The 57,671-nt window shown below is 45.6% G+C and carries 47 protein-coding genes and 1 pseudogene (2 of these 48 cut by a window edge); 36 read left to right on the top strand and 12 right to left on the bottom strand.

Going from position 1 to position 57,671, the window contains the following annotated elements:
* From ACWGXJ_RS14420 to ACWGXJ_RS14390, 7 genes are all read right to left on the bottom strand, one after another.
* A protein-coding gene (locus ACWGXJ_RS14420) for an aspartate ammonia-lyase (protein WP_452567032.1) crosses the window boundary here: on the bottom strand, window positions 1-146 show its 5' end (the start). Its footprint begins 1,303 nt before the window's first position; 146 of the gene's 1,449 nt are visible here — the first part of the coding sequence; the start codon lies at window positions 144-146; its stop codon lies off the left edge, out of view.
* Window positions 143-733, bottom strand: coding sequence for a 4Fe-4S dicluster domain-containing protein (locus ACWGXJ_RS14415; RefSeq protein ID WP_061831773.1), 591 nt, complete (start codon window positions 731-733; stop codon window positions 143-145). Before ACWGXJ_RS14415 ends, ACWGXJ_RS14420 begins: the two co-directional genes overlap by 4 nt.
* A gap of 70 nt (window positions 734-803) precedes the next feature.
* Complete coding sequence (locus ACWGXJ_RS14410; RefSeq protein WP_452567031.1) at window positions 804-2,309, bottom strand: [FeFe] hydrogenase, group A; 1,506 nt, start codon at window positions 2,307-2,309, stop codon at window positions 804-806.
* A gap of 32 nt (window positions 2,310-2,341) precedes the next feature.
* Window positions 2,342-2,992 (bottom strand): 4Fe-4S dicluster domain-containing protein, encoded by a 651-nt coding sequence (locus tag ACWGXJ_RS14405; RefSeq protein WP_452567030.1) that lies wholly within the window; start codon window positions 2,990-2,992, stop codon window positions 2,342-2,344.
* On the bottom strand, window positions 2,989-5,151 hold the full coding sequence (gene fdhF / locus ACWGXJ_RS14400) for a formate dehydrogenase subunit alpha (RefSeq protein ID WP_061831771.1): 2,163 nt from the start codon (window positions 5,149-5,151) through the stop codon (window positions 2,989-2,991). Before fdhF ends, ACWGXJ_RS14405 begins: the two co-directional genes overlap by 4 nt.
* Window positions 5,152-5,278: 127 nt before the next feature.
* On the bottom strand, window positions 5,279-5,761 hold the full coding sequence (locus ACWGXJ_RS14395; RefSeq protein ID WP_231109510.1) for a DUF2294 domain-containing protein: 483 nt from the start codon (window positions 5,759-5,761) through the stop codon (window positions 5,279-5,281).
* A gap of 578 nt (window positions 5,762-6,339) precedes the next feature.
* Window positions 6,340-6,765, bottom strand: a complete 426-nt coding sequence (locus ACWGXJ_RS14390) for a MaoC family dehydratase (RefSeq protein WP_452567029.1) — start codon at window positions 6,763-6,765, stop codon at window positions 6,340-6,342.
* A gap of 492 nt (window positions 6,766-7,257) precedes the next feature.
* On the opposite strand from ACWGXJ_RS14390, the gene ACWGXJ_RS14385 reads away from it, so the two are divergent.
* The 4 genes and pseudogenes from ACWGXJ_RS14385 to ACWGXJ_RS14370 all read left to right on the top strand — a co-directional run bounded on the left by ACWGXJ_RS14385 (window position 7,258) and on the right by ACWGXJ_RS14370 (window position 11,134).
* Entirely contained in the window at window positions 7,258-8,676 is a 1,419-nt protein-coding gene (locus ACWGXJ_RS14385; protein ID WP_452567028.1) for a transcriptional regulator, read from the top strand.
* Window positions 8,677-8,802: 126 nt separating this feature from the next.
* Window positions 8,803-9,042, top strand: a complete 240-nt coding sequence (locus tag ACWGXJ_RS14380; protein ID WP_452567027.1) for a hypothetical protein — start codon at window positions 8,803-8,805, stop codon at window positions 9,040-9,042.
* A gap of 786 nt (window positions 9,043-9,828) precedes the next feature.
* Window positions 9,829-10,092, top strand: a pseudogene (locus ACWGXJ_RS14375) (NucA/NucB deoxyribonuclease domain-containing protein); the annotation flags it as partial.
* A 217-nt stretch (window positions 10,093-10,309) separates the two neighbouring features.
* A complete protein-coding gene (locus ACWGXJ_RS14370) occupies window positions 10,310-11,134 on the top strand; it encodes a discoidin domain-containing protein (protein ID WP_452567026.1) in 825 nt (274 codons plus the stop codon).
* Window positions 11,135-11,673: 539 nt separating this feature from the next.
* On the opposite strand, the gene ACWGXJ_RS14365 is transcribed toward ACWGXJ_RS14370, so the two are convergent.
* Window positions 11,674-13,152 carry an FAD-binding protein gene (locus ACWGXJ_RS14365; RefSeq protein WP_250261146.1) on the bottom strand — a complete coding sequence of 493 codons (1,479 nt, stop codon included), beginning with the start codon at window positions 13,150-13,152 and terminating at the stop codon, window positions 11,674-11,676.
* 720 nt (window positions 13,153-13,872) lie between these two features.
* Between ACWGXJ_RS14365 and leuC the strand changes: the two genes are divergently transcribed.
* The 22 genes from leuC to ACWGXJ_RS14255 all read left to right on the top strand — a co-directional run bounded on the left by leuC (window position 13,873) and on the right by ACWGXJ_RS14255 (window position 43,803).
* A complete protein-coding gene (gene leuC, locus ACWGXJ_RS14360; protein ID WP_069289784.1) occupies window positions 13,873-15,297 on the top strand; it encodes a 3-isopropylmalate dehydratase large subunit in 1,425 nt (474 codons plus the stop codon).
* A 20-nt stretch (window positions 15,298-15,317) separates the two neighbouring features.
* Window positions 15,318-15,920, top strand: a complete 603-nt coding sequence (leuD, locus tag ACWGXJ_RS14355) for a 3-isopropylmalate dehydratase small subunit (protein ID WP_341161228.1) — start codon at window positions 15,318-15,320, stop codon at window positions 15,918-15,920.
* 232 nt (window positions 15,921-16,152) lie between these two features.
* On the top strand, window positions 16,153-17,727 hold the full coding sequence (locus tag ACWGXJ_RS14350; RefSeq protein WP_452567025.1) for an N-acetylmuramoyl-L-alanine amidase: 1,575 nt from the start codon (window positions 16,153-16,155) through the stop codon (window positions 17,725-17,727).
* Between the two features lie 294 nt (window positions 17,728-18,021).
* On the top strand, window positions 18,022-19,521 hold the full coding sequence (locus ACWGXJ_RS14345) for an N-acetylmuramoyl-L-alanine amidase (protein WP_446674724.1): 1,500 nt from the start codon (window positions 18,022-18,024) through the stop codon (window positions 19,519-19,521).
* Window positions 19,522-19,566: 45 nt separating this feature from the next.
* Window positions 19,567-20,217, top strand: coding sequence for a GerMN domain-containing protein (locus ACWGXJ_RS14340; RefSeq protein ID WP_069289781.1), 651 nt, complete (start codon window positions 19,567-19,569; stop codon window positions 20,215-20,217).
* 213 nt (window positions 20,218-20,430) lie between these two features.
* Entirely contained in the window at window positions 20,431-21,105 is a 675-nt protein-coding gene (nth, locus tag ACWGXJ_RS14335; RefSeq protein WP_023989081.1) for an endonuclease III, read from the top strand.
* A 57-nt stretch (window positions 21,106-21,162) separates the two neighbouring features.
* Window positions 21,163-21,435: a hypothetical protein gene (locus ACWGXJ_RS14330; RefSeq protein WP_013310628.1), complete on the top strand. Its 273-nt coding sequence runs from the start codon at window positions 21,163-21,165 to the stop codon at window positions 21,433-21,435.
* A 480-nt stretch (window positions 21,436-21,915) separates the two neighbouring features.
* Window positions 21,916-25,578 (top strand): dynamin family protein, encoded by a 3,663-nt coding sequence (locus tag ACWGXJ_RS14325; RefSeq protein WP_452567024.1) that lies wholly within the window; start codon window positions 21,916-21,918, stop codon window positions 25,576-25,578.
* Window positions 25,579-25,841: 263 nt separating this feature from the next.
* Window positions 25,842-27,617: an ABC transporter ATP-binding protein gene (locus ACWGXJ_RS14320; RefSeq protein WP_452567023.1), complete on the top strand. Its 1,776-nt coding sequence runs from the start codon at window positions 25,842-25,844 to the stop codon at window positions 27,615-27,617.
* Window positions 27,614-29,452, top strand: coding sequence for an ABC transporter ATP-binding protein (locus tag ACWGXJ_RS14315; protein ID WP_061831567.1), 1,839 nt, complete (start codon window positions 27,614-27,616; stop codon window positions 29,450-29,452). Before ACWGXJ_RS14320 ends, ACWGXJ_RS14315 begins: the two co-directional genes overlap by 4 nt.
* Before the next feature lie 129 nt (window positions 29,453-29,581).
* Entirely contained in the window at window positions 29,582-30,766 is a 1,185-nt protein-coding gene (gene purT / locus ACWGXJ_RS14310; protein WP_322159854.1) for a formate-dependent phosphoribosylglycinamide formyltransferase, read from the top strand.
* Window positions 30,759-31,220 carry a GNAT family N-acetyltransferase gene (locus ACWGXJ_RS14305; RefSeq protein ID WP_061831569.1) on the top strand — a complete coding sequence of 154 codons (462 nt, stop codon included), beginning with the start codon at window positions 30,759-30,761 and terminating at the stop codon, window positions 31,218-31,220. The genes purT and ACWGXJ_RS14305 overlap by 8 nt, the downstream gene beginning before the upstream one ends.
* Window positions 31,221-31,428: 208 nt before the next feature.
* Complete coding sequence (locus ACWGXJ_RS14300) at window positions 31,429-32,169, top strand: CAP domain-containing protein (RefSeq protein ID WP_069289777.1); 741 nt, start codon at window positions 31,429-31,431, stop codon at window positions 32,167-32,169.
* A gap of 227 nt (window positions 32,170-32,396) precedes the next feature.
* Complete coding sequence (locus ACWGXJ_RS14295) at window positions 32,397-33,077, top strand: TIGR00266 family protein (protein WP_069289776.1); 681 nt, start codon at window positions 32,397-32,399, stop codon at window positions 33,075-33,077.
* A gap of 175 nt (window positions 33,078-33,252) precedes the next feature.
* Complete coding sequence (locus tag ACWGXJ_RS14290) at window positions 33,253-34,203, top strand: GDSL-type esterase/lipase family protein (protein WP_452567022.1); 951 nt, start codon at window positions 33,253-33,255, stop codon at window positions 34,201-34,203.
* Entirely contained in the window at window positions 34,200-35,276 is a 1,077-nt protein-coding gene (locus ACWGXJ_RS14285; RefSeq protein WP_452567021.1) for an ABC transporter ATP-binding protein, read from the top strand. Before ACWGXJ_RS14290 ends, ACWGXJ_RS14285 begins: the two co-directional genes overlap by 4 nt.
* Window positions 35,269-36,258 (top strand): ABC transporter permease, encoded by a 990-nt coding sequence (locus ACWGXJ_RS14280; RefSeq protein ID WP_235309635.1) that lies wholly within the window; start codon window positions 35,269-35,271, stop codon window positions 36,256-36,258. Before ACWGXJ_RS14285 ends, ACWGXJ_RS14280 begins: the two co-directional genes overlap by 8 nt.
* Before the next feature lie 98 nt (window positions 36,259-36,356).
* A complete protein-coding gene (gene parE, locus ACWGXJ_RS14275) occupies window positions 36,357-38,336 on the top strand; it encodes a DNA topoisomerase IV subunit B (RefSeq protein WP_028540692.1) in 1,980 nt (659 codons plus the stop codon).
* A 22-nt stretch (window positions 38,337-38,358) separates the two neighbouring features.
* Window positions 38,359-40,821 (top strand): DNA gyrase subunit A, encoded by a 2,463-nt coding sequence (gene gyrA / locus ACWGXJ_RS14270; protein WP_452567020.1) that lies wholly within the window; start codon window positions 38,359-38,361, stop codon window positions 40,819-40,821.
* 275 nt (window positions 40,822-41,096) lie between these two features.
* Window positions 41,097-41,567, top strand: coding sequence for a MarR family winged helix-turn-helix transcriptional regulator (locus tag ACWGXJ_RS14265; RefSeq protein WP_061831576.1), 471 nt, complete (start codon window positions 41,097-41,099; stop codon window positions 41,565-41,567).
* A gap of 264 nt (window positions 41,568-41,831) precedes the next feature.
* On the top strand, window positions 41,832-42,317 hold the full coding sequence (locus tag ACWGXJ_RS14260) for a MarR family winged helix-turn-helix transcriptional regulator (RefSeq protein WP_452567019.1): 486 nt from the start codon (window positions 41,832-41,834) through the stop codon (window positions 42,315-42,317).
* On the top strand, window positions 42,301-43,803 hold the full coding sequence (locus tag ACWGXJ_RS14255) for a DHA2 family efflux MFS transporter permease subunit (protein WP_442435923.1): 1,503 nt from the start codon (window positions 42,301-42,303) through the stop codon (window positions 43,801-43,803). Before ACWGXJ_RS14260 ends, ACWGXJ_RS14255 begins: the two co-directional genes overlap by 17 nt.
* 134 nt (window positions 43,804-43,937) lie before the next feature.
* Here the strand turns inward: ACWGXJ_RS14255 and ACWGXJ_RS14250 are convergent, their stop codons facing one another.
* Both ACWGXJ_RS14250 and ACWGXJ_RS14245 read right to left on the bottom strand, forming a co-directional pair.
* Window positions 43,938-44,684: an RluA family pseudouridine synthase gene (locus tag ACWGXJ_RS14250; RefSeq protein WP_452567018.1), complete on the bottom strand. Its 747-nt coding sequence runs from the start codon at window positions 44,682-44,684 to the stop codon at window positions 43,938-43,940.
* A gap of 9 nt (window positions 44,685-44,693) precedes the next feature.
* A complete protein-coding gene (locus tag ACWGXJ_RS14245; protein ID WP_028540694.1) occupies window positions 44,694-45,557 on the bottom strand; it encodes a class I SAM-dependent methyltransferase in 864 nt (287 codons plus the stop codon).
* Between the two features lie 499 nt (window positions 45,558-46,056).
* Between ACWGXJ_RS14245 and ACWGXJ_RS14240 the strand changes: the two genes are divergently transcribed.
* The 10 genes from ACWGXJ_RS14240 to ACWGXJ_RS14195 all read left to right on the top strand — a co-directional run bounded on the left by ACWGXJ_RS14240 (window position 46,057) and on the right by ACWGXJ_RS14195 (window position 57,085).
* A complete protein-coding gene (locus ACWGXJ_RS14240; protein WP_069289771.1) occupies window positions 46,057-46,515 on the top strand; it encodes a flavodoxin in 459 nt (152 codons plus the stop codon).
* A 20-nt stretch (window positions 46,516-46,535) separates the two neighbouring features.
* Window positions 46,536-47,348, top strand: coding sequence for a hypothetical protein (locus ACWGXJ_RS14235; RefSeq protein WP_452567017.1), 813 nt, complete (start codon window positions 46,536-46,538; stop codon window positions 47,346-47,348).
* Between the two features lie 356 nt (window positions 47,349-47,704).
* Window positions 47,705-48,358 carry an HlyD family secretion protein gene (locus ACWGXJ_RS14230; RefSeq protein ID WP_061831582.1) on the top strand — a complete coding sequence of 218 codons (654 nt, stop codon included), beginning with the start codon at window positions 47,705-47,707 and terminating at the stop codon, window positions 48,356-48,358.
* A gap of 15 nt (window positions 48,359-48,373) precedes the next feature.
* Window positions 48,374-49,891, top strand: coding sequence for a DHA2 family efflux MFS transporter permease subunit (locus ACWGXJ_RS14225; protein WP_235309639.1), 1,518 nt, complete (start codon window positions 48,374-48,376; stop codon window positions 49,889-49,891).
* A gap of 69 nt (window positions 49,892-49,960) precedes the next feature.
* Window positions 49,961-51,427: an efflux RND transporter periplasmic adaptor subunit gene (locus ACWGXJ_RS14220; protein ID WP_165177104.1), complete on the top strand. Its 1,467-nt coding sequence runs from the start codon at window positions 49,961-49,963 to the stop codon at window positions 51,425-51,427.
* Window positions 51,428-51,662: 235 nt separating this feature from the next.
* Window positions 51,663-52,505, top strand: a complete 843-nt coding sequence (locus tag ACWGXJ_RS14215) for an STM4015 family protein (protein WP_165177102.1) — start codon at window positions 51,663-51,665, stop codon at window positions 52,503-52,505.
* 65 nt (window positions 52,506-52,570) lie between these two features.
* Window positions 52,571-53,911: an STM4014 family protein gene (locus tag ACWGXJ_RS14210; protein ID WP_452567016.1), complete on the top strand. Its 1,341-nt coding sequence runs from the start codon at window positions 52,571-52,573 to the stop codon at window positions 53,909-53,911.
* Window positions 53,904-54,686, top strand: a complete 783-nt coding sequence (locus tag ACWGXJ_RS14205) for an STM4013/SEN3800 family hydrolase (protein WP_061831587.1) — start codon at window positions 53,904-53,906, stop codon at window positions 54,684-54,686. The genes ACWGXJ_RS14210 and ACWGXJ_RS14205 overlap by 8 nt, the downstream gene beginning before the upstream one ends.
* Before the next feature lie 69 nt (window positions 54,687-54,755).
* On the top strand, window positions 54,756-56,174 hold the full coding sequence (locus ACWGXJ_RS14200; RefSeq protein ID WP_452567015.1) for an STM4012 family radical SAM protein: 1,419 nt from the start codon (window positions 54,756-54,758) through the stop codon (window positions 56,172-56,174).
* Entirely contained in the window at window positions 56,171-57,085 is a 915-nt protein-coding gene (locus tag ACWGXJ_RS14195; RefSeq protein WP_322171520.1) for an STM4011 family radical SAM protein, read from the top strand. The genes ACWGXJ_RS14200 and ACWGXJ_RS14195 overlap by 4 nt, the downstream gene beginning before the upstream one ends.
* 123 nt (window positions 57,086-57,208) lie before the next feature.
* Here the strand turns inward: ACWGXJ_RS14195 and ACWGXJ_RS14190 are convergent, their stop codons facing one another.
* Both ACWGXJ_RS14190 and ACWGXJ_RS14185 read right to left on the bottom strand, forming a co-directional pair.
* The gene (locus ACWGXJ_RS14190; RefSeq protein WP_322171521.1) at window positions 57,209-57,487 is read right to left on the bottom strand and encodes a YxcD family protein; all 279 of its coding nucleotides are present in this window, start codon (window positions 57,485-57,487) and stop codon (window positions 57,209-57,211) included.
* 3 nt (window positions 57,488-57,490) lie between these two features.
* A protein-coding gene (locus ACWGXJ_RS14185) for a hypothetical protein (RefSeq protein WP_061831590.1) crosses the window boundary here: on the bottom strand, window positions 57,491-57,671 show its 3' portion. Its footprint extends 275 nt past the window's final position; only the last 181 of its 456 coding nucleotides appear in the window; the start codon falls outside the window, past its right edge; its stop codon occupies window positions 57,491-57,493.

The following is a 57,671-nucleotide window of genomic DNA, read 5'->3' as shown; positions in this document are numbered from 1 at the left end:
TGGTTCACGGGCCTGCCACTGACCGCAAAATTGTTCATCGCGCGTGCAGTGTGAATACCGTAAAAGGCATCTGCGGGAATTTCCATCTCTCCTAGCGCATCCCGCTCGGTTCGCGTATTTGTAGGCAGAGAAAGACCTTCAGTCATAGACCCGTTGCTGGAATGCGTGTCATATGCAGTAGCTGACGTGCACTTGCAGCGCGTTTTTCCTCAACACGGGCGTGAACCAGATCTGGTTCGACCAGCTTGAGGGCTTGTGTTGGACATTTACCAATACAGGCCGGACCGCCGTCCACGCCTTCGCACAAATCACATTTGCTGGCAATCATGCGTTCTTTGGGTTGCAAACGACCTGACATATTGGTATACAATCCGTCCTGCACTACAGGCTGCCCGTTTCGATACTCGGGTACCATGGTAATCGCGCCGTAAGGGCAGGCGATCATGCAGGTTTTACAGCCAATGCAGCTTTCACTATTAATGAGAATGCAGCCATCTGCATTCGTAATGGAGCCGTTCGGACAAGCGTTGGCGCATGGGGCATCCTCACAGTGACGACACTGAACGGGTGCGGTGACTCCAAATGATTTGATAACCTTCAAACGAGGGTGAAAATGAAACTCATCATCCGGCGAGATAAAAGGGTTCTCCGTTGAATGTGCGATGACACATGCGATTTCACAGGTACGACAGCCGATACACTGATCGGGATCAGCTAAAACAAAACGGTTCATACAATTCGACTCCTCTCTAACTAACGACAAATATAATGTATACAGCATAAAAATAACTTAACTTAACGTATTAATGAATGGAGTAACCCGTATCCCCTTTGGTGGAAATAGTGCTACTGCGGCTTTGCTTGCCGGGCCCCCGTTGTTGGAAGGTCGTGTGCAGCAGATGATGCGACACATGACCCAGCGGCTCACCTAAAAATTCATCATAAAGTTTGATGATGTGAGGGTTCTCATGCGATTTTCGTACCTGGTGTGCAGCATCATGTCCATAGATGGAGGATTTACGTGCCCGATAAGCTTCAATTCGTTGCTTTTCTAACATGAGCTTGGGTTGTCCCCCTCCGCTGATACATCCAGCAGGGCAGCCCATCACCTCAATAAAATGATAATCACATTCGCCCGCCTGGACACGATCCAATAGCTGATAGGCATGTTGTAGCCCGGCGACGACCGCTACCTTGAGCTGCAGCTTGCCTACCTGAACCTCAGCTACTCGAATGCCTTCCTCACCACGAACAAAATCGAGTTGGAGCTTCGGCAGTTTTTCATTTGTCAGCAGCTCGTAACCTGTACGGATGGCAGCTTCCATGACTCCTCCGGTGACTCCAAAAATGGAGCCTGCACCTGAATATTGTCCTAACGGTGAATCGAATTCTTCATCAGGCAGGTTCGCAAAATCAATTCCGCGCTGCTTGATCCAGTATGCAAGTTCACGCGTGGTCAGTACCTCATCCACATCACGGTAACCGTCAGATTCCATTTCGGGACGATCGCACTCAAATTGTTTACAGGTACATGGCATGATGGCAACGCTGTATATATTCGCAGGTTCCACCTCGTCCAGTTGTGCGCCATAAGATTTGATTAGCGCTCCTAACATTTGCATCGGAGATTTGCAGCTGGATAGATGGTCTAGCAGATCGGGATATTCTATTTCTGCAAATCGGACCCATGCTGGACAGCAGGATGTGAACATGGGTAAGGGACCGCCTTCGGTCACGCGACGAATCAATTCAGTGCCTTCCTCCATAATGGTCACGTCAGCTCCAAAGTTGGTGTCGTATACCCGATCGAAGCCAAGGCGGCGCAAAGCAGCAGCCATTTTCCCAGGCGTCAAGGTGCCGAACGGCATTCCGAATTCCTCCGCGAGTGAAACACGAATGGCAGGAGCACATTGGACGATCCGAAACTGTCCAGGTTTGGTCATCATATCGGCTACCTTATTCAAGTTGTAGCTATAATAGGCAGCGAATAGCGGCTCTCTGATGTCGGCAGGCATATCGCGTTCTTGGATACGTTCCAGCCGTCTAGCGGCGCCTTCCTGTGGAGATGAACCTGCCCAGTCAGATGCGTATACGCTGCATATTTGTACACATTGACCGCAAATAACACATCGGTCTGCATTAACGGTTTGCGGTTCTCCGGGCAGTCCCTCTATGGCATCTACTGGACAAACCTCAGCACAACGTCTGCATCCCGTGCAGAGCGTAGGGTCAATATGAATGACAGGGTCTGTGCAATCAGTCGTCTTCATACAAGGAGGTGAAGAGATCTTGTCTATTGTGGTTGACATGTTTTTCTACCTTTCTGCGGCTGATTTTGACCTTATAGGCGTGGGAAAAAGACTTCCCGCCGAGGCTCTGGAGGTGAGTCGGATATACCTTTGGCCAGCCGTAGGACATGATTCGGGCAGGCCTCTACACATGCAGGCTGTCCGTTCTCTGTTTCCGCGCACAGATCGCATTTGCTTGCCGCGGTGCGGGGAAGGGCGACTCGATTTGCACGGTGAGTCAGGCCGGACTGCGTTACAACGTGTCCTGCCCGGTAGACCGGAGACACCTCAATCGCCCCGAAAGGGCAGGCCAAAACACAGGAGGTACAGCCGATACATCGTTCCTCATCTATCATGACGACGCCGTCCTCCTGACGAATGGCCTGTACCGGACAGGCATGTGCGCAGGGGGCATTTTCGCAATGCCGGCATTGCACCGGCACATACATCTCCCCTGTACGTACAACATACACCTTGGGTAAAACAGGTACGCTGACGGTTCCGACCGAAGCTCCTATACCGTTAGCCTGACTGTGAACGGCGAAGCACGCCAGTTCACAGGCTTTGCAGCCGATGCACTGCCCGGCGTCTGCGACTACAAAAGAAGAAGCAACAGCGCTTGTTCTACTGGCTGCTCCCATTCTATTCGTCGAAGCTGACCGGTTATCTGTCGGACGGTGCATCATATTCCCTGTGCCGCTCATCTCGTCACCTTATCAGCCAAAACAGCTTCCTGGACGTTCATCTGTCTGCGAATCCGTTGGTACGATTCATGTACATCACGTTCGGCCTGCACTTGGTCGGCGATCCGTTCCAGACGGATGGCACAGTATTTTAATTCCGGGGTTTTGGATACCGGATCGAGAAAATCAGCGGTCAGCTCGTTACATGCTCCAACCCACCAGTGATAGGTCATGTAGGTCGCACCTTGTTGCACACGGTCACTGATTTGTGCCCGTGCCATGATGCGTCCCCGACGGGAGGATATGGCAACAATTTCACCATCCAGAATATTCAGATCTGCTCCGTCTTCTGGGCTAATCTGAATAAAGCCAGGCTCATCAGACAACTGGCGCAGCGCGCGGCAATTGCCAGTCATGGTACGCACGGAATAGTGACCTACCTCACGGACTGTGGACAAGACAAGCGGGTATTTTGCATCCGGTTGTTCTTGTGGCGGACGCCATTCGCAGGCGAATAATCTGCCTTTGCCACTAGGTGTCGAAAATTGATTTCCTTTATACAAATACGGTGTACCTGGATGATCCTCGGTAGGGCAAGGCCATTGAACGCCGCCTTGCTGCTCCATCTTTTGGTAGCTGGCACCCGAGAATAATGGGCTGAGGCTGCGCATTTCATCCCAAATTTCCTCTGTGTTTGCATAGGACATAGGGTAGCCCATGGCGGTAGCAACCTCGCTAATAATAGCCCAGTCTGGCTTAACATCACCCTGTGGCTCAACGGCTTTGCGGATGCGCTGAAAGCCCCGATCTGCCGAAGAATATACACCGTCATGCTCGCCCCAAGCAGTAGAAGGGAGGATGACATCGGCGTGCAGCGCTGTTTTGTTCATGAAAATATCCTGAACCACGACAAATTCCAATTGGTCTAGGGCTTCACGCAACTCGGCGGCGTTCGGATCACTTTGTACAGGGTCCTCTCCGAAAATGTAATAAGCTTTCAGCTTGTTCTCCTTCAGGATGAGGTGCGGTACCTCCGTAAGTGGATAGCCCTTTTTACGTGGCAGCTCAACACCCCATGCTTTTTCAAACTTTTTGCGAGCTGTGTTGTCTGTTACATCCTGATAGCCAGGGTACACATTCGGCAAAGCGCCCATATCACAGGACCCCTGTACATTGTTTTGTCCCCGTACTGGTCCGATACCGACATTCGGCTTGCCCAGATTTCCCGTCAACAGTGCAAGGGAAGCGAGCCCCTTTACCACATCAACGGCCTGTGAAAATTGACATACGCCCATTCCGTACAAAATTGTAGCGGTAGGGGCCTTTGCATATTCCCTCATAGCCGCCCGGATATCGGCCGCCTTGACCCCCGTAATGCCTTCCGCATATTCGGGAGTATATTTTTTAATGCTGTCTACGTATTCGGCAAATCCTTCTGTGTTTGCTTCCACATATCGTTTGTCGTACAGTCCTTCATGCACAAGTACATGACCAAAAGCGTTCACCAAAGCCATGTTTGAACCGCCCTTTAGGGGTAGCCACATATTCGAAATACGAGCTGTTTCGGTCATGCGCGGATCGCATACAATAATCTTCGCGCCTCTTTGCTTGGCAGCTACAATGCGTCTTGCGACGATCGGATGTGTTTCGGGTGCATTATATCCAAACACGAAAATGAGATCAGAGTGTTCAATTTCAGGAATAGAGTTGGACATAGCTCCATCTCCGAGCGAGTAAGTCAAACCTGCCACAGAAGGGCCGTGGCATACACGAGCGCAATGGTCAATATTGTTCGTGCCAATGACCGCCCGCATGAACTTTTGCATGACATAATTGGCTTCATTTCCCGGACCGCGTGCGGAGCCCGTTCCCATAATGGAGTCGGGTCCGTATTTTTCCTTAATTGCTGACAGCCGTTCGGCAGTATATTGAATGGCTTCCTTCCACTCCACTTCCTCCATAACTCCATTTTTGCGAATCATGGGCTTGCGCAAGCGTGCAGTCAGAATTTGTGGGTCATTCAAAAAATCCCATCCATAGTGTCCTTTCAGACACAACGTTCCTTCATTCGTACGACCACCAGCCGGCTCTGCGCCAATTACCTGTCCTTTTTCCACCAGCAAATGAAGCTGACAACCGCTCCCGCAGTAGGGACATACGGTTAATACCTTGTCTGCCATAAGTGCAGCACCTCTTTTATATGAAATAGATGAAACTCGTAACATAAAAAAAGCCAATACAAAAATGCCGCTTTACGCTGCATCCTGTACTGGCTTATCCGCGAGCGAGGAGACAAGCTCCTTCCCGCTAATCCAACCGGTGTATGTGTTGTAGTTCTAGAGAAATGATAATGTGTCCGTCTCCATGGACGGAGGGGCAGACCTCCCAAGTATAAGTGAAGGGACTGCCGAGTGTTTTTTCGGCTTCGTTCATAAACTCCTTTTCCAGATAGGGACGAAGGACGTTCCAATATTCCCTGACCTTGTCCTCGGCCCCTTCATGAACGAGAATTTCGGACAAATTAGACAATGTACCTCGAATTTCTACCGTAATCCGGAGCGGCGAATCCAGTGAAACCTTGACGTTGTCCGGTCCTTTTCCACGGTAGTGCTTGACAATACATACGGCCAACTTCCTGATGCGCTCACGGTATTCCAATTCGGTATTCAACATCTGGACACTCCGCTTCGAATCAAAATAAAGGCGTACTTGCCGCGCATGCCAGACAGCCTGTGCAGCTGGTTTTAGAACAAAACGTAACCGTCCCGACCCAAGTGGTCTGCCCAGCACGGCGTATCACCCTTCTATGGTAGAACAGGTTGACCCGGAAAGATGTGAAATTCATTACACTGAACCAAAAATTTACATAGATTAGACCACTCTTGAAGTAGCTATACCTCTATGGTTTGTATGATGCTTCTCATTCCGTCGTGTTGTTTGTACAGTTCCAATACAAAAGCAGTGGAATGACATACTATGGGCTGAGATTAGTAAATGGCATTCTCAAAGCCCTCTATACTGAAATGGCTCAGTGCAAATCTCAGAGATTTATAGTGAATTATTCATTTATATGATTTGCAATATCAATTTATTATTACATTGGACGGAAATGCTAGTCGAACTCCAGAAGGCATAGATATGTTATCCAAGATGGTGGTAAAGTACGGGTTCAAGATGTAGAATCTATGCGATATTCAGTTTGTAGAAGGGCAACGTCAAGGTCGCCAAATGAAGACTTAGTAGGAATTACTGCAACGTGTGGCTGAACATGAAGCCGCAAGTCAAGCCACGTTAGAATAAAGAGAAGAGGTCCGTGCTAAAATGCATGGACCTCTTCAAACCTGTAATAATTGATTTTTTATGAAACTTTACTGTTTAACCAGAACGGATAAATCGCCTTCAAAAACTTGCTCCTCTTTCTTGTTGAAAGTCGACAGCAATACAGTAACGAGTCCTGTTCCATTCCTCATCTTTTTTACTCCAATCACTTCAACAATGGTGTACAATTCGTCGCCTGGATATACTGGTTTAATAAATTTAATATTATTCATAGCAGTTCCAGCAATAACCTCATCACCGTAACCGCCTGTTTCAACCCAAAGCTTAAAAGAAACAGCTAATGTTTGAATTCCTGAAGCGATAATTCCATTAAACCTGCCTTGTAATGCTTTCTCTTCATCTAAATGCATATATTGCGGGTCAAACTCCCTTGCAAATCTGGTAATATCCTCTTTAGTTAATTTTAAAGACTTGGTTTTAAATACTTGTCCGATATAAAATTCATGAAACCGCATTATTACACCTCTTGATTAAATTATTTGCTTATTTATAGAGTAGCATAATATCACCAATCAAGTTAAGCTGCCCGTTAGCTTAATGACGTATTGTCCGTCTACAACTTTATATTCACCGAACAATATTTCCCTTTAAAACTCGTAGCGTTATAGCAGCAAATTAATTTAAGATACAAGTATGAAAAGCCTCTGATAATTCAGCGGATTTTTGTAGTCCCACTCAGTAAGTAATCCTCCGTACTTTTGTACAGTCAGATCAATGTAAGTGTCTGTTTTTTGAAGGATTATATTTCCATTACCATAAGTCTCACTGGTAACAGTGGCAAGGTTATTTGACTTCAATGCAGAGTGACTCTTTGGAACTGCTTATTTTATATACTTCGACATTCGATGCAAATAAATAAAAATTATTGACAACTGTTAAATTATGGACAACAATAGAATGCAATAATATATAAATATTGGTACTTCTGTATGAAGGGTGGTTTATCTATGAAAGTTACACCCACGATTAGAGCAGAATTGGAACAATATCTAAAACAAGAAGGTTTGAGCATGATGGAGTTTGGGCATATAGCGGGCATGAATAGGGGGATAGTAAGTAGCATAGTGTCAGGCAATAAATCTATGTCTGTTAACCAGATAGATCGCATTACCGAGGCTATGGGTTTACCAGAAGGCTACTTTTACGACCTATTTATAGAAAACTACATCATCGACACCCCCCCGAATATGAGACGAATAGAGCCATTTTTGTATCGTTGTGCGGAATTGGACAAGCTGGATGCGATCCGTCGAGTGGTAGGAACCATTATGGACAACCTACTCTATTCGCCTAAACTATTTGATATGGCAGAAGTGCTATTAGCACAGGGACGACATGATGCTGCGTTGCTGTTCTATGAGGGTGTAGCTGAAACGGAGAAGTACCAACATTCTGAACGATTGGCGATCTGTCAGTATCGAATGTTCACGATTCAGGTTGGGGACGATCAAAGCCGCAATCTCAAGGCAGCTACGTTGTTCGAGCCTTACATTGAACGTCTGGATGAAATGGACCAACTTGACGCATTGAAGGATTTGGCTAATGTGTACAGGTCTTTGCGTAAGTGGGACAAGGTTGAGGAAATGGCAAGGCAAATGAGAGGGAAAGCTGAAGTACAATATTCCATAAAGCATCAGCAGAAGAATCGAAAGAACAGGGCGCATGAAAAGGAAACCAGAAATCCGTTATTTGGATACATTGCTTACGCCGATTTGTTGTGTGCTAGTGTTTGTGAAGCCCAAGGCGATTATCAACAAGCCCTACTATATACATACGCCTATGCGAATTTAGATTGGGTCAAAGAGACTGATGAAGATACTCAACACTGGGTAAACTTGTTCAGTCAGTGGGCAGAAGGTAACACGTACGTCAATAAACTCCTGTCTGGAGATGTTAGCGTGCTGCCAGACTATGTTGAATATATAGCGACAACATCAACCGCTAATGAAAATGAGAAACTCTCAAAGCTGTTGAACGTTATGATAGCGGCTAACCGATATGAAATAGATGTGGATGATGTCCTTTCACGTTTTGAAACAAATATTAATTCATTTGCTCAACTCCCAACATCATCTGATATATATACCCAACAAGTAATACCAGACTATTTCGCATGGTTTGCTTACGAAATGGCTCATTATTATTTACATCGGGTGAAATACAGTGATGGCTTTAAATACTTGATGTATGCAATGGCAAAGTCACATATAATAACTAATGAAACAAACTTTATAAATTGTATTGGTCTGTTTATGCGTTTTCAAGTCCATGCGACTCCTGAAATCAAAACAGAGTTCTCCAATCTAATTGAAAAGGTGTGGTTAAGTAATGTTGAAAAAAATGGCATTGTTAATTGTTGCGAGTAGCTTTTTGTTTTTTATAACTGTACCCGCTCACAATCATGAGCAGCTTATTCAGACCCTTGTACAAATTGGGGGATTCTAAAGCTAAAGAAAGCTCTGCCGACCATAAGGTTAGCAGAGCTTTTTTCAGTGCAGGAATTACCACAGAATTCACCGAATGACTATCTTGATTATACATATACAGTGTTAAACTTGGATATAGGATTGTTTGTAGCTGCATTAAGCCAGGTAAGAGTATATGTAGTGCAGCCGTTGGGTGATGATATGGTGGAAGTTGTAGACAACGGTAGCGCAGTAGAGAAGATTACCCCGGATGCCATCAAGATTAACGGATCATTTCTCAAAGATCGGGTAGAAGCGCAACTGTAGGAGAATCCTTTAATGTCCCTAAAGGATGGGGTCATGTTAAACTTCGTATGAAGAATCACTCTGATCATCCAGTAAAGGTGAGTTTAATTCACAACGGTTCAACAAACTATATATTGATGCATTAGTAATCACTCCTCACGACACAGTTACTTGGAAATCTACTGATGAAGGTATCACCAACGGTTTGCGTTCTGGATACTACACACTTCAGTGGAGAGGCAGCGATTATAAAGTTAATGGGGAAACATGGGGAGTAGCTGGTTCACAGCCAGGAGACATCTAACTTGTCCTAGATAAACGACGTTATTGGGTGGGGGGGATGATGCGTCGTTCAAGATAGCAAGGGAATTAGTCTCTTAATTGGTTTGTGGGAATTTCTTTATTATCGAGCAGTTTGAATTTAGAGTAGATGTAAAGATGGGCTCGGCTGGATTGATTTTGTGGGTTCTTTTTCCACAGGAACAGGCTTGCAAATGCAAGTAGTGACCTAGCTAATTCTAAAAGGTGTTGTAACTCCACAAGCTTACACAGAGCATGTCATTAATTATGTAAGAAACAATCAATTTAAAGCTTGGGCAAATGATTGGGAAGACTATGCAGCTACAGAAGTAGGTTATAAGGACTTGAACTTCCTAAACGGGTATAGGCTCGATTCTATCTCTATTAGTTATACCGACTCCACATGCGAATTATTAGCAGGATGCACCCGTTACAAAATTCAAACTTATAATTATTCCACATATTAATAGATCATCGGTAGCAAGCCAATAAGCAGTAGCTGAGTATACACAGGAGTTTCCGAGTTCGTGCTATCCAGAAATGGGCACGCATCAAAGATGCTATAGCAGTCGGCCATTCTGACGTATGTACTATTGACCGGGACGGAGCTGAAGAAACTCGCAAGAGTCTTTAAAAGATGTTCCTACAAAAAAGTGATTTGACCGCGACGAGTGACCGTTGGCGATGTGCGCTGAAGGTGGCGCAGGTGTTGATATCCGATACATAACCCTTAGTGACAACAGGGGAGCAGGATCTTGGGTAAGTCATTAATTAAATAAGTATAATGATGGTACAAAGGTGAGTTTTATTGTGAAATAAGGATGAGAGACGCTACTGGTTATCAGCCGATAGGGTCTTTTTTTATACCCATTAAAAAATAAATATGCAAATATTTAGATTATATTTATAGATTAGCAAGTTTATGTTTAGACACAATTCCTCAATTAAATTATTCTTAGTTCTATTAAACCTATTGGAGGATTATTTAATGAAGAAAGCATGTATAACAATTTTATTTTTAGTTCTTTTATCTCTTCCCTTATCCAATGTTTTTGCAGCCGAAGCAGAGTATTCAGAAAATCTAGTTCCACATATGACAACTAACATTTTGCCATCTGGAGTAGCAAGCGCAAGTAATGAATATTCATACGCATATGAGGCGTTTAACAAGGAATTTGCTACTATTGCTAGTGCGTGGACATCAAGTACAACTGCTGCTTGGCTAAGATATGACTTTCCTAAACCCGAAGTTATTGAGCAATATGTTATATATCCACAGACAACGGCAACTGACCGTGCCCCTAAAAATTGGACTTTCGAAGGCTCAAATGATGGGATGACTTGGAACGTGCTAGATACCCAGTCAAATATCACTGGATGGGTAAATAGCACTCCGAAAAAATTCACTTTTTCTAATTCTAATTCATACAAGGATTATAGAATTAATATTACAGGCAATAATGGAAGTCAGTATCTAGCTCTTAGCGAATTAGAGATGATGTCTAAAGTGTCAAGCTCCACTCCTAATCCAGGAACAGAGGAACCAACTCCAAACACAGAGGAACCAACTCCAAGCGGAGATCGTGCAATTCTGGTAGTCACCATGACGACTGGCTTAGAGAAGGAATTTGATTTGAGTATGCAAGAGGTCAATGACTTCATTGCATGGTATGAGGCTAAGCAAGCAGGTTCTGGATCAGCTTCATACGCAATCAATAAGCACGATAACAATAAAGGCCCATTCAGCAGCCGCAAGGATTACGTGCTGTTTGATCGTATCCTTACGTTTGAAGTAAGTGAATACTCTAAATAAATCAAAAAGCTCAGCTGACCTTAATGGGTCGACTGAGCTTTTTTTGTTAAGAGCCCTTCCTTTAATCAAGACCTCGCATAGCCTATGGAGTAGGAGTACCCTAAAATAAAGGAGGCGTTACGTGTGGGGGAAATGAAAAGAGACTACGAGGGAATCACCGGAAGAGTTTGGACATCGATAGCTGCTGTCTTGGCACTGTTCATATTGCTGGTAATCATCTTGAAATTAATTCATTTATAAAGATTCTTAAGCTCCACCGAGGGATTTAATTTCTAAAGCATAGCCCCATTAGTTCCTGAGGAACCTATAAGGTTCGCCGTTTGGCCCATTCCCGACCTTAAAGAAGTTGGTGAAACAACGTTTTAGACACACAAAAGGAACCTCAGCGGCTTTTCCGGAGAAGGTAGGGTAATACCCCTTAACGAAGCCTGATCCACGTCGGAGCAGCTGAAATAAAGTAGACTGATTCATGAGGGTCGCCTCTTTTTGGAATGGTTGGTTTGTGCTTACCATTAGCTGAAAAGGCGACTCTTTTTATCCTATTTTTGGTTAATCAACAAGCCTGACTTTGCTTCAATATCTTCTATAATTTCCAGTGCAACAAAATATCCGAAAAATAATGTTAAAATATCCTCGTATCGTTTTCCTGATCCTCTTGCTCTACTTAATAATATATTTTGACTTTCTTGTATTTTCTTTTTATGGAATGATAGAGAAACAACGGATGAATTGGAAGCGATCAAATCCATCATTAGAATTGACAACTTTTTCTGAAACTCTTCAATCGGAAAGTCATTATTTTCTTTCGAATACAGCTGCATCGTTTCAGGTGGATCTTTAAATGAAGTTTGATATTGAGTATTGAAAACACCTTCATTAGCTATTTTGTCAACAATTAATTTACCAAAAACGATCCCTGATGCGAATGCTTGCCCAGGAATTCTTCCTATACCAAGATCACCATTAAATTGAGCTTCTCCAGTAGCAAAAACACGATTCAAGTTTATAGCCTCAGCATTAGCATTGATTTCGATTCCTCCTGAAGAATAGTGCATCGTTGGTGTAATTTTAATTCTTTTATTTTTAACTACTTTAGGACTAAATCCATATGTTTTGAATTTTTCATTTAATACATTTTCATCAGCATGGCTCATATCCAAGTACATGTCCTTTTTTTGTTTGATGCACTCTAGTTGGAATTTTAAAATCTCATCAATCATTTCGTGGTAATCATCCCGAGCAATTGCATCACAAATATACTCATCTTCTAATAATTGAACTCCTTCCTCATCTATTATTTTCCCTTGACTCAAAGATACAACCCCGCCCAATAAAATTTGTCTTCCGTTATATATAGACCAAGGATGACACATTACTGTAGACATTCCCTTTAATCTCGCACCTATTTTCTTAGCTAAGATTAGCGTTTCACCAGTTGAACCGGGCGAATTATCATTGAAACAGAATTGTCCTGCATATCCCCCCGTAGCTAATACCAAATAATTAGTATATATTCTGATAAATTGATCTGATTGTGTGTCATAAAATATTGCGATAATTCCGTGATCGTACTTTTCCAAATGTATCAAAATTTTATTACACATCGGTTGTTCAATATGTTGTAGTAAACAATTGATTAATTTCTTTCCCCCATGTGATTTAATCATACATTCAGGCATGATACCAAAGGATGTTTTCTCATAAGAAATACCCAATTCTTCGAAGAAATTTATAATTATGTTGGAATTCCTATATAGCGATTCAATTACGGATCGATCTGCTCCACATTTATCAATAGTAAGATTAATAATATGATTAATTTCATTCTCTGAGGGAACACGTGTATTTGCTGCTGAAAGAAAGGAGTTGCTTTGTTTGGGTGCACTCTTTTTTGTTACAATCGTGTACTTGATATTTTTTTTTGACAAATAATAAGCAGCAGTAAGTCCTGAGATCCCCGTACCGACAATCAAAATTGGAGTGTAGTGTTCAACGGATATTCCATTTTGTTTCATCATTCCAACTCCTTTTTAGGATGTGAATGTTTTCTTCGGCTGAATCTCGTAGTCGGTTTTCTATTTTTTTGCAACAAAACGCATCAGGAGGATATTTATAAAATTCTTGCTTTCTTGTTAATTACCTGTGATTTATATCAAATTATATAACTGTATTTCGTTTTATACTTTATACTTTATATAGTTATTAAGAGCTAACAAAATCAAATACAAACAGTTTTGCAAAAGTAGAGGAAAAAAAGAACCATTAAAGCAATTGCTAAGATGATTCTTATTACGAGTTACAATATCCTTGTTACCGACGAAGAATGGAATCTAAACAAAATATTTTCCTGATTGTACAAGTTTATTCCTTATTTTGTCAACAATATCTGAGAATATATAACTGATTCAGCTTTCACAGTATGAATATTCACACAAATTCTTAATGTAATAACTAGCGTACCTTAGAAAGGGCCACAGAGTTCTCGTATTCATCCATTTGTATAACCCTTTTTTTAACCTTCGACTTTTAGTCGAAGGTTTTTACTAATTAAGAGCTGATAGAGAAACAGTGCAATGAACCGCCTATATTCACCTTCTCCAGCCTTATAGCCTTAACCTATCACTTCTATAGATATCATATCTTAGACCAATCAAACATCCCGTGGTATATTGTTGACATTCAAGAGAGAGCCGTTAGCTTCTCTCCACTAGGTTCGAAAAACACAGGGGTGAATAATGATGAGTAAAAAGACCATGTTCGAGAAAATTTGGGATAACCATGTCATCTATCAGGAAGCGGGTAAGCCGAGTATTTTGTACATTGATCTTCACCTCGTACATGAGGTAACATCGCCACAGGCGTTTGAAGGATTACGTCTTAGCGGCCGTCAGGTGCGTCGTCCAGAGCTTACGTTTGCAACGATGGACCATAACGTACCGACTAAGGACCGTTACAATATTACGGACCCGATTTCCAAGCAGCAGATCGATACATTAACTCAAAATTGCCGTGATTTCGGTGTCACACTGTATGATCTGGATACGGTTGATCAAGGTGTCGTTCACGTTATGGGACCTGAACTTGGTCTGACTCATCCGGGCAAAACGATTGTTTGTGGTGATAGCCATACCTCCACACATGGGGCGTTCGGAGCGCTCGCTTTTGGTATCGGAACCAGTGAGGTAGAGCACGTAATGGCAACACAATGTCTCCAGCAAGCCAAAGCCAAAACGATGGAAGTTCGCTTTGTAGGCCGCCGCAAACCTGGGGTGACAGCAAAAGACATGATTTTGGGTGTCATCGCCAAATACGGTACAGATTTCGCTACAGGTTATGTTATTGAGTACACAGGTGAATCTATCCGCGAATTGAGCATGGAAGAGCGCATGACTGTGTGTAACATGTCCATTGAAGGCGGAGCCAGAGCAGGAATGATTGCACCGGACGAAACCACCTTCAACTACTTGCGTGGACGTCAACATGTAGCACAAGGAGCTGCTTTTGAGCAAGCGGTTGCTGAGTGGAAAGAGCTTGTCACAGATGAAGGTGCTGAGTTTGATGTCGTGCTGGAGTTTGACGTAGATGCTTTGATTCCGCAAGTAACCTGGGGCACTAGCCCGGGAATGGGTACAGATATTTCCTCAACCGTACCGATTCCGGCAGAACTGCCAACCGAAAACGAACGTAAAGCGGCTGAAAAAGCGCTTGAATATATGGATTTGAAGCCAGGTACTCCGATCACGGATATTGCGATTGATTATGTGTTTATCGGCTCCTGCACCAACGGGCGAATTGAAGATTTGCGTGCAGCCGCTGAGGTTGCCAAAGGTTACAAGGTTTCTGACAAAGTAACGGCCATCGTCGTACCAGGTTCGGGTCGTGTGAAAATTCAGGCTGAAGAAGAAGGACTGGACGTCATTTTTAAAGAAGCAGGATTTGAGTGGCGTGAAGCGGGATGCAGTATGTGTCTTGCGATGAATCCAGACGTACTGCAACCGGGACAGCGTTGTGCTTCGACTTCTAATCGTAACTTTGAAGGTCGTCAGGGACGCGGAGGACGGACTCATCTGGTATCTCCAGCAATGGCAGCCGCTGCGGCGATTCATGGACATTTTGTTGATGTACGGGATTGGAAATTCAAGCAGGAAGAAGTAGTCCGCTAGGATACAGAGGAGGAATTACGATGGAAGCTTTCACAACATTAAAAGGAATTGTAGCCCCTGTGGATCGGGTGAACGTGGACACAGATGCTATCATTCCTAAGCAGTTTCTGAAACGAATTGAACGTACGGGCTTTGGACAGTTTCTGTTCTACGAGTGGCGGTTTGATGAAGCGGGCAATATCAATCCTGAATTTGAACCCAACAAGCCTCGTTATGCAGGAGCGTCTGTGCTGATCTCTCGCGCTAACTTTGGCTGCGGCTCCTCACGTGAGCATGCGCCCTGGGCGATTATGGACTATGGGTTTCGTTGCGTAATTGCACCGTCTTATGCAGATATCTTCTATAATAACTGTTTTAAAAATGGTATATTGCCGATCAAGCTATCTGAAGAGCAAGTAGAGGAATTGTTTCAGCGTACGGCGCAGCATGATAACTACCAATTGAACGTAGACCTGAATGAAAAAACAATCACTGACGACTATGGTCTGAAAATTGAATTTGATCTGGATGAACATCGCCGTCAGTTCCTGCTGCAAGGCTTGGACGATATTGGCCTGACACTCCAGCATGAATCTGAAATTCTGGCGTATGAACAAAGACGCGCTGCGAAACAAGGCGCATAATCATATTTCCCAGTTCAGTATCAATACGAAGCCATATAGCTTGCTCATTTGTTAGACAGAAAGCCCGTACTGGCAATTCTTTTGCCTGCGGGCTTTTATTATGCTCAAACAATAAATTGGAAAATAAGGGGTTGACGGTTCGACTCAGCATGGTATTGTAAATGTAAATGGGTTGAAGGACTGTGTCTGTGAGAAATACCAAAAAATACATATATAAGTTAGGGGAATGAGGATGAAGAAATATGGTTGGGTGATACTAGCGGCTATCTTGATTTGGTTGTGGCCGTCCTCCCCTCATGTGAATGCGGCTGGAGCAGATTTGTTTTTAGATGGCAAAAGGGTGGAAGCGCCTGCAGATGCCAAGCCTGAAATGGTCAATGGAAAAATCATGGTACCGCTAAGGGTGGTTGGGGAGCAGCTTGGATATCAGTTCAAGTGGGAACCACAAGCCTATAAAATCTCAATCCAAAAAAACAGTACCGATATGTCTATGTATGTAGGCCGTACATCGGCTGATGTGAATGGAAAAACAGTAAGTCTGGATGCGCCTCCTGTACTTCGGGGCAATTCGACCATGGTTCCATTGCGTTTTGTTGGGGAGCAAATGGGGCTGAAAGTAGATTGGAATAATAAAAGTAAATCCGTAAATCTCAGTCAAAAGGCTGCAATTCAACAAGCGAATAAACAGTCTCAATCCCAACCATCGTCGCAAACGTCAACACAGAGTACAACTAGCACCAATAAAACGTCTTCAGCAACAGCGACGACAATAACCCCAGTTGAAGCAGACAAGCATACTGAAGCTACATCTTCACCATCCAAGCAGCAGAATACAGAACAGACCGCAGCGAATGCGTTGCTTGTACAAAATATTACTTTTGAGGGTGAAACGTTAAAGATTTCTTTGAACAAAGATGTTACCCCTAAAGTATCCAAAATGACGGGGTATGATCGTATTGTTGTAGATTTACCAGAAGCTTCAATGACGACTGATTTTCTTCAGCCATTCCCGATTCGTAGCGATGGTACGCGGGCGCTGACGAATAGTAACAGTGAGGATGTGCAGGAAATTAGATTTGCTCCGACAGATGGACCGAATGGGGGCGTACGCATTGTCATTGCTTTAAATCAAGCACGTGATTACGATCTATCAACCAATGGCCTAGGCGATATCACCCTTCAATTGCGTGAGCATAGTGTGAATCCAGTAGCGGTAACACCAACGAATGTCGAAGGACGGCGAATCGTCGTCATTGATCCCGGACATGGTGGCAAAGACCCTGGAGCAGGTAGTGTGACTGGGCGACATGAAAAGGAATTTACATTGGCGGTAGCGTTAAAAGTCGAGCAGCTTCTGCAAAATGATCCTGACATTCAAATCGTATTGACTCGCAATGGAGATACGTATCCCACGTTGGATGAACGACCACAACTCGCTAATAGTCAGCAGGCAAGCGTGTTTGTATCTATTCATGGTAATAGTATGCAAGCTTCAGATAAAGGAAAAACCAATGGCTCTGAAACCTATTATGCACGTCAGGACAGTTTGGCACTGGCAAAGACGATGCATAAATATCTTGTAGCGGCTACCGGATTTAAGGATAATGGCATCAGGGTGGCAAACCATGCAGTGACGAGAAAATCACAAATGCCTGCTGTATTGCTGGAATGTGGCTACCTTAGTAATCTGTCCAATGAAGCAGCCATGTTTTCAGAAGAAACACAGGAGAAGATTGCCGAAGGTATTGTCGATGGGTTGAAGGAGTATCTTGGAACGGGCACAGGAGCAACTGAATCACTTAACTAAGGATGTTAGCAATAAAAGCTACTTTCCACCTTTTAATGAAAATTCATGGGGGTGAAAAGTAGCTTTTTTAGTTTTTTTAGCTGTGACTTTTGACGGAAAACGAATGATCTATATTTTTAGTCAAAATTCGACAAAAATAGTTCTTTGGCACGTATATTTCTGTTATGATGGAATATATTCGCAACTTTTGGTGTGAGATAACGTCTAAAAGGTTGTCTGATATTACATAAGCGCGTATATCAGGTCGCCGCACCGGAGCATGTGGCAAAAAAATTATGAATGGAAGGGTGACGAATGAAGAAATTTGGTTTTTTGTTGTTATTATTTGTCTTCATGTGGGCGGTTCCGGGTTATGGACATGCGGCTTCGAGTGGAACACAAATCTATCTCGACGATCAACAGTTAAGTGTCCCTAGTGGTGCTAAGGCACAAGTAATTGGCGGAAGTACAATGGTTCCGCTACGCGTAATTTCTGAAAATTTGGGATATGACGTGACATGGAAGCAGCAGGCGCGAACCATAACGATTGAGAAGGACAGTACCTCGATCCGAATGATAATCGGAAGTAAGACGGCGACTGTCAATGGAAGCGACATTAGTCTGGATGCTTCGCCTCTGCTGCGTTCCAATTATGCCCTTGTACCGCTTCGTTTTATCGGCGAGCAAATGGGACTGGACGTAAAATGGGACAGCAGCTCCAAGTCCGTAAAATTATATACCCGCAGTAGCGGGTCTGGAAACGGGGAATTTACACCTCCCAAGTCTGGAAATAACAGTACAGGTACTGGAAGTGTAACTGCACCAACGAATAATGCGAACTCAGGTGTTACACAGGTGCAGGGAGTCAGTTTCAGCCAAAACCGTTTAACCATCACCACAGCCAGTGCCGTCAAGCCGAAAGCGTTTACGATGACAGGCCCTGATCGGGTAGTGGTGGATTTGCCGGCGACTGCGTTTGCTGACAATTTTGGAGACCAGCAAAAGCTGGATAGCAACTTAAATGGTTCGCTGGACATTGAGAATGAAGCGGATGTGTCCGGTATCCGGTATGCTTTGTTCCAAAAGGAACCTTCAACGGTGCGCGTTGTTATTGATTTGAAACATGCCATGAATTATACCGCATATAATGATGGAACGAATCGTGTTATCGTCGATCTGGCTTCCAAGGATTCAGTGAATACCACGCCAGACGCAACGTTACCAGATGGCTCACAGCCGGATGACACGCAGACATCACCAACTAACAGCAATGGTAAAAAAGTCGTTGTTATTGATGCTGGTCATGGAGCAAAAGATTCAGGTGCAGTTGGTGTGTCGAGAAAAAATTATGAAAAGACCTTCAACCTGGCTATGGCTCTGAAAGTAGAAAGCATATTAAAGCAGAACCCCAATCTTGAGGTTGTGCTGACACGCAGTGATGATACATTCTTGGAGCTTAAACAGCGCGTAAAAGTAGCTGAAAACCTTAATGCTAACGTGTTCGTGTCCATTCATGCTAACAGCAGCGGTAGCTCAGCTTCCAACGGTACAGAGACGTATTACCAGCGTAGTGCAAGCAAAGCGTTCGCTAACGTTATGCATAAGTACTTTGCTCCTGCGACGGGTCTGACAGACCGAGGCATTCGTTATGGCAATTTCCATGTAATTCGGGAAACGACTATGCCAGCCGTATTGCTTGAAGTAGGATATCTGAGTAATGCAAAAGAGGAAGCCACACTGTTTGATGAAGATTTTCAAAATCGGGTAGCTCAAGGGATTGCAGATGGAATCACAGAGTATCTCGACGTAAAATAAATCTTCAACAAATCGCTTGTCAACGTCAAGCAAGGAGGGGGACATATGAACAAGAAAATCGTAATTGCAGGCCTGCTGGCATTGTTCGCCATTGCAGGTGCAGGGTGTGCCTCTAAGCAAACATCGGCTCCTGCGACTCCATCTCAGGAAACACAAACTTCTAATGCACAAAATAGTACACCTGAACAGACGACCCCTGATCCATCGGCTCAGTCTGCTGAGAATAACGGAGCGAGTCAAACACCTGCATCTCCGTCAACAGAGCCTACAAAGACCAAGACGGACACGGAAAATTCAGGTGATCGACAAACACAGCAGATTACGGTGTACTATACGGATACACAAGAGAACGGCTTGAAAGAACAGAAAAAGGAAATTACCTATCCAAGCGAGCTGGAAAAATTGCAAAAAGCGTTTGAAGCTCTGCAAAAGAGTGGGGATTCTGCTCTAATCCCGTTGTGGTCCGAGAAAATTTCCGTGCATAAGATCAAATTGGATAACGGTGCATTGACTTTTGATATTTCCCTGCCGGACGAGGCTCGATTGGGAGCTGGCGGCGAGGAATTGGCTATCGATGCCTTGAAGAAAACGATGTTCCAATTCAAGGAAGTCAAAACGCTGGATTTGCTCGTAGATGGGCAATCTCTGGAGTCCTTAATGGGACATGTAGATTTGGATCATCCCATGAGTCGCTAACCGATCAGACGGTATGAAAATTTCTTGGGGATTTACACACTTTTCACGTGCAATCTGTGACAGATAATGATAATATAGGAGTGTATTTCTCGCCTATGCAGGCAGTCATGCACAAATAGTATTCGTTTCTTTCCGGATGATTATTTAGAGTGACCGTCTTGATGCGGGCTATCCCGTATCAAGACGTTTTTTTTGGTAGGAGGTAGGATTTCCGTGAATGCAGCAACCGCACGTCATATATTGGACACCATCGGTACGATGTTTCCGGATGCCCATTGTGAGTTGAACCATGACAATGCTTTTGAATTAACGATCGCCGTGTTATTGTCTGCTCAATGCTCCGATCAGATGGTCAATAAAGTAACGGCAGACCTGTTTCAAAAATACAAGTCACCTGAGGATTATTTGGCTGTTCCTCTTGAGGAACTGGAGCAGGATATTCGCAGAATCGGCTTGTACCGAAACAAGGCCAAGCATATTCATAACCTCTGTCGTATTTTAATAGACCAGTACGGGGGAGAGATACCTTCAGAGCACGATCAACTGGTTAAGCTACCCGGTGTCGGCCGCAAGACGGCTAACGTCGTAGTATCTACTGCTTTTAATGTACCAGCTATTGCGGTAGATACGCATGTAGAGCGTATTTCCAAACGGCTCGGTTTTGCAGGGTGGGATGATTCAGTGCTTGAGGTGGAAAAAAAGCTGATGAAGAGGGTACCTAGGGATGAATGGTCTTTGACCCACCACAGGCTTATTTTTTTCGGACGCTACCATTGCAAAGCTCAAAATCCTCAATGTCAGGTATGTCCGTTGCTTGATGTGTGCAGGGAAGGCAAGAAACGTATGAAAACGTCTCTTATCAGAAAAGATAAGGAACGTAGAGCTTAAAGACCCACAGAGGTAACAAAGGGTTTAACCATTTATGTGTAGAAAAGGATGAAGAGTATGAAGTGCATTTCGGTATATACAGACAATTTTGAAGCGTTCTCTGATATTTTTGAGCAAATTGTAACAACAGAATTTGCTGAAAACGAAGAGCGTGAGCTTGAGGGAATCACGGTTAGTCATTCCGGTGATGTACCTGAGCATTATCTGGAGCGTATGTCACAAAAGCCAGAAGTGGTCGTAATGAAGGACAAATCCCGTGGGATTACGATTTTACAGCATGGTCAAGTATTTGAAATTTTGCTGCCAGTGCTTGAGACTGCAGCCAATTAAGTTCAATTAGCGGACGACATGCGTTGCATGTTCCGGTGTAGGCGGCTCGGCTGGTTTAACCAGCCCGAAGGCGCATTATACATGAACCTTGCAGACCATCTGATATGGCTAGAGCCTATTCCAATGAAGTGTGCATACATTTTGCACCCTGAATAATGGTATGCGTTCCCCATGTTCCAAAAGGTGAATGTACGTGATGAGTAGGCTCACCCGTTGTATACATATCTTGCTTCGTCGTTGTCCTTTAAGGGGGCTTTGATGAAATGCATTCGGTTGCCAAAATACTTATTCCTAATGATCCGTTTTGGACAGAATAAAATGAACTTATTATTATCATGTACAAAACAGCGTTCCCTAAAGCCAGGTACTGGCGGGGAGCGCTGTTTAGTTTTTTTGATGTGATGATTCTCACAACGGCTTAGGAATGCTACAATATAGCTATTTGGTGCAGACAAGTGATAAGGAGTGGAACCGTAGCTTATGATGCAAACGATTACAGGCGATGCGGGAAAGTGGTTGGATACGATAGAACAGATACAGAATACATTGCGTAAAGCCGGGGACGAAGTGGGAGCGAAGGCGATAGGTGATCTGCTGGAAAAAGCATATGTGCAGGAGCTGACCATTGCCTTTTGTGGACATTTTTCAGCAGGTAAATCAAGCTTGATTAACAGCCTATGTGGTAAAACCGTGCTGCCATCTGGACCGGTGCCTACGAGCGCTAATGTAGTGTCCATCCGTTATGGGCGTCCGAGAGCGCTCATTCATCCAGCCAAATCAGCGGAAAATGCAGAGCCGGAAATCGTGGAGGCCTCCCTGTCCGAGCTTGCTGAGTATTGTAAAAATGGTGGAGCCTATGAATCGGTTCAAGTGTGGGAGGATGTTCCCATATTATCTAGCGGAGGAGTGTTGCTGGATACACCAGGCGTAGATTCCACAGACCACGGACATGCGCTGGCGACACATTCTGCTTTACATTGGGCAGATATTGTTTTTTATGTGATGGATTACAACCATGTCCAATCTGAAAATAATTTGTCCTTTGCCAAAAGTTTGTCGGATTGGGGCAAGCCGTTATATTTGATCATCAATCAAATCGATAAACACCGGGAGCGAGAGCTTTCATTTACACGTTATCGTAATGAGGTGGAGACTAGCTTTCATGCCTGGCAGGTTCATTATACGGATATCCTCTTTACTTCCTTGAAGGAGCAGAATCATCCATGGAACCAGTGGAAACAGTTGACGCACCTGATCCCGAAATTGCTGGAGCGAAAAACAGAGCTTTTGGCATACAGTTTAGTGTCCTCTATGCACCATTTGGTAGAGCAACATGTGGAGACTGTGCAGGCAGCTGAAGAAGAGGAACTGAACACACTGCTAAAAGAAGCAGGTGGAGAAGAAGCCATTTTGCGCCTGGATATAGAGCAGAAAACCTTGCAGCAAGAAGATGAACACTGGAAGATGCTCCCGGAGCAGGAGCGTAAACGACTGCGTCAAGAGCTGGATCATCTACTGGAACACGCACATTTGACGCCAGCGGAGCTACGTGAAGCGGCAAGCGAATACTTAGAGAGCCGCAAGCCGGGCTTCAAAACAGGACTATGGTTTGCAGGAGGAAAGACTGAGCGAGAAAAGGAAAGCCGTTTGGAACGGCTGACAGGAATGCTGACTGATCAGGTGGAGGGACAATTGCTTCCTCATGTGCGGGAGCTACTGAGGTCTTGGGGTGACGGTCAGGGTTTGTGGTCCGCTGCGATGGAGCAGGAGCTGGATGACATCCGCCCTGTAACGGATCGGCAACTGGTAGAGCAGACGGTGAAGGAAAATGCGTTGTCGCCGGAGTATACGTTGAACTATTGCAAGGATCTACGTGCTGCTGTGACCGCCGATTGCCGCCGCAAGGCGCTTACGCTAGTAGACCGCCTGCTGGCCCAGCTTGCAGTGCGAGCCGAAGCCCGCCGCGCGGCTCTCGCGGATGCGCGCACTGCGCTGCTGGCGCAGGCGGAGGCGGCGAGCCGCTACAGCACCCGCGTGCAAGCTTCGGCTTCGCACGCCAGCCTGCTGCGCAGCTTGCTGCCGCAGGCTTCCGCGCCAAGCGGGTTGCCCCGTGCGGACGCGCCTTCACCTGCGTCCGATACCTCCGCTGCTGCCTCGCCAGCTGCGACGCCAACGGGCGTTGCGCGTCCTGGTATCGCTGGCTCGCGGAACGCATCGGCGCAGCCGCTAGCAGGAACGGCGGCAGCACAGCCTGCCGCCGGAGGCCGCCGCACGCGGCTGGATGCAGTAGCGGCCCGATTGAAGGCCGCCGCTGCCCTGGTAAGCCCATACCCTGCCATGCAAACGGCGGTACGGGATTTACATGCCCGCGCCGCTGCGCTGGAGGGTGGGCAGTTTACGCTGGCGCTGTTCGGAGCGTTCAGCGCTGGGAAATCTAGCTTCGCCAACGCTTTGCTGGGTGAAGCTGTGTTGCCCGTATCGCCGCATCCGACGACAGCGGCGATTAACCGCATAATGGCGCCTGCAAGTGCTGAGCGCCATGCCACGGCTGACGTCCATATGAAATCAGTGGACGCGTTGCGGGAAGATCTTAAATACTCATTTCGGCTATTAGGATTGGGGGAACCAGCGGCAGCGGGCTGGCAAGAAGCCGTTCATGCTTTATCTCCGGAAGGCATCCATCCTGCGGGTAGGCCTCATTATAGTTTTTTGAAGGCTGCCGCAGCGGGATGGGAAGAAGCTGAAAGCTTGCTGGGACAACAGCTTCAGGTGGATTTAGAGCAGTATCGGGATTTTGTTGCGTCTGAGCACAAATCATGCTTTGTGGAGCATATCGACCTTTATTATGATTGCGCTCTGACCCGTCAGGGCATCGTGCTAGTGGATACGCCTGGAGCGGATTCTGTGAATGCACGGCACACAGGCGTGACCTTCAACTATATGAAGCATGCGGACGCTCTTGTATTTGTCACCTATTATAACCATGCGTTTACGCAAGGCGACCGACAGTTCCTGAACCAACTAGGTCGAGTTAAAGAGACCTTGGCGCTCGATCAGACGTTTTTTATTGTGAATGCATCAGATCTAGCTTCTTCTGAAGAAGAACTTCATTCTGTTACCCGGCATGTACAGGAACAACTACAGGCGAATGGAATCCGAAAGCCACGCATTTATCCGCTTTCCAGTATGCTGGCGTTGGAAGCTGCCGAACAGGGAGAGGCTTCATTGCGTTCAGCTTCACGTTTTGATGCATTTGAAGATGATTTCTCGGCATTTGCAGCCGAAGAGCTGGCAGGTCTGTCCATTGCTTCTGCTATGCAGGAACTGAGCCGGCTGCGGAACCGCATAGAGCAACATGCAGCCGATGCCCGGTATAGCGTGGAAGAACGTGAGATCCGATTCGAGCGATTAACTCGCATCCGTGGGGAATTGGAGCATACGCTCCTAGACCTGACTGACAGCAACGGTGCATCTGTGTTATCGGGCGAAACCGATGAACTGCTGTATCATGTACGTCAAAGGCTGTCCTATCGGACTGGAGAATTTATGGCAGAGGCGTTTCATCCATCTGTTCTGCGTGAAGGAGTAGGTGATCTTCGTTCGGCTTTTGCATCTTGTGGTCGTGAGCTGATGCGTTTAATCGAACTAGAGCTGTCTCAGGAATTACTGGCAACCACACTTCGGCTAGAAAAAACGGGACAAATTTTGGTGCACAAGGCTATACAACAATGCGTAGAACACATGAACCATCAGTTGCCAGGACTAGATTGCACAATTCCTGAATCCAGAAAATGGGCTGTTCCCGAGCTGAATGAAATTTCCCTGCAGGAGTCCATTCATTGGAAGGATTATTGGAATAGCTTTAAAAATCCAAAGCTATTCTTTGAAGGAATTGGTCGAGCGAATCTACAAACCAAACTGGAGCCGATATTACGCGAGCGAATCGGGGAGGCTGTGGATCAGCAACGAGAACGAATGTCTTCTTTTTACGTTACGCTGATGCAGGAGGAGCAAATGTGGCAGAAAGCTCAGCTTCGAGAGCAAATGCTGGAGACGACTCGTGGCATGGAGCATGCCCTTATGGGCGGTGAGCAGCCACAGGTTTGGGAAGAGCTTGCTGGCAAGATTGCGGCTTTGGAGTAAAGATAAATAAGTACACCATTTATTAAAGTTCAGGACACCGGGTTGTGGGACAACCCGGTGTTTTATGCATGCTCCAAAAAGAAAGCAATACTGAGTAAATAGCCATATTCAATAATAAGAAAGCGATTTAATTTGTCTAATCACCCACCAATTGATAACCTGCCTGAATACGGCTCGTTATCCTCTTTGCCGCCTTGGAACGCGAATGGTAAACTTCACTAAGCCATATAACAACGTCGTGCAACTAATGGAGGGACATTGACATGGAAGTGCTCAGGCAACTGCAAGTTTTTTTTCGCGAGAGGAGACACTATCTGTTTCTTTCTATTTTATGCCTTGCGATAGCTACGGCTCTGGGACTGGTGTATCCGAACCTGCTCCAAAGGCTCATTGATAACGCTATCATTCCAGGTGACTTCGGGAAAGTCCCGGCGCTGGCTCTGACTGTGCTGGGAGTAGTCATCATCAAAGGGTTCATGCAATTTTTACATGGTTTTTTTGGTGGACGGCTAGGTAACTATCTGGCGTACCGACTCCGCAATGCTTGTTACGAAAAGCTGCAATTTCTGTCCTTCAGATATTATGACACTGCCAAAACGGGTGATCTCATGTCCCGACTGACTGGTGATTTGGAGGCAATTCGTAACTTTATTGGGTTTGGTTTTGCCCAACTCCTCAATGTGCTACTGATGGTCGTATTCGGCTCTATGATGATGCTGTATATTAACTGGCAGCTCACCCTCATTACGATGATCAGCATGCCATTGCTGCTCTTCGTCACATTTAAGTTTGAATCCCGGATTCATCCCACCTTTCAGGAAATGCGGATTGCCCTTAGCGCCTTGACGACAGCGGTCCAAGAAAATATAACAGGTGTGCGAACCGTCAAATCTTTTGCCCGCGAATCCTATGAAGTTGAGAAATTTTCAGTACGTAATGAACAATACAAGAGTAATCAAATTCAGGCTGCTTCCTTATGGAGTCGGTTTTTCCCCGCTATGGAACTGATTGCTTCTGTCAGTGTGGTCCTTCTGTTGGGCATGGGGGGGTATCTGGTTATTCAGAAGTCAATGACCTTGGGGCAGCTCGTCGCTTTCTTTAGCTTAATTTGGTATATTATAGGCCCCATCTGGAGCATTGGCTTTCATATCAATAACTATACGCAGTCCAAAGCTTCTGGTGAAAGGGTCTTGGAACTGCTAAATCAGTCCATAGATGTAACCGATGAAGCTGGAGCACTTACACTCAATGCCGATCAGGTGAAAGGACATGTTACGTTTGAACATGTCACCTTTGCTTACGGAAATAAGCTTCCTGCTGTTGTTGACATCAATTTAGACGCACCGCCAGGATCAGTCATTGGAATTTTAGGAGGAACGGGGTCAGGGAAGTCTACCATTATTCAATTACTCATGCGCGCTTATAATGTGAATGCAGGAAGTATCAAGTTGGATGGCAAGGATATACGTCACTTAAAGATTCGCGATTTGCGTGCTCAAATTTCTTCCGTGTTTCAGGAGACGTTTTTGTTTTCGTCCTCTATACGCAACAATATTTCATATGGTTTAAGCCATGTCAGTATGGATGACATCATACGCGTTTCCAAACTGGCTCAGGCGCATGAATTCATAACTGAACTACCGCTGGGATATGACACTGTCGTCGGAGAACGTGGATTGGGACTGTCCGGAGGACAGAAACAACGGATCGCCATCGCGCGCGCACTACTCAAAAATCCGAAGATTCTGGTTCTGGATGATGCTACCAGTGCGGTCGATATGGAAACAGAGCATGAAATACAGACCGGTTTTCAAGAGGTTATGCGTGGTCGAACAACATTCATAATCGCTCATCGAATCTCTTCGCTTCGTCATGCTAATGAAATTGTGGTGCTTGAGGAAGGACGAATCGTTCAGCGTGGAACACATGAACAGCTCATTGCTACTCCAGGTCCATATCAGGATGTGTATCATATTCAATACGCCGATTACATAGCTCAGGCTCCAGACGGTGTATCCGAAGGGCAGGTGAGACCATGAATATACCCGCAGAAAAAGTCAAACCGTTAAAAAAACCAACGAATGAGCGCTTTGTCTATCAAGATGATGATGTCATTGACAAACCGTTTAACTGGTCAGAATTCAAACGTTTGTTGGCATACATGAAGCCTTATGCCCGTCAGATTTTGCCGATCCTTCTGGTCATGATGATTCTCGGCACCATTACCAAACTGACTGTTCCTTATTTGATCAGTCTGGCCATTGATAAAGCAATTGCTCCCGCATGGCCTGCACTGCCCAGCGTAAAGTTGCTGTTGCTCATCACGGGTGCCGTGCTCTTGTTATATTTAATTCAATGGGCAGCCAGCACGTACCGCATTAAATTCACCAATATTATCGGTCAACGGGTTATTTACGATTTGCGTGAAGATTTGTTCAAGCATATTCAAAAGCTATCTTTTAACTTTTTTGATAAGAGACCGGCAGGTTCTGTATTAGTGCGCGTGACGAATGACATTAACTCGCTACAGGATCTATTTACGAACGGTGCAGTGAATGTCCTGATTGACTGCGTACAGCTTATCGGAATTATTGTCATTTTGCTGCTTATTAACTGGAAGCTCGGTTTAGCGGTAATTGTCACTGTTCCGATCATGTTTTTGATCTCGACCAAGCTGCGCGTACGTATCCGCCGCGCTTGGCAAGAAGTGCGTATGAAGAACTCGCGTATCAACTCTCATTTGAATGAGTCTATTCAGGGGATTCGTGTGACACAAGCATATACGCAGGAGCAGGAAAACATGGCTTATTTCGACGACATGAACAGCTCTAGCAAAAAGTCGTGGGATAAGGCTTCTGCCATGAATCAGGTCTTTGGCCCACTTATTGATATTACCGGAGGATTTGGTACGCTTGTGCTGTTCTGGTTTGGAGCGCATTTAATTCAGACAGACCAACTTACGGTGGGACTACTGGTTGCGTTTGCCAACTATGTTGGGAACTTTTGGGAGCCGATTAATCGGCTGGGCCAAATGTATAATCAGTTACTGGTTGCGATGGCTTCGTCAGAACGAATTTTTGAGTTTATGGATGAACAGCCGAATATTGCAAACAAACCGGGAGCAATAGCCTTGCCGCCCATTCGGGGAGACATCCAATTTGAAAAGGTCATTTTTGAGTATGAAAAGGGACGTCAGGCGCTTAAAGGTATTAATCTTTCTGTCGAGGCGGGTCAATCTATAGCGCTTGTGGGTCATACCGGATCAGGTAAAAGTACAATTATTAATCTGCTAAGCCGTTTTTATGACATTACGTCAGGGCGGCTTACGATTGACGGTCATGATGTGCGTGATGTCACGGTGGAGAGCTTGCGAAGCCAGATTAGCATCGTACTTCAGGATACATTTATTTTTTCGGGGACGATCCGTGATAATATTCGATTTGGCCGTTTGGATGCAACGGATGAGGAAATTGAAGCGGCTGCGAAGGCGGTCAATGCTCATGAATTCATTGTTCACTTGCCAGCTGGCTATGAAACAGAGGTAGAGGAGCGGGGGGGAATGCTGTCCATGGGCCAGCGACAGCTCTTATCCTTTGCTCGTGCCTTGCTGGCTAATCCGCGAATTCTTATCCTAGATGAGGCCACAGCTAGTATTGATACAGAAACGGAGTTGAAAATTCAGGAGGCTCTTCAGGTTTTACTAGAAGGCAGAACTTCTTTTATGGTCGCTCACCGTTTGTCCACCATCCGTAATGCTGATCATATCGTTGTACTGGATCATGGGGAAATCCAAGAAAGTGGTAATCATGAACAATTGATGAAAAAACATGGAATATATCGGGGGCTGGTGGAAGCACAGTTCAGATTTTTGTAAAAAAAAGATCAAAAAATCGCGTTTTTTGTAAATTTTAATGCCGAGCACTATTGCATTCTTGGAGCTAAACCCTGAAAATAAAGATGAAAAGAGATCAGAGCAATTTCGTCAGAGGGGGAAGAGTTCAAGATGTGGGGTGCTCCTTTTTCTGCCAAGGCTAAGAAGATGCTGCTGCTGGGTAGCGGCGAATTGGGAAAAGAAGTCATTATTGAAGCTCAGCGGCTTGGCGTGGAATGTATTGCTGTAGATCGCTATGAACTGGCTCCAGCAATGCAGGTGGCCCATCGCTCTCACTGTCTGGATATGCAGGATGCTGAGGCGTTGAAGGCACTAATTCGTAAGGAAAAGCCCGACATAATTGTACCTGAAATCGAAGCTATTGCTACGGGTGCTTTGGAAGAATTAGAGCAAGAAGGATTTCACGTAGTACCAACGGCCCGTGCCGCCCGTCTTACGATGGACCGGGAAGGTATCCGCAGGCTGGCTGTCGAGAAATTAGAGCTTCCGACTGCTGCCTATCGTTTTGCAGATAACTTTGAGCAGTTGCGGTCGGCGGTTCATGAGCTGGGCACGCCATGCGTGGTCAAGCCCTTGATGAGTTCGTCGGGTAAAGGGCAGTCTGTATGCCGGGCAATCGAAGATGCAGAATCCTGCTGGAATACGGCGCTGGAAGGCGCGCGTGCCAAAACAACACGTGTCATTGTTGAAGCTTTTGTCCCGTTTGAGAGCGAAATTACCTTATTGACCGTCAGATCGGTTTTGGGTACGACTTTTTGCCCACCGATTGGCCACATTCAGAAAGATGGGGATTATGTCGAATCCTGGCAGCCTCATGGCATGACGGACAAGCAGCTTTCGGAAGCGGAAGACATTGCCCGTAGGATAACGGATGAACTGGGTGGTTACGGATTGTTTGGCGTAGAGCTATTTTTAACAGCTGATGGCGTCATATTCAGTGAAGTATCCCCTCGTCCGCATGATACAGGAATGGTGACCATGATTACGCAGGATTTGTCGGAATTTGCGCTTCACGTGCGGGCCATTCTCGGATTCCCGCTGCCATCCGTCACGCTGCTTACACCAGGAGCTTCAGCTACTTTGAAGGCAGAAGTGACTACGCGGGATTTTGTAATAAGCGGTCTGCATGATGCATTATTGCTACCCCGGACACAGGTGCGAGTGTTCGGGAAGCCTGAAACCAAGCCGGGACGCCGGATGGCTGTAGCGCTTAGCGCTGCAGAAGATGTGGAAACAGCACGGAAGACGGCCAAAGAAGCTGCTAATATGCTGAAAGTGGAGGTAAATCATGTCTAACAATGTGATGATTCCAGTACTGACAATTCGTTCCGTAGAGCTTGGCGATTGCGAAGCCGTAACTGGACTACTAAGAGAAGTCGGATACCCGATGACTTGTGGTGTAATGAAAGAAGTTATGGGAACAGCGCGGGAGGACAGTCAAGCGAATATGATGGTTGCAGAAATGGATGGTCGTGTTGTCGGAGTAATCGGCATGCATACGGCTCAAAGCTTGGCTTATCCTGATCCTGCCGTACAAATCACCATGCTGGTCGTGAGCGGGGAGTATCGCGGCGAGGGCATTGGCAAGCGCCTGGTGGCTTGTGGTGAGGAGTGGGGACGTGCGCAAGGATGCTATCATTTATTCATTACCGGAGCGAATAACCGCATCAAACAAGTAGAGGCCCGAGCTTTCTACAACCGAATCGGCTTTGAAAAGCAAGGCTACCGTTTCAGCAAAAAGCTTAGATAATCAGCCTATAACAAGACAATCTAATACTTAAAGCCTCACTACTTTTAACTTAGTTCCGCATGGGTCAATTCCGAGCGGGGCTATTTTTTTTCCAACTTTTATACCATTGATCCTGCTATAAAACATGATATACTGCTAGAGTAAAGATTACAAAGTTGTAACCAGACGCGTTCACACCAAGGCATTTATACAACAAGGAGATGACGAAATGAAGAATATGTTGAAAAAAACACTGGTGATGGGAAGTCTTAGCGCCATTTTATCCGCAGGATTCATCGTTCCGGCATCAGCTTCACCAGCTGACGATTTGACTGCCCAACTACAACAATGGTTTCAAAATAACGGATATACCGTCAATATGTCCAACGGGACGACTACGATAACAAAGACCGTAATTAAGGATGTTTCTGAAAAGGACAAGGCTAAAAACAAAACAGCAAATCCTTCATCCGGCAAACAAACAACAACCAAACAGGGTGGCCAAAAGGCTTCGCAGTCTGGTACCAAGCAACAGACTCAAAAACAAAACACAAACTCAGGCGCGGGTCAGTCTGCAGGTACGAATGCACAACTCAGCAAGTCCCAATTTGCAGCTGAGGTTGTAAAGCTTGTAAATAACGAGCGCAGCCAAAAAGGTCTCAAGCCCCTCGCATCGAATGCGAAGCTTACAGAAGTAGCCTTAGTCAAGGCGAAGGATATGAGTACGAACAATTACTTTTCCCATACATCTCCGACCTATGGTTCACCATTTGATATGATGAAAAAATTCGGTGTAACTTATACGTATGCGGGTGAGAATATTGCTATGGGACAACAAACACCACAAGAAGTGATGAAAGCCTGGATGAACAGTCAGGGACATCGTGAGAATATTTTGAAGGCAGAGTTTACACAAATCGGTGTGGCTTACTACAATGGGTATTGGGTACAAGAGTTCACACGTAACTAAGATGATAGTAAATACGTTCCCAACGTTATGTCGCTGCTACGAAAAGATAGTGACGTGACGTTAATCTAAAGACCCGCTGACACGTTCAGCGGGTCTTTTGGTGTCTCTTCATCCTCCAGTGGCATAACCACTGCTTTATACCAGAAAAGACATAAGGGACGTATTTATAGTATGATAGCAGCAAGTTGAATAGATATCAGACTACTTATGGAAAGCCAGGTGAACAAATGAGCTACGAAATCGTGCATGAAGGTGCCTTTGCTATGCTCAAGGTGCAGTTGAAACCCGGGGAAATGATTAAAGCAGAAATGGGAGCGATGGTTTCCATGTCTTCCAGTGTAGATATAAAGGGGACGGTAGACGGTGGACTGTTACGTGGCTTAGGCAGAATGCTGAGCGGAGAAAAATTCTTTTTTCAAGAACTGAGGGCAGCCCGGGGACCGGCTGAGGTGTTGTTAGCCCCTGCTAGTATAGGTGATGTACAAGCGGTGGAACTGGATGGCACGTATAGGCTATTCGTCCAAAAGGACGGTTTTCTGGCTTGCACAGAAGGCATTGAGGTTAGCACCAAAATGCAAAACCTGATGAAAGGTTTATTCTCCGGTGAAGGTTTTTTTATCGTAGAAATCAGTGGTCGAGGTACGGTATTCCTGTCCTCTTATGGAGCCATTCATCCCATTTATATCGCCTCAGGAGAGGAGCGTATTATTGATAATGCTCATCTGGTGGCATGGCCGGATTATATGGATTATAAAATTGAAAAAGCATCTAAAGGCTGGTTGTCCAGCGTAACGAGTGGAGAAGCACTTGTATGCCGCTTTCGCGGTGAAGGAACGGTACTGATTCAAAGTCGAAATCCGGGCAGTTTTGGACAATGGATCAAAAGTTTTATCCCTGATAGCAAATAGTTTGATTCGTCTGATTAGAGATGAGAGGATAAACCGTTCGCAGAAGAAAGTATAATATAAGGATGGTCATTTGCCATCCTTTTTTTGCATGTTCATGGGAAATTATATGTGACTCTAAGCATTTATTGCGCTTTTATTCCGAACGGTTTATTTGCAAAATGATATGAGAAGCTTTATGTTTATTTCACTAAGCTATCAGGAGGGAACACGAGTGAATTCATCAAAATGGATTTGGCGGTCTGTCGGTTCCGTTTCCATTGCCGCCACATTGCTATTATTGTACGGATTTTTTACAGCAGTACAAAGTATCACGGCTCCAGAGCCAATGGTTAGCACTCAACCTGTACATTCCGGTTCATCGCAGACACAAACTGCGCCATCCGCTACTAATCAGACGGGAGAGTTTCGGGTAGCTGCCATTGGAGATTCGCTAGCCAAAGGCACAGGGGATGACTCCGGAAGTGGTTTTGTGCGTCGGTCGGTGAGCTTGTTGAATAATCAGGAAGGCCATAAGGCTCAGCTCATAAATAATCTGGGGATTAATGGACTGACGACTCAAGGACTATTGACCAAGCTGGATGAGCCAGGTGTTTCTTATGTGTTGAAAAAGGCTAACGTCATTATTGTCTCGATTGGCGGAAATGATTTATTTCAGGGAGCTCAGGCTGCCCAAACTGGCAAAGAGCCGCCTACACTCAGTGGTTTGCGTAAAGCTGTGCCTGATGCCGCCAAACGTCTGCAAAAAGTGCTGACAAAGGTAGGGAAAATCAATCCGAATGCTAAAATTATCTATGTCGGATTATATAATCCATTCAGTGATCTGCAGGAAATGAAAATTCCCGGTAATCTTGTAGTAACAGAATGGAATCTGGCTGCCATGGCAATTACCAACCAAAACAGCAATATGACTCTGGTTCCAACTTTCGATTTATTCCAGCAAAATTTGCCCGTCTATTTATCATCCGATCATTTTCATCCAAACGGACAGGGCTATCAGGCAATCGCTGAACGTATCGCGCAAGGGTTTGCAGTTGCAAACACGAAGGATGCCGATAAAGTGGATAATGAACAACAGTCTACAAGTAGCCAACCCGCTGAAGTGAAAAAGGGAGGAAACAAGCAATGAGCATCCAATCTGCTGACAAGACCGGGGCTGGAATAACCGAAAATTCGACATCAAGGGATGCATTGTCCAGTTTCCATTCCGCCAATCAGGTTGGCAGCGGAGGCAGAGACAGAAGCAATACCGAAACAGTTCTCTCTGTTCAGCACGTTAAGAAACGTATCAAACGCAAAATGATCATTCATGATGTCACATTCGACGTTCGTGCGGGTGAAATTTTCGGATTTCTTGGTCCTAATGGGGCTGGAAAAACGACGACTATTCGTATGCTGGTCGATTTAATTAAGCCTACGGAAGGGACGATTACCGTCTGTGGTCATAATGTAAATCGTGACCCTGAGCAGGCTTTACGGCATATTGGTTCTATTGTGGAAAATCCAGAGGTGTACAGCTACCTGACAGGGTGGGAGAATTTAGAGCATTTTGCCCGTATGCAGCCTGGTGTAGACGAGCAGCGTATCCGCGAAGTCGTTGAGCTGGTTCGGCTCGATCGCCGTATCCATGATAAAGTAAGTACGTATTCTCTCGGAATGCGCCAGCGCCTTGGTATAGCCCAAGCCTTGCTAGGTAGACCGAAATTACTCATTTTGGATGAACCGACGAACGGGTTAGACCCCAAGGGGATCAAGGAAATGAGAGCTTTTATCCGTTTGCTAGCGGCAGAAGGCATGGCTGTATTTGTTTCCAGCCATTTGCTCAGCGAAATCCAGCTGCTATGTGATCGGGTGGCAATTATAAGTCGGGGAAAGGTGCTAGCTGTAGGTGGTGTACGGGAACTGGTTGAGACGCACTCGCACATGGCCGTGTGGCAACTGGAGCCTCGTGATCAGGGTCTTGCCATATTGCAAAATTCTCCGCATGTGCAAATGATTACGAATGCCGATGAATTAATTGATGACAGCATTGTTGCAGGCAGCGGAGCCGATGCAATTTTTACAGAAATGGATGAAGAGCATATTGCGGAGCTGGTGACACAAATGACGGCTTCCGGTATTTCCGTTAAAGGTGTAACCAAAATCAACCCTACACTGGAGCAGCTATTCCTGAAAATGACGGAAGGTGAGATACTTGAATAACATTTTACCGCTCGTACAAAATGAAACGCTCAAAATTATTAAGAAGAAACGATTTTATGTCATTTTACTTGTTTTACTTGTGCTTGTGCCGATTTTTACGTACGCTCAGATGAAAGTGGCAGAAAACAATCGCGAAAAATTCGGCAATGATTGGCGGCTTGAACTACGCCAGGCGATTACCGATAATCAAAACTCGCTGGGAAGTGACCGGGTTCCCGAGGAATGGAAGACCTATCGTCGGGTCTTTGTGCAGCAGATGCAATATTATTTGGAGAATGATGTGAATCCCAATGAGCCGAGTGGCGTCACCTTTACTAGAGAGTTTATGGATAATTCCATAAATCTGTTCGTTCCGCTGTTGATTATGGCCATTGCCTCCGACTTGGTTTCTGGAGAACGGACGACAGGCACGATAAAAATGTTGCTGACTCGCCCAGTCAGGCGGTGGAAAATACTGCTGAGCAAGCTACTGACATTGTATATGTTCGTCTCGCTCATCATTTTGGCTGTATTTATAATTAGCTATCTCATATCAGGCTTGTTTTTTGGTTTTCGCGGTTTTAATGTTCCGGTATTTACCGGATTTCAAATTGTTGGATCGACGGTGGATTTGTCTGCTGTACATGCGATTCCACAATGGCATTATCTGATGCTGCAAGCCGGATTGATCTGGTTTGTCAGTCTTGTGGTAGCTTCGTTAGCCTTTATGGTATCTGTCCTGGTACGAAGTACGGCGGCAAGTATCGTGGTCATGATGGCTGCGCTTATTTCGGGCACTATTTTGACAAACATGGCTTCATCTTGGCAGAGTGCTAAATATTTATTTATGGTTAACCTCGAATTAACCGATTATTTATCTGGAAGCCCCGCCCCGATTGAGGGAATGACCTTACCCTTTTCTTTAGCTGTACTGTGCATTTGGGGGGCTGCGGCATTGATTGTTTCATTCGCCGTCTTTACGAAACGGGATATATTGAATTAAAATGGACAAGGTAAAAGAAAACATCTGTTTGCATTTTTGGTGAAAATCATCAAGAATAAGGCAAAACACGGTTACGATTAGACAAAGGGGGAGCATGAATGGTCGACAAAATCGACTTGTCTGCGGGAGTGTCCGGCACACAAAGCGGAGCTTCAGAATATGGCGCGGACGACATTCAAGTGCTCGAAGGGCTTGTGGCAGTTCGCAAACGGCCGGGCATGTACATCGGGAGCACCAGTTCTTCGGGACTGCATCATTTGGTATGGGAAATTGTAGACAACGCGGTGGATGAACATCTCGCCAAGTTTTGCTCTCGCATTGATATTACAATGCATAAGGACGGTTCCGTTACAGTATCAGACAACGGGCGCGGTATTCCTACAGGAATGCACAAAACGGGAATTCCTACGCCTCAGGTTGTATTCACCATTTTGCACGCCGGAGGTAAGTTTGGCGGTTCGGGATATAAAAAGTCCGGGGGTCTGCATGGTGTAGGTGCGTCTGTAACGAACGCTCTTTCGGAATGGCTTGAAGTAGAAATTTACCGGGACGGCAAGATTCACCGTCAGCGGTTTGAATATTGGCAGGACAAGAAGGGCGTGGAGCATGTCGGAGAACCGACCACAGGCCTTGAAGTGCTGGGCAATACTAACAAGACGGGCTCGAAAATTACATTTAAACCGGATATTCGTGTTTTTCAGGCAGGCATTCATTTTAACTACGATACGTTGGCTGAGCGCCTTCAGGAAATTGCTTTTCTAAATTCGGGCCTTCGTATTCAACTTAAAGACGAACGCAGCGGAAAGTCAGATGAGTATTTTTATGAGGGTGGCGCAAGTCAGTTTGTTGCTTTTCTGAATGAGGGCAAGGATGTGCTGCATGACGTTATTCACTTTAATGCCGAGAAAGAAGACATTGAAGTAGAGATTGCCATCCAGTACAATGCGGGTTATACAGAGACGATTGCTTCGTTCGTTAACTCCATTCCGACACGTGGCGGAGGCACGCATGAAACGGGATTCAAAACCGCTTACACTCGTGTCATGAACGACTATGCGCGCAAAACGGTGATGTTGAAAGAAAAGGATAAAAACTTGGAGGGCAACGATCTACGTGAGGGCATGATGGCTGTAATCAGTGTCAAGATGGCTGAAGTTGAATTTGTCGGCCAGACAAAGGATCAGCTGGGTAGCGCTTCGGCACGGAGTACAGTGGATGCCATCGTATCTGAGCAGATGCAGCGTTTTTTGGAAGAAAATCCGCAGATAGCACAAACTTTGATCAAGAAGGCAGTTCAAGCATCCAGAGCGCGTGAAGCTGCACGTAAAGCTCGGGATGAGATGCGTTCCGGCAAAAAGCGCAGTGAAAGTTCCAATTTGAATGGTAAACTGTCGCCTGCGCAGTCCAAGGATTTTACACGTAATGAGTTGTTTATTGTGGAAGGCGATTCGGCTGGAGGATCAGCCAAGCAGGGACGGGATTCCAAAATTCAGGCCATATTGCCGCTAAAGGGCAAGCCGATGAATCCGGAAAAATCCAAACTGGCGGATATTATGAAGAATGATGAGTACCGTGCTATTACAGCAGCTATTGGTGCGGGGGTAGGAACAGAGTTTTCGCTGGAAGACAGCAATTATTCCAAAATCATCATTATGACCGATGCAGATACAGATGGTGCGCACATTCAAGTACTGTTGTTGACGTTCTTTTATCGGTACATGAAAGAGCTTATTGATGCAGGACGCATATTTATTGCTCAACCGCCATTGTATAAAATAACTCGAAAGTCGGGTAAGCTCGAAACGGTGCGTTATGCTTGGACTGACGAGCAGCTTGATAATTATCTAAAAGAATTTGGACGAAATTTTGAGCTTCAGCGCTATAAAGGACTTGGGGAAATGAACCCTGATCAGTTATGGGAAACAACGATGAATCCCGATTCACGCACCTTGTTACGCGTTCAGATAGAGGATGCAGCCAAGGCTGAACGCAGGGTGTCCACTTTGATGGGTGATAAGGTGGATCCGCGCAAGCGCTGGATCGTGGAAAACGTAGATTTCACGGAATACGTAGAGTAGTGCTATCAAAAGAGGTGTATACATGAGCTTATCGGAGCAGTTTTTGCCAGCTTTTCTGGAGGAAGTGGTCGGTGACCGCTTTGGCCGATATTCCAAATATATTATTCAGGATCGGGCGATACCCGATGTACGAGATGGATTAAAACCCGTACAACGTCGTATTCTGTATGCAATGTACGATTCGGGCAATACGCCGGATAAAGCATATCGTAAATCAGCCAAAACCGTTGGGGACGTTATGGGTAATTACCACCCCCACGGTGACTCGTCGATTTACGACGGCATGGTACGGATGGCGCAGCCTTGGAAAATGAGTCACGTGCTTGTGGATGGTCACGGTAACTGGGGCTCTCAGGATGATGATCCGGCGGCAGCTATGCGTTATACGGAGGCTCGCTTGTCTCCGATCGCAATGGAAATGCTGCGCGATATTGAAAAGCGTACGGTTTTGTTCAAGGACAATTTTGATAACTCGGCCAAAGAGCCTGTTGTGTTGCCGTCTCGTTATCCAAATTTGTTGGTGAACGGTTCCAGTGGGATCTCGGCAGGATTTGCGACAGAGATCCCTACACATAGTTTACGCGAAGTTATTGATGCCAGCATTGCGGTGATGGAAAAGCCGGAGATTGAGCTGGAAGAGATTATGACCTTTATTAAAGGTCCTGATTTCCCGACGGGCGGACTCATTATGGGTGGCGAAGGCATCAAGGACGCTTACCGCACGGGAAAAGGACGCATTTATATTCGTTCCAAAACGGAAATTCAGTCTTTGCGCGGAGGCAAGCAGCAGCTGGTCATTACCGAAATCCCATACCAGATCGTCAAATCAAGGCTCGTAACCGCCATGGAAAATATCCGTCTGGAGAAAAAGGTGGAAGGGATTGCCGAGGTTCGTGACGAAAGTGGACGAAATGGTTTGCGCATTGTTGTAGAGCTGAAGAAGGAAGCTGATGCGGAAGGGATTTTGGCTTATTTGCTGAAAAAAACCGACCTACAGGTGGCATATAACTTCAACATGGTAGCCATTGTGAACAAGGCGCCACATCAGCTTGGGCTGAAGTCCATTTTGGAAGCGTATATCGCCCATCAACGCGAAGTTGTCACTCACCGTATCCAGTATGAACTGGAAAAGGCAGAGGATCGTGCCCATGTGCTGGAAGGTTTGGTCAAAGCACTGAACATTCTGGATGAGGTCATCGCAGCCATTAAAGCTTCCAAAAATCGTCAGGACGCACAAAATAATTTGCAATGGATGTTTGGTTTTAGCGAACGGCAGGCAGATTCTATTTTGACCTTGCAGTTGTACCGTCTCACCAATCTGGAAATCACCACGCTTGAAAAAGAACTGGGTGATATCCAGAAAAAAATCGCGCAATATCGTTCTATTCTGGAAAGTGATCGCAAGCTGATCAGTCTGATTCGCAAGGAACTTTTGGAAATTCGCGAAAAGTACGGCATTGACCGTCGTTCAGATATCCAGGGCGAGGTAGAAGAGATTAAGGTGAACCTGGAAGTCATGGTGGGAGCAGAGGATGTACTGCTGACACTCTCGAAAGATGGCTATGTGAAACGTACAAGTATGTTGTCATTCACTCGTTCAGGCGGGGAACGTTCAAGTTCTGGTGTTAAAGAAGGGGATTACGTTACCCAATTGCTTGATGTGAATACGCTGGATGTATTGCTCGTCTTCACCCAGCGCGGACAATATTTTTTACTGCCTGTACATCAGGTGCCAGAGTATAAGTGGAAAGAGCCGGGCACACCCATTGTCAACGTCATTCCGTTATCGAAGGAAGATCGTATCGTAAGTGTTATTCCGCTCAAAAACATCGAGGAAATCGGCAAAAGTCTAGTATTTGTAACAAAGAAGGGCCAAGTAAAGCGTACAGAATTAAAAGAATATGCTACAAAACGTTCTAGTGCCGTAGCCGCCTGCAAAGTAGCAGGGGACGATGAGGTATTATCGGTAACGTTAAGCGAGGGTACCCGGGATATTATGCTGATTACCCGCGCGGGTATGAGTATACGCTTCAAGGAGCAAGAGGTTAATGCGATGGGTCGCGTCTCGGCTGGTGTCAAAGGTATACAGCTAGCAGAAGGCGATGAAATTATCGCGGCGTTATGGGTAGAAGAGGATGAAGGAGAAGTGTTGGTGCTGACCGAGTCCGGTTATGGTAAGCGTACGCTTCTGCTGGATTATCCTACACAGGGAAGAGGCGGCAAAGGTATCACCACCTTTGAGTTCAAGGAAGGCAAACGAGTACGTTCGAATGGAACTCGAATCGTGGCTGCCTTCTATTGCCGTGAAGCTGTTCAATTATTTGCAATCACAGCAGAAGGAGAAACGATGTCCTTCCTTTCGGAAAAGGCTCCTTTGACCGACCGAAAGGATACGGGCAAGCTGCTGGCTCCAGTGGAGAAGAAGGACGAAATTGTGAATGTGCTGCTGCGTAGTGAGCCGCAAGCTTCTCAGTCCATAGAATAATAGGAAAGTCAAGCGCTTATTAGCTCGAAAAAGAGAGGTTCTCTCGTGCCATTCCGGCACGAATGAGGACCTTTTTGCCGTCATGCTGTCGAACCCTGACCAGCCTTCAAAACCGAGGTGAGACTTCCTTCCCCTTTTCATTTCGTGCTCCAAAAACGGCAGGAAACCAGGGCTGAATGGCGAAAATTTAATGTGATGAAATACAATCCGGACGGTGGCCCATACGGTAACTTTGATGCTTTTACTGACCCTGTTATTTAAAGGAGTGAGGCAAAATGCAAACGACCGAATTTGCGAAAATCTGGTCCAGAATGGCTAAGGATTATAAGGTTCATATGGAGCAGCAGCTGGCTCCATCACTAACCGAAGCTCAACTTACGGTGCTAGAGGTTTTGAACGAATACGGCCGTATGAAACCGTCTCAACTAATCCCATATCTCGCCACCACACCAGCCGCGGTTACGATGCTGCTGGATCGGATGGAACGGAATCGACTGGTCACCCGTTTCAGAGACGTAAAAGACCGTAGAATTGTATGGATTGTCATTTCGGATCAAGGGAGAGAAGAAGTAGAGCGTGGATTACGAATACGGGATGATTTTCTGGGTTCTGCACTAAACCGAATTTCTCAGCACAATCAAAATTTGCTGGTTTATTTGTTGGGGAAAATTACAACGAAGGCGAAGACTTCAGTATCGGCAAGTGAGACTGAGGGAGTAAAGGAACCAATAGAGCGAGCAGAATAACTAGAATGGTGGCTACATGAAAAGTAGCTGTACGCAGCAGATTATCAATTTAAGGCAAATAGGAGTGCGCGGATGTAAATACCTATCGTGGTATTCATACCGCGCTTTTTTATGTTGAAGTAAAGGTGATATTTGGGTGAATGTTGACATTTACATAAGAGATGATAAAATAATAGTTATAAATAAATAACAATTCGTATACAAATAGTTGCTTGTTTATGTATATGGATTGTGAATTGGGTATTAGAAAGAAGGATGGTTTCAGTGAGTGACAGAGAGGAAGACAGACTTGAGGTGTACCGGATTATTCAATCGGTAAGGGAGGTTAACAAAACGATATTTTATGCCTTCTGGAATGAGGAGCAGCATTTGGATCTGACGGCCATTCAGCATATGGCTTTGGCAATTCTGAATAAACGCCCCAACATCGGGTTATCCGAGTTGGCAGACATAGCGCATGTGGGAAGCAGCTCTATGAGTGGGGTGGTTGACCGCTTGACCAAGGCGGGATATATTGCTCGCGGACGGCATGAGCATGACCGTAGATCCTTAGTGTTGACGCTTACGCCGGAAGGAAAAGATATCATGCAAAAAGTAGACGCCATGTGGATGGAGCGAGTCTTGCCCATTCTGGACATCTCGAAGGAGCAGCTAGAGATGGTCCTGGATATCCATAAACAAATGATCATGAAATTAACACCGAAGGGAATGAATCAACTTGAGCAGTCCTCAAATGACACTACCAGGTAATGTACGCAGAGCACCCATTGTGGCCGCTCTGTTGATTGGCGCGATTGTAGCGATATTAAATCAGACGTTGATCAGTGTGGCTTTACCGAAAATGATGAGTGATCTGAATATAGATGCCAATATAGCTCAGTGGCTCAGCACGGGCTTTATGCTCGTGAATGGGGTATTGATCCCGGTGACCGCGTTCTTGATTGCCCGTTTCTCCACTCGTAAATTGTTTATTAGCGCGATGACTATTTTTTCAATCGGCACGCTGTTATGTGCTATAGCGCCAAGCTTCAGCATATTGCTGATCGGTCGGCTTATTCAGGCCGCGGGGGCAGGTATCATGATGCCCTTAATGATGGTCGTTATCTTGAACATCTACCCAATAGAGCGTCGTGGCCGGGCGATGGGGACCCTGGGGATTGCAATGGGTTTTGCTCCAGCCATTGGGCCAACCTTATCCGGTTATATAGTACAGCATTATGACTGGCGGGTATTGTTCTGGATCATCCTGCCGATATCAGTAATTTCAATTGTGATCGGATTTATTTTTCTGAAAAATGTAACGGAGCAGTCCAAGCCAAAGCTGGACATTCCCGGCATCATTTTGTCTACGCTCGGTTTCGGTGGACTGTTATACGGCTTTAGTGATGCAGGAACATCAGGTTGGGGAAGTATTCCAGTCCTGTCTACGCTTATCGTTGGGACAATTGCGCTTATTTTGTTTATTGTTCGCCAACTGAAGGCAGATGAGCCTATGCTGGAGTTCCGTATCTTTAAATACGATGTATACAGCTTGACGACAATCATTAATGTGATTGTGACGATGGCTTTGTACGCCGGTATGATATTGCTTCCGATTTATTTGCAAAATATTCGGGGTTTTACACCGCTCCAGTCCGGTATGCTGATGTTACCGGGAGCGATTCTGATGGGGCTCATGTCTCCTGTAACGGGGGCTATTTTTGACCGAATCGGAGCACGCTGGTTGTCTGTAATTGGCTTGCTGATCATGGCTATAACGACTTGGGAATTTACAAGGTTGACCGAAACAACCACCTATATGACACTGTTAATTAATTATACGGTGCGGATGTTCGGGATGTCGTTGCTGATGATGCCGATCCAAACGGCCGGGTTGAATCAGCTTCCGCAACGATTGAATGCACATGGTACGGCAATGAGTAACACGCTGCGTATGATTTCCGGCTCGATTGGGACAGCAATTCTGGTGACAGTGATGTCCACACAAAGCAGCAACCGCTTGACATCGATTGTTACGTCTGAGGGACTAAGCGTGACGGATAAAGCGGGGATGCTGGCTGCAGGTAATCAAGCCACGATTTATGGGATTAATTCGGCTTTTATCATTGCAACAGCATTGAGTGTGGCCGCTCTGATTTTAGCATTTTTCATCAAAAATACGAATGCACAAAACGCCCATCCCCGTCAACAGCTGGTAAACAGCAAGAAGGGGCAGTCCGTGGCTTCCTCGTCATAAAAGGATGAGATGACGTATTAATTTAATTTTCTGCAAAAAAAGAACCTGGAATGCATGTTTGTTCACATGCGTTGCAGGTTCTTTGTGCAAATGGGGTCGAAGATCGATATTCAGATAGAGCAGGGCTTTCCGATTCAAATTTCAGACGTAATCATATTCTCATAAAGCGACCTTGGCCATTCATTCCATGGAAATTGGACAGGAGGTAACGAGTGAAATATCATATCGTCCTTGCTAACCGGATGCGGTGCTCCAGCGAGTAAGGACCAGAGCGCCAGCTGTTGACCGGGTCGGCTCAGATGACTGCCATATTTTTGGTCACCGTAGAGGGGACAGCCGATCGCCTGCATTTGCACACGAATTTGGTGTGAGCGTCCGGTGTGCAACTTAATCTGTACGAGACTGAGTCCATCTGCTTGTCCGATCACGTAGTATTCCAAAATGGCTTCTTTCGCACCAGCTGTGCCAGGCCGAACCGTTTGGACCGTGTTGGTTCGGCTATCCTTTAGCAAGTAATGGGTTAGACGGCCCTGTGGGTCCGTCGGAACGCCATTAAGAACTGCGGTATACAGTTTGTGAAAATGACGACTTCGTACCGACTCTGACAGGCGAGAAGCAGCTTTGGACGTCTTAGCAAAAATCATGGCCCCACCTACAGGCCGATCCAGTCTGTGAACTAAGCCCAAAAAAACGTTACCAGGCTTATTGTGTCTGATTTTTAGATCTTCCTTGAGTAAAGACAACAGATCAGGATCACCACTGGCATCCTCTTGTGTTGGAACATTGACAGGCTTTACAACTGCCAAAACATGATTGTCCTCATATAGGACAGGAATGTTCGGCTGTGCATGCTCATGCCGGGTAAGTTCATTTTGAGTCATAAGAGGAATTTAAGCCTCCCAGCGTCCGAGAATACCACAAGGCAAATTCAATCCCGAGCGTGTGATCGGCAATCCGATTTCACCAGCGCTAATTTGTCCGCCGTACTTTTGTTGCATGGTCATGCTCAGCATGTTGCGCAATACAGTAGGCGAAATACCTGTAGTATAGGAGTTAATCAGCATGAACAGCGGTTGATCCGAAATGATGCTCATGCAGGATTCGAGAAACGGGTATAAGCTTTCTTCAAGCTTCCAAGTTTCTCCGTTCGGTCCGCGTCCGTAAGAAGGAGGGTCCATGATAATGGCATCATAACGGTTGCCCCGACGTTGTTCCCGTTGCACGAACTTGAATACGTCATCCGTAATGAAGCGTACCGGACGGTCAGCCAGACCGGACAATTGAACGTTTTCCTTTGCCCACTGTACCATGCCTTTGGCGGCATCCACGTGAACTACACTGGCTCCAGCATACGCAGCAGCAGTAGTGGCTCCACCCGTGTATGCAAACAGGTTCAGTACGGATATCGGTCTGCCTGCGCCTTTGATTTTATCCATCATCCAGCTCCAGTTCGCTGCTTGCTCCGGAAAAAGACCGGTATGCTTGAAACTGGTCGGTTTAATGTGGAATTTAAGCGGTCCATAGCTAATTGTCCAGCGCTCGGGGATAGGTTTTTTCATATCCCAGTTGCCGCCACCGGAGGAACTGCGGTGATAATGCCCATGAACATTACGCCATTCGGCTGTTTCCTGGGCCAAAGGCCATATGATTTGCGGATCGGGACGACGCAGGACAATATCACCCCAACGTTCCAGTTTTTCACCACCGCCTGTATCCATTACTTCATAGTCTTTCCACTCTTGTGCTACATACATGTACAATCCATCCTTCAGCAGTCAATTCAGGATTCAGGCAGCAAGCTGCACAGAAATCCCCATATGGAGTCTATTGTACAACAAACCTCAGCAACAATCGAATGATTACATAAATAAGTAAGTAGTCAAATGGTCTAAAATATTTTTTCTCGGATGTACTTGTAATTATAGCGCTTCCATATTAAAATGGAATCAATCCCACTTGTACGTACAACAATCCGTTTTTTTATTAAAATAATGAAAAATGGATTGAATTGTACGTACATAATATTTTTTATCAACACAGCTGAAATTCTACTTAATTAAACAAGGCTCTAATTTAATGTGCTTATCCATAGAGTTTATCAGCCAACAGTCGCATGTAATGCGGCTGTTTTGCGTATATCTCCCCAAGATTAAAGCTAGTTTTGAAATTAATATTTGACAATGAGAATCATTATCAAATATTATTTGAGTAACAGGGAGTGAAAGCATCCCATATTTCAAATAAAGGTGAGGGATGAACTTGGGTAAAATCATGATTGCTTATGCCAGTTTGACCGGTAATACAGAGGAAATTGCGGAATTAATCGCCGAGGGTGTTCGTCAGGCAGGGCATGAGGCGGAGTTGAAGGCTTCGTATGATTGCAGCGCGCAAGAACTGCTTGCATATGACGGGTTCCTACTGGGTGTATATACATGGGGAGATGGTGAGCTTCCTGATGAATTTTTGGATTTTTACGAGGAACTAGACGAACTTGATTTGTCTGGTAAAAAGACCGCAGTATTTGGCAGTGGAGATACATCTTATACGCAATTCTGTGGCGCAGTGGACTTGGTAGAGGAAAAAGTCAAAGAACGCGGTGCATCGGTCATTCAAGAGAGTCTGAAGATTGAATTCAATCCATTGGATGATGACAAGGAGAATTGCCGAGCTTACGGAAGACAATTTGCACAGGCTGGTATTGAAGTGTCCTGAGAAGAGAGTGAGGGATAGGTATGCGCAATAGCGATAGCTTAAGCGGCTTTCCTCTTCTGCACGACTATCAGCTGGAGGAGATGTGGAGAACTCCACAGCCAATCCGTCAATCACAGAGGAAAAGAGGGCGTGAGGGCTGGAATTGGCGGCAACGGGTTCAATATGCAGTAGGGCATGCGCTTAACGAATACTTTGGAATGGAAGTAAAGGTACGGCGGGAAGTCCCTGTCCAGTATGTGCTGGAGAAATGGTGGCCCAAGCAGTCAGACAGCTTTGAATCTTTGTTCCATTATTGGGATGTCAAAAATAAAGTGTCAGGTGAGTTGTCAAAAATTTGTGGCTTAAATAATGACTTGATGGTGCCTGTGATGCTGTATGAACAATTTTGTACGTCTGTGCCTGAGTTAGAGGTCAATATTTCGCTTATTGTTCAGGCTGCTTGGCAACTATCAGCAGAAGCAGATTCCCTGCTCATTCAAAAGTATATCGTTGACTATAATCCTAACGTTGTCAGTACATTCCAACATATGACAAATGTATTTTGTTATTATGCATTTGGAGCTCTTCCTCAGCTTATTGAGGTATACTGTCTACTGGAAGGCAAGAAGGTCCGTTTCATTCCGGGACCTGCTTCTTTACAGCAATCTCTGGATTACGTACGGCTATTACGGGATTCCCAAGAGGATGTACATGGGACGGCAGAACGCTGCCGTTGCGGGGGGTGCATAGGGGAGCAAGTTTCTCAGGGAAACAGAATGAATAAGAACACGAAGGAAGGGCAGGAGGCGAAAAACTGCAAACAACGGTCAGCTGTACCTACGCCTTTCTCTTAACGTTACTGTGTAACCCTTTAATTGTAAACTATCCCTTTTCGTGAAAGAGCCTTGGAAACAAGGTTCTTTTTTATGAAAAAAAATTATGAAAAAACTGAAAATTTATGTTGCCTGAATAGATAAATATATCTATAATATTTCAATGTACAATAGTTATATGAAAATATTTAAATATAAAAAGCGGTTTGTGGACCATGGATCAAATTGTCCTATGTACATAAGATAGTCCTGTCTTTTGCATGGAATGTTGCCATGTGTTTATTTACGTTCTCTATTTGGTTTAATGGCCTAATATTTCAATTTTAAAATATTAGCGTTGAATAATAAAAATTTTTTGGACAACAGGGGTGGAAGAAGTGAGTAAGAAAACTGTATTGCCAATCCTCATTGTACTGCTCATTCTGAGCGGTGGAGCTATTGGCTACTATTATTGGTATCAAGCAACACACTTTGTTAAAAGTGACGATGCGCGCATTCAAGCTGATCAATATAAGGTAATGCCGCAAATCTCTGGAGAAATTAGCCACATTGATGTGGAAGAAGGAGATGTTGTTCAGCGTAATGAACCGATTGCCGAGCAGGATGTATCGGGGCTGGATGCGAGCATGATCAGCAAGTCCGTACTGCGCGCGCCGATCAACGGAACCGTCATTAAGATTTATTCGAAAGAGCATGAAATCGGATCGCCGGGTAGTGCTGTTGCAACTATGGTGGATATGAACAGCTTGTACGTATCTACGAATATTGAAGAAACTGATATTAACCGTATTAAACCAGGACAGCTTGTTGATATTACGCTTGATGCAGCAGGTGACCAGGTGATTCAGGGGAAAGTTCGTAAAGTGGGCGAAGCCTCCAACGCCGTGTTCTCACTCGTTCCTGCAGTGAACACAAGTGGTAACTTTAACAAGGTGACTCAGCGTGTGCCTGTAGAGATTGCTGTGAACAAGCCGAAGGATCTGAAGCTTATTCCTGGAACGAACGTGGAAGTAAAAATTCATACACCTTAAAAAGGAGGGGTCCATGTGGCTGCCAATGATATTGCTGCTGCTCCTTCGACAGATTCTTCCAAAGAACGCTGGCTTGCCTTTTTTGCTATCGTTTTAGGCGCCTTTGTCGCCATTCTGAACAACAGTCTGATCAATGTCGCCATTCCTAGATTGACGACAGATTTAGGATCTACGACGACACGTATTCAGTGGGTTATTACAGGTTACACGCTTGCATCTGGTGTAATCGTACCGATTACCGGATATATGGAGCAGCGCCTCGGATACAAAAAGTTTTTGATTCTTGCGCTCAGCGTATTTTCGCTGGGAACGGGAATATGTATTTTTGCATGGAGTGATTCTTCCCTGATCGCAGCACGGGTGCTGGCTGGTCTGGGCGGTGGTGTTATTATGCCGCTGAGTATGACGATTATTTACAAAATTATGCCGCGTGAACAAATCGGTATGTCCCTTGGTATATGGGGGATCGCCGCAATGGCAGCGCCGGCTGTAGGGCCTACGCTCAGCGGATATTTAATTGAGTGGTTTAACTGGCGATTCTTGTTTATTGTCAGTGTGCCAGTTGCTTTATTTGCAATTTTAATGGTTATTCTTCTAATCAAAGAACCGCCTAAAGTAGAGCCGAAGCCGTTTGATCTACCGGGCTTTTTGCTGGCGGCAACTTGTGCCGGAACACTCTTGTACGCATTGACAAACGGCCAGCGTGATGGCTGGACTTCTTTTGGAATTGTATCCCTGCTGTTTATTGCTTTCTGGGCACTTGTTTTTCTGATCTATGTAGAAAGCGGCAAGGATAATGCTGTAATTGAAATCTCATTATTCAAGAATTCAAAGTATACGATTAGTGTTATTGCCTCTAGTCTGGTCATGATGGGGATGTACGGAGGAACGTTCCTAACACCGTTGTTTTTGCAAAATATCCAGCGTGTGTCACCGATTGATACCGGTATTATCCTCATTCCACAGGCCATTGCCATGGCGGCTATGATGCCTATTGCCGGGAAGCTATTCGATAAGTTCGGCATTGTGCCTTTGGGACTTGTGGGCCTGACGCTAACCAGCTTTATGACCTATCATCTTCACCAGCTTACGCCAGATACTTCGCATGCCTGGTTGGAAACCGTAATGGCATTACGGGGTCTGGGAATTGGTATTTGTATGATGCCATTGTCCACGGTCGGCATGAATGCCGTTCATCCGAGCAAGGTAGCCAATGCGTCTACAGCGTCCAATCTGGTACGTACTGTGGCTGCATCTATGGCGATTGCGGTGTTAACCGCCATTATGCAAAGCCGTTCGGCTGCTCATGCCCAGCAAATTTCGGAGTCCATTACACCAGACTCGGCTCATGCGCTTCAAGCGACATTGGGCAGCTCATGGATGTCATCCATAAGTAGTTTAATCACACTGGATGCTACATCAAGAGGAATTGGGGATACGTTCCTCATTTCATCCATACCGCTGTTTTGCACAATTCCACTCATCTTTTTGTTTATTCAGAGGAAGAAAGCAAAGACACAGCCGGAAGCTTAATAAGTGAAGTACAAAATATCGACTGGATGACTTACATTATTTCCACGGACAGAAAGAAAGGGAATTATCATGAAAATATTGAGAGTAGAAAGTACATTAGCGGCTTTAGTGCTCGGCGGCGCAGTGCTGGCAGGCTGCTCCAGTAATAGCGGGGCGGCTCAGGACATGGTCGTTCCGGTTAAAATCAGCCAAGCACAGCAAGGCATCATCGGACAGGGAAATATTTATACAGGAACGGTAACACCTTCGGAGACGGTGAACATTGTGCCTAAAGTGGGCGGTAAAGTGGTTGAGCTGCCTGTGGATATTGGCTCCGAGGTTAAAAAGGGTCAAGTACTGTTCAAGCTTGATGATAAAGACATGCGGAATAATGTTGCGAAAGCTCGCGCCGCAGCAGCTGCGGCAGCAGCCGGAGTAAGTACCGCTCAAGCATCCCACGAATCTACGATGGTTCAAGCAAACTCGGGCTTAGTGCAGTCCAAGAGCGGCGTGATTCAATCCCAAAGCGCAATCAATCAGGCACAGGGGGCTATTAATCAAGCCACTACAGCCGTAGAACAAGCAACACATGGTGTCTCCTCGGCAGCCAATACGGTAAAACAAACGCAGCAAGCTTTGGCAGATGCACAGAAGAATGTAACACGTACACAAAGTCTATTTGATGCAGGTGCGAGCACTCAAGCACAATTAGAACAAGCCAAAACAGCAGTTGTGAATGCGGAAGCGGCTTACAATAATGCACAAAATGCGCAGGCTAATGCACAAGATCAGTTGGTAGCTGCGCAGAAGGCCTTGACTACAGCTCGCAACAGCTATGATTCAGCAAAAAATAGCTACAGTAATGCCAATAGTGGCTACAGCAATGCGCAAAACCAACTCAAAGTGTCTCAAAATACTGCGGTCATCGAGTCCAGCCAACAATCTCTTAAGCAGGCTCAGCTGAATGTAAACATTGCTCAGGATGCATTGGATGACACCGTTGTTACATCACCGATTAATGGTATTGTGGGTACGAAAAATGCAGAAGTGGGCGAAATGGTATCCGCTCAATCTCCTGCGCTGGTCATTGCGAATCTGAGTACGGTCAATACATTAATCTATGTTCCAGCGGAACAGATCAACAATGTAAAAGTAGGTGACAAGGTACAGGTTCGTGTTGCAGCGTCCAACATTGTAACAACAGGTACAGTTAAAAATGTAAGCCCGTTGGATGCAAGTGGAAAAGGCTATCCTGTAAAAATCTCAGTTGCGAATCCAGACACAAAATTGAAATCCGGCATGTTGGCTGATATCAGCTTTGTCGCTGCCAATGCACAAGAAGGCATTGTGGTTCCTACTGCGGCAGTTCAAAAGGATCAAGGTAAAGAATATGTATATGTTGTAAACGGAGACCATGCGAAACGTAAGGAAGTGAAGACTGTTCAGACGGCAGGTTCACAAACACTCGTTACCAGTGGCTTGGGCAATGAGGAGAATGTGATCGTGAATAATCTGGCATTGCTGTCCGATAACTCACCGATTACAATTAGCCAATAATTTGGTTCTAGAATTACTACTATATAATAGTAGAAGTTTATTATAGACATATGCGCAAGACAGCCTGCTTAGTGGGCTGTCTTGTTTTGATTTCATTGAGCACATTTTACATAGGATTGATGTCGATATAGGACTATTTTTGACGAACATTGGTAGAATAGGATAGACTAAATTGGAAATAGATAGTTTTCAAGTTTTATTACATTCTCAGATAAATGATCGGAGGAATTGTAAGATGGAAGTAAAATTGGTAGTGGATTTTGAAGCTTATGAGAATGGCCAAACGATGGCTAAATTGCTTGAGGAACTGGCAGCCAAGCCGGAGAGCGCGGAAGTTACGGATCTGATCATTGGAGATTGGGGTGGAGCCTATGAGAGCTCACCAGATGATTTCATCCCAGTGTTAGTGAAGCTTAAAGATCATTTCCCTAAGTTACGCAAGCTGTTTATTGGTGATATGGAATATGATGAGTGTGAGGTTTCATGGATTAACCAGACGAATCTATCCCCGTTATTAGAAGCGTTTCCAGCGTTGGAGTCCTTTCATATCAAAGGAAGCCAGGACCTGAGTCTGGAACCACTTCGTCATAACAACCTTCAGGAATTGGTTATTATTTGTGGCGGCCTGCCTGTGAGCGTTCTTCAGCAAATACACAATGCAGAACTGCCTGAACTGCGCAAGCTGGAACTGTATTTGGGTGTCGATAACTATGGTTTTGACGGTAACCTGAAAGATGTTTTGCCGTTTTTGAATAGCAATCCTTTCCCCAAACTTACATACTTGGGACTGAAAGATAGTGAAATACAGGATGAAATTGCAATTGCAGCAGCTAATGCCCCTGTGATTGGACAACTGGAAGTGCTGGATCTCTCACAAGGTACGTTGTCTGATAAAGGTGCAGAAGCGCTGCTGGCTAGTGAAAGTATAAAAGGGCTGAAGCATCTGGATTTGAGCTATCATTATATGTCTAGTGAAATGATGCAACGTTGGAAAAGCTCGGGTCTATCTGTGAACGTGGAAGATCAACAAGAAGCGGATGAGGAAGATGATTGGCGTTATCCATCACTGACTGAGTAATTTGTACAAATGGACTTAAAACGGACTGTTTTCAAAATTAAAATGATCTAAAGTGAGGCGGCTCTATGGTTAAGATGTCAGACTGTAATGTCAGCGAGCCGTTTATCTTGTTCGGTAATCCGGGGAATCGTCGAACTACCGGGCTGCAGGAGGCGCGAAGCAGATTAATGCTTCCACCCGCTCTGGAGGTTTCCTATAAGAATGTGCTGGAAGCTATTCGGCAGAAACAAGGTCTGAGAGAGCTGATGGCGCGAATAGCTGCGCGAGCTACGCATGATAGCGTGAATGGCAGTTCCTTTCTGCAAGAGAGCATTGATCAGTTACTGGCGGGGCAGATGAACAGTGGTCCGCTGCTTCGTCTGGATGCACCGGGCGAAAGCTTTGAGGTAGAGCGTGAGTTGATTGCTCTTGGCGCCTCGGATGGTGAGGGAGACGATTCTCTGTTGCCATGGCCCGAATGGACACAAGGCACAAGTATATCGGCGGCAGAAGCGCGACGTCTGCAGGAGCAGCACGGTCGTATTTGGCACCCGGCACAATGGTTCCGGGGCTATTGCCGTCTGCTGGCCTGGCTGCGGGATGAAGTGGCTCTGCTCTGGCCCTCGTCATACTGGATGAACGATCCGGCGGAAGTGGCCGTGATGTTCGACAAACGGCGTTGTAGCGCCGATTTAAGCAAGGCAGATATAAGAGTCCCGCCAGTGCTTGCATCTTCAGGTGGTGCATTTCATGATGTTGTCGATCTGCACGCGGCAATAAAGGAGAGCGGGTTTCACCGCGTATTTGTGAAAATATTTTGTGGGTCTGGTGCTTCTGGTGTCATGGCCTATCAGGTACATCCCCATACACACGCGGAACTGGCGGTGACCACGATTGGAACGGAAATCATACGCGGACAGCGCGTGTATTATAATGCCGGACGACTACGTCGTTATACGGATAAGCAGGACATTCATGCTATCCTTAACTGGCTATGCCTGGAAGGGGTACATGTAGAGCGCTGGATTCCCAAAGCGACCCTGAACGGGCGTGTTTATGATGTGCGCCAACTCGTGTGCGGATCAGAAGCTTGCCATGCGGTTTTACGTTTGAGCCACAGCCCCATTACGAATTTGCATTTGCGTAATGAGCGGCTCTCGCTGAAGGAAGCCGGATTACCACAGAATACGGTGGAATCGATCCAGCATACGGCGAAAGCCGCTATGAGTGTTTTTCCAGCCTCCATGGTTGCTGGACTGGATGTGCTGGTTCCGGCTCATGGCGGTCGTCCCTATGTATTGGATGTTAATCCGTTCGGTGATTTGCTGTACCGGGTTGAGCATCAGGGTTGGAATCCGTATGAATGGGAAATGCAGCACCTCGCTAATAGGAGCGTGGGTACGGAAAGGAAAGACAGATATGATTGATATGAACCAAATTGTCGGCTCTCATGATATTGTCATGATTACGCTTGATACTCTGCGTTATGATGTAGCAAAGTTGGAGGAAGAGAACTGTCCGAATTTGTGCGGCTCCGGGTCGTGGGAAAAGCGTCATACACCGGGTAGCTTTACCTATGCTGCACATCATGCCTTTTTTGGCGGATTTTTGCCGACTCCAGCGAATACGGATAAGACTTCACATATCCGTCTGTTTCACACAAAGGATACGGGACTGCGTACGCATCCACATACCTGGCTGTTCGATGCCCCGGATATTGTGTCCGGGCTAGAGGGTGAAGGTTATCGGACCATCTGTATCGGCGGCGTTATTTTTTTCACGAAGAAAAATAAGCTTGCCAAAGTGCTGCCAGGGTATTTCCAAGAAAGCTACTGGCGTATGAACTTTGGCGTTACCAACCCCCGTTCGACGGAGCATCAGGTGAATCATGCTCTGAAACTGTTGGGGAATACAGACCCGTCGCAGCGCTTGTTTTTGTTTCTGAATGTATCAGCGATCCATGGGCCTAATCATTATTTTGTGAAGGGCTCAGCTAAAGATTCAGTGGAGTCTCAACGAGCAGCCTTGCGGTATGTGGATGGTGAGCTTGGACGTTTGTTTGATGCTTTACGAAATCGGGGCAAGACGTTTTGCATGGTTTTTTCCGATCATGGTACAGCTTATGGGGAAGACGGCTATGAAGGACATCGTCTGGCGCATGAGGTAGTCTGGAATGTGCCTTACCGCGAATTTATATTATAAAGCAAATAGAAATATAGATTGCACTAGTAAAATATCAAGAAATCAATCCAGCGCGAGGAAGGAGCAGAAATGAAAGCCATGAATCTGAATCACTCACATCCAACGGGTGCGGTAGCCCCGGAGATAGACACAAACTTAGCACCCTCTAGGTTTCAGTGGCCTGAAACTCCTGCTGAATGGGCACGCACGATCCGTGAAGCTCCCTACCGCTCCTATCTGTACTCTTACCCGCATAAAACGGCCTATCGTTCGTTTGATACACCGCTCTCATTGCAGGAGCTGTGGGAGAAGGAGGAGTTAGAAAGCTATTTTTTGTATATGCATATTCCGTTTTGCGCGGCTCGCTGTGGATTTTGTAACCTCTTCACTTTGCCGGACAAGCGTCTGGATGTACATAAGGAGTATGTGGATGCGCTAGAAAGACAAGCCAAGCAATGGGCACCCATTATGGGCCGTCGGCCTTTTTCGCGTTTTGCGATCGGCGGCGGTACACCAACCTTACTGGAGGCTCCTTTGGTGGAGCGTTTGTTTGACATAGCGGAAAATATAATGGGACTGGACCCTAAACGAGCTTCTATTTCGGTGGAAACCTCTCCCGATACTGTGACTGAGGATAGGTTGGAGGTGCTCAAGCGCCGCGGGACAGATCGTGTCAGCATGGGAATTCAGAGCTTTGTGGAATCAGAAAGTGCCGCCATTTACCGACCTCAGAAGCCCAAACTTGTTAGAGAAGCACTTGAGCGGCTGGTGGAATACAACTTTCCATTGCTGAACGTGGATCTGATCTATGGCCTGCCTGGTCAAACGGTGGAAACCTGGCTGTATTCTTTAGAGGAAGCACTGTCTTACTCGCCAGGAGAAATTTTTCTTTATCCGCTATATATTCGAGAAAATACGATTTTAAAGCCAGGCTATACCGGGCTGGAACATGATATTCGTCTTAGCTTGTATGAAGTGGCGCGCGAACGGCTCAAACGGGCAGGATATGTACAATATTCCATGCGCCGTTTTGCTAAAAATGATGGTATATCCAGCAAAGAGCTTTTGCCCTACAGTTGTCAGGAGGAAGGTATGGCTGGTCTGGGGTGTGGTGCGCGATCCTATACACGTAATGTTCACTATGCCAGCCGGTACGGTGTTAGTGCAGCAGCTACGCGTAGTATTATCGCAGATTATGTTGCTGCGGAACGTCATGATCTGGCTGACTACGGCTTTATTTTAAATGTGGATGAGAGTAAGCGACGCTTTATCTTAAAGGCGCTTCTTCATCGGGAAGGTTTGGAGCTATCGGCCTATGCAGAGCGCTTCGATGTATCCCTGTCGGACGATTTTACGGGAATGTCATTGCTGCTGGAATCCGGTATGGCTGTCGTCGAGGAGGGTAGGCTGCGACTTACAGAGGAAGGAATGGCCTATTCCGATGCGATTGGGGACTGGATGATCTCCACATCAGTACGTGAGCGCATGGAAGGATATGTAGGCGCATGAGAGCGACCTTATATTATCGTGGTTCGTTGACCTCGTGCAACTATGCTTGCCCTTATTGCCCGTTCAGTAAAAACGTTGATAGTCGGGAAACATTGAACAAGGATCGGGCCCAGTTGGAACGTTTTGCCGATTGGGTTCGAGAACAGGGCGCTCTGGGGCATCGTCTCTCTATTTTTTTTAATCCGTATGGAGAAGCCTTGATTCATTCCTGGTATCGCAAGACCATGATTGAGTTTTCCCACATGGCGCATGTGGAAAAAGTGGCGGTACAGACGAATCTATCGACTAAGCTGGATTGGACGCAAGAACTGAACCCGGAGACTGCTGCGCTGTGGGCTACATATCACCCTGGAGAGACGAAAGAGCAAGTTTTTATATCGCAGGCTATGAAGCTATATGAACTTGGCATTTCCTATAGTGTCGGTACCGTCGGGTTAAGACAGGCATTTCCGGCTATTCGTTCCTTGCGATCGCAACTTCCAAGGGATGTTTATTTGTGGATCAACGCCTACAAGGATCGACCGCATTATTATACAGATATTGAGGTTGCTGAATTAACTACGATAGACCCCTATTTTCAATGGAATTTAAAGGATTATAGCAGTCAGGGGCAGGCATGTCGCGCTGGTGAAGATGTATTTTATGTCCAGGGTGACGGAAGAGTAAAACACTGCTATCAGGATCGACGGGTGCTAGGACACTTATACAGGGATGGTCTTGAGGGTCTGAGTGGCAAACGTCCGTGCCGGATGAAAGAATGCGGCTGCTATATCGGCTATATTCATATGGAGGAGCAGCCGTTTCGGGAAATGTACGGTAGTGGCTTACTCGAAAGGGTGCCGCAGGTACAGCTATCTCCGGCTCCATCATTTAGCAGACAGGCTATTCATAGAGCAAATGAATCCATATAACAAGGTCAAGGTACGTCCGCGTCTAAATGTAATGCTATAGCAACCTTAATGATCTATTAGAAAACGAGCAAAAAAACCGACCCTTGCCATCAAGCAAAGGTCGGTTCTTCTTATGCGAAATAATCAAGTTTGGACAATAGCAGTAATTTCTTCATCCAGATCCAATCTGATTTGTTCGCGATAGGCACGAATATTGTATTCGGAATACAGGTATCTCAGAATTGCTTCAATCATGTTGGCTTCCACCAGATATTGACTACGGCCCTGTACATGGACTTCTGCGGAATAACCTGTATCCTCTTCCCAGCTTAATTCTACTGTTATATCAGTGGGCTGGACACCTTTGCGTTCAGCCATATGCAAGCAAATAGCGTTGACAATCTCATCCATACTCAAAATCATAGCTTAGTAACGTCCTCCGCGGGAATCATCGGGTCTGCGACGATTTTTAATAGCACGGTAGATACCTACTCCGGCCATGATCAGGACGTAAATGGCGAGAACGTTAACGGCCAGACCAAGCAAGCTACCCAATGCGCCCATGTTACCGAACAATCCGCCGAAGAGCATACCTGCCAAACCGCCC

The organism is Paenibacillus sp. S33 (assembly GCF_053615415.1).
The sequence above is the reverse complement of the archived record's forward strand: the minus strand, read 5'-3'. Positions and strand labels throughout refer to the sequence as shown.

What these genes read in the sequence shown, in the direction of transcription:
- ACWGXJ_RS14385 (WP_452567028.1), top strand. Translation starts at nt 7,258, where the DNA reads ATGAAAGTTACACCCACGATTAGAGCAGAATTGGAACAATATCTAAAA.
- ACWGXJ_RS14215 (WP_165177102.1), top strand. Translation starts at nt 51,663, where the DNA reads ATGGAAGTAAAATTGGTAGTGGATTTTGAAGCTTATGAGAATGGCCAA.
- purT (WP_322159854.1), top strand. Translation starts at nt 29,582, where the DNA reads ATGTGGGGTGCTCCTTTTTCTGCCAAGGCTAAGAAGATGCTGCTGCTG.
- ACWGXJ_RS14320 (WP_452567023.1), top strand. Translation starts at nt 25,842, where the DNA reads ATGGAAGTGCTCAGGCAACTGCAAGTTTTTTTTCGCGAGAGGAGACAC.
- ACWGXJ_RS14415 (WP_061831773.1), bottom strand. Translation starts at nt 733, where the DNA reads ATGAACCGTTTTGTTTTAGCTGATCCCGATCAGTGTATCGGCTGTCGT.
- ACWGXJ_RS14265 (WP_061831576.1), top strand. Translation starts at nt 41,097, where the DNA reads ATGCAAACGACCGAATTTGCGAAAATCTGGTCCAGAATGGCTAAGGAT.
- leuD (WP_341161228.1), top strand. Translation starts at nt 15,318, where the DNA reads ATGGAAGCTTTCACAACATTAAAAGGAATTGTAGCCCCTGTGGATCGG.
- ACWGXJ_RS14410 (WP_452567031.1), bottom strand. Translation starts at nt 2,309, where the DNA reads ATGTCAACCACAATAGACAAGATCTCTTCACCTCCTTGTATGAAGACG.
- ACWGXJ_RS14365 (WP_250261146.1), bottom strand. Translation starts at nt 13,152, where the DNA reads ATGATGAAACAAAATGGAATATCCGTTGAACACTACACTCCAATTTTG.
- ACWGXJ_RS14250 (WP_452567018.1), bottom strand. Translation starts at nt 44,684, where the DNA reads ATGACTCAAAATGAACTTACCCGGCATGAGCATGCACAGCCGAACATT.
- gyrA (WP_452567020.1), top strand. Translation starts at nt 38,359, where the DNA reads ATGAGCTTATCGGAGCAGTTTTTGCCAGCTTTTCTGGAGGAAGTGGTC.
- ACWGXJ_RS14240 (WP_069289771.1), top strand. Translation starts at nt 46,057, where the DNA reads ATGAACTTGGGTAAAATCATGATTGCTTATGCCAGTTTGACCGGTAAT.
- parE (WP_028540692.1), top strand. Translation starts at nt 36,357, where the DNA reads ATGGTCGACAAAATCGACTTGTCTGCGGGAGTGTCCGGCACACAAAGC.
- ACWGXJ_RS14200 (WP_452567015.1), top strand. Translation starts at nt 54,756, where the DNA reads ATGAAAGCCATGAATCTGAATCACTCACATCCAACGGGTGCGGTAGCC.
- ACWGXJ_RS14220 (WP_165177104.1), top strand. Translation starts at nt 49,961, where the DNA reads ATGAAAATATTGAGAGTAGAAAGTACATTAGCGGCTTTAGTGCTCGGC.
- ACWGXJ_RS14325 (WP_452567024.1), top strand. Translation starts at nt 21,916, where the DNA reads ATGATGCAAACGATTACAGGCGATGCGGGAAAGTGGTTGGATACGATA.
- ACWGXJ_RS14295 (WP_069289776.1), top strand. Translation starts at nt 32,397, where the DNA reads ATGAGCTACGAAATCGTGCATGAAGGTGCCTTTGCTATGCTCAAGGTG.
- fdhF (WP_061831771.1), bottom strand. Translation starts at nt 5,151, where the DNA reads ATGGCAGACAAGGTATTAACCGTATGTCCCTACTGCGGGAGCGGTTGT.
- ACWGXJ_RS14235 (WP_452567017.1), top strand. Translation starts at nt 46,536, where the DNA reads ATGCGCAATAGCGATAGCTTAAGCGGCTTTCCTCTTCTGCACGACTAT.
- ACWGXJ_RS14315 (WP_061831567.1), top strand. Translation starts at nt 27,614, where the DNA reads ATGAATATACCCGCAGAAAAAGTCAAACCGTTAAAAAAACCAACGAAT.
- ACWGXJ_RS14390 (WP_452567029.1), bottom strand. Translation starts at nt 6,765, where the DNA reads ATGCGGTTTCATGAATTTTATATCGGACAAGTATTTAAAACCAAGTCT.
- ACWGXJ_RS14245 (WP_028540694.1), bottom strand. Translation starts at nt 45,557, where the DNA reads ATGTATGTAGCACAAGAGTGGAAAGACTATGAAGTAATGGATACAGGC.
- ACWGXJ_RS14350 (WP_452567025.1), top strand. Translation starts at nt 16,153, where the DNA reads ATGAAGAAATATGGTTGGGTGATACTAGCGGCTATCTTGATTTGGTTG.
- ACWGXJ_RS14330 (WP_013310628.1), top strand. Translation starts at nt 21,163, where the DNA reads ATGAAGTGCATTTCGGTATATACAGACAATTTTGAAGCGTTCTCTGAT.
- ACWGXJ_RS14290 (WP_452567022.1), top strand. Translation starts at nt 33,253, where the DNA reads ATGTTTATTTCACTAAGCTATCAGGAGGGAACACGAGTGAATTCATCA.
- ACWGXJ_RS14340 (WP_069289781.1), top strand. Translation starts at nt 19,567, where the DNA reads ATGAACAAGAAAATCGTAATTGCAGGCCTGCTGGCATTGTTCGCCATT.
- ACWGXJ_RS14210 (WP_452567016.1), top strand. Translation starts at nt 52,571, where the DNA reads ATGGTTAAGATGTCAGACTGTAATGTCAGCGAGCCGTTTATCTTGTTC.
- ACWGXJ_RS14345 (WP_446674724.1), top strand. Translation starts at nt 18,022, where the DNA reads ATGAAGAAATTTGGTTTTTTGTTGTTATTATTTGTCTTCATGTGGGCG.
- ACWGXJ_RS14370 (WP_452567026.1), top strand. Translation starts at nt 10,310, where the DNA reads ATGAAGAAAGCATGTATAACAATTTTATTTTTAGTTCTTTTATCTCTT.
- ACWGXJ_RS14205 (WP_061831587.1), top strand. Translation starts at nt 53,904, where the DNA reads ATGATTGATATGAACCAAATTGTCGGCTCTCATGATATTGTCATGATT.
- ACWGXJ_RS14255 (WP_442435923.1), top strand. Translation starts at nt 42,301, where the DNA reads ATGACACTACCAGGTAATGTACGCAGAGCACCCATTGTGGCCGCTCTG.
- ACWGXJ_RS14300 (WP_069289777.1), top strand. Translation starts at nt 31,429, where the DNA reads ATGAAGAATATGTTGAAAAAAACACTGGTGATGGGAAGTCTTAGCGCC.
- ACWGXJ_RS14305 (WP_061831569.1), top strand. Translation starts at nt 30,759, where the DNA reads ATGTCTAACAATGTGATGATTCCAGTACTGACAATTCGTTCCGTAGAG.
- ACWGXJ_RS14195 (WP_322171520.1), top strand. Translation starts at nt 56,171, where the DNA reads ATGAGAGCGACCTTATATTATCGTGGTTCGTTGACCTCGTGCAACTAT.
- ACWGXJ_RS14190 (WP_322171521.1), bottom strand. Translation starts at nt 57,487, where the DNA reads ATGATTTTGAGTATGGATGAGATTGTCAACGCTATTTGCTTGCATATG.
- leuC (WP_069289784.1), top strand. Translation starts at nt 13,873, where the DNA reads ATGAGTAAAAAGACCATGTTCGAGAAAATTTGGGATAACCATGTCATC.
- ACWGXJ_RS14405 (WP_452567030.1), bottom strand. Translation starts at nt 2,992, where the DNA reads ATGAGCGGCACAGGGAATATGATGCACCGTCCGACAGATAACCGGTCA.
- ACWGXJ_RS14285 (WP_452567021.1), top strand. Translation starts at nt 34,200, where the DNA reads ATGAGCATCCAATCTGCTGACAAGACCGGGGCTGGAATAACCGAAAAT.